Raw genomic sequence first — 40,832 nt, forward strand, 5'->3', positions numbered from 1 at the left:
GGTAGTACACAATCCTGAAAACCGGCAAATCTCGACGTAAAACTTTACAGCGTAAATTATCGAAAAAGCCCCTAAATAGGGGCTTTCAGGCAAAAACCTTACATTATCGTCTCAGGTGTTCGCTAGAACGGGATATCGTCATCAAAGCTGTCGAAATCCGCCGCCGGCTGAGGTGCCGCCTGCTGTGGCGCTGGACGCGACTCACGCTGTGGCTGCTGACTTGGCTGTGGGCGCGACTGCTGTGGACGCGGTGCCGAGTTGGACATGCCGCCCTGGCCCTGTTGGTCGCCCTGTGGACGGCCGCCCAGCAGTTGCATGGTGCCTTGCATGTCGACCACGATTTCAGTGGTGTAACGCTTGATGCCGTCTTTTTCCCACTCGCGGGTCTGCAATTTGCCTTCGATGTAGACCTGGGAACCTTTGCGCAGGTATTCGCCGGCGATTTCCGCGACCTTGCCGAACATCGACACGCGGTGCCATTCGGTCTTCTCGACCTTCTGGCCGGTCTGCTTGTCGGTCCACTGTTCGCTGGTCGCCAGACTCAGGTTGGTCACGGCATTACCGTTAGGCAAGTAGCGAACTTCGGGATCCTGGCCGCATGTACCGACCAATATGACTTTGTTAACCCCACGGGCCATAACGTTCTCCTAAGCTGGGCGCGCTGTCGGCACTGGGTTGACCAGTTGCTCGAGCGTCGCGCGATCCAATAATTCGGTGTCCAATTTGATGTAGATCGCGGCTTCTTCCGCAACCACTACTGCGTCCGTTACTCCAACGACGGCCTTGAGGCGCTCGACCAAGCCAGCCTCGCGCATCGCTTCAGGCGATAACGGCAGGCGCAGGCTCGTCACATACGGAGGTTCGCGCATGGTAACAGCAAAGGCCAGCCAGAGGGCAGCCAGACCTGCGCACCCGAGGAACACAACCGACAAACCGCCATGCTGGAACATCCAGCCGCCCATGATGCCGCCCAATGCGGAGCCCAGGAACTGACTGGTGGAATACACCCCCATCGCCGTGCCCTTGCCGCCGGCCGGTGAAACTTTACTGATCAGCGAAGGCAGCGAAGCCTCCAACAGGTTGAACGCGGTGAAGAACACTACCGTGCCGATCACCAGTGCCCGCAGGCTATCGCCGAACTGCCAGAAGAATAGTTCAGTGAGCATCAATGTCGCGACGGCGCCCAGCAAAACACGTTTCATTTTGCGTCGCTTCTCGCCATAGATGATGAACGGGATCATGGCGAAGAATGAAATCAGCAACGCGGTCAGGTACACCCACCAGTGCTGTTCCTTGGGCAGACCGGCTTTTTGCACCAGGGCCAGGGGCAAGGCGACGAAGCTGCACATCAGCATGGCGTGCAATACGAAGATACCTAAATCCAGGCGTAGCAGGTCCGGGTGCTTGAGCGTCGGCAACAGCGCCTTGCGCGCCACGCCGGACTCGCGGTGCTGCAGCGTGCCGGTGGAGCGCGGCACCATGAACGCCACGATCACGATCCCGAACAACGCCATGCCGCCGGTGGCCAGAAACAAACCATGCAGACCAAAAGCGCGCGTCAACAGCGGGCCCACCACCATGGCCACGGCAAACGACAGACCGATGGTCATGCCGATCATGGCCATGGCCTTGGTACGATGCTGCTCGCGGGTCAGGTCCGACAGCAACGCCATCACGGCAGCGGAAATTGCCCCGGCGCCCTGTAGGATGCGGCCGGCGATTACGCCCCATATGGAGTCGGATTGCGCTGCGAGCACGCTGCCAAGGGCAAATACGACCAGTCCGAGATAAATCACCGGACGACGACCAATGCGGTCGGAAATGATCCCAAACGGAATCTGAAAAATCGCCTGGGTCAGGCCGTAGGCACCAATGGCCAGACCGATCAAAGCGGGGGTCGCGCCTGCGAGATCCATCCCGTAGGTCGCCAGTACCGGCAACACCATGAACATGCCAAGCATACGGAAGGCGAACACCAGGGCCAGACCGCTTGCCGCGCGGGTCTCACCGCTACTCATGCGTTCGCTGTGGGGATCGTGCATGGAAAAACCTCGTGTGAACCGGCGGCGATTCTACCAGTCCCATCGATTGAGAGGGTATATGCGGCGGTTTGCCGCGCAGCTTTCATGTAAGGCTGCAAGCGGCCTTTTGACAGTGTATATTCATCCAGTCTTTAGCCGTATACTCCGGCATTATTTACGCCCGCCGTGCGAGGCCATCTTGGACAAGATCCTGATTCGTGGGGCTAGAACCCACAACCTGAAGAACATCGACCTGACCCTGCCACGGGACAAACTGATCGTGATCACCGGCCTGTCCGGGTCCGGCAAATCGTCTCTGGCCTTCGATACGCTGTATGCCGAAGGTCAGCGTCGTTATGTGGAGTCGCTGTCGGCCTACGCCCGCCAGTTCCTGTCGATGATGGAAAAGCCTGACGTCGATACCATCGAAGGCCTGTCGCCAGCCATTTCCATCGAACAGAAGTCGACTTCCCATAACCCCCGTTCCACCGTGGGCACCATTACCGAAATCTATGACTATCTGCGCCTGCTGTATGCGCGGGTAGGTATCCCGCGCTGCCCGGACCACGACATTCCTCTGGAAGCCCAGACCGTCAGCCAGATGGTCGACCTGGTGTTGGCGCAGCCCGAAGGGGCCAAGCTGATGCTGCTGGCGCCGGTGATCCGCGAGCGCAAGGGCGAACATCTGTCCGTATTCGAAGAGCTGCGCGCCCAGGGTTTCGTGCGAGCTCGCATCAACGGCAAGCTCTATGAACTCGATGAAGCACCGAAGCTCGACAAGCAGAAGAAGCATTCTATCGATGTTGTCGTCGATCGCTTCAAAGTGCGGGCGGACTTGCAGCAACGCCTGGCGGAATCGTTTGAAACAGCGCTGAAACTGGCGGACGGTATTGCCCTGGTCGCACCGATGGATGACGAACCGGGCGAAGAAATCATCTTCTCCGCGCGCTTTGCCTGCCCGATCTGTGGCCACGCCATCAGCGAGCTGGAACCCAAGCTGTTCTCCTTCAACAACCCCGCCGGCGCCTGCCCGACCTGCGATGGTCTGGGGGTCAAGCAATTCTTCGACATCAAGCGCCTGGTCAATGGTGAGTTGACCCTTGCCGAAGGCGCGATACGCGGCTGGGATAGGCGTAACGTCTATTACTTCCAGATGCTCGGTTCGCTGGCCTCCCACTATAAGTTCAGTCTGGAAGTGCCATTCAGCCAACTGCCGGCAGACCAGCAAAAGGTCATCCTCAATGGCAGCGGCTCGCAGAATGTCGACTTCAAGTACTTGAACGACCGAGGCGATATCGTCAAACGTTCTCACCCGTTCGAAGGCATCGTGCCGAATCTGGAGCGCCGCTATCGCGAGACCGAATCGGCGAGCGTGCGCGAAGAATTGGCGAAGTTCCTCAGCACCCAGCCGTGCCCGGATTGCCGGGGTACGCGCCTGCGACGCGAGGCGCGTCATGTGTGGGTTGGTGAAAAAACCCTGCCGGCGGTGACCAATCTGCCGATTGGCGATGCCTGTGAGTACTTTGGTGAGCTCAAGCTCACCGGACGGCGCGGGGAAATTGCCGACAAGATTCTCAAGGAAATTCGTGAGCGTTTGCAGTTCCTGGTTAACGTCGGCCTGGACTACCTTTCGCTCGATCGCAGCGCGGACACGCTGTCCGGCGGTGAAGCCCAACGGATTCGCCTGGCCAGTCAAATCGGCGCAGGCCTCGTGGGTGTGCTTTATATCCTCGATGAACCGTCGATTGGTTTGCACCAGCGCGACAACGACCGGTTGCTGGGCACCTTGAAACACCTGCGCGATATCGGTAACACGGTGATTGTGGTCGAGCACGATGAAGATGCGATTCGCCTGGCGGATTATGTGGTCGACATCGGCCCGGGCGCAGGCGTGCATGGCGGGCATATTGTCGCGGAGGGCACGCCGGCCGAGGTCATGGCTCACCCGGATTCGCTGACCGGTAAGTACCTTTCGGGTCGAGTAAAGATCGAAGTCCCGGCCAAACGCACACCGCGTAACAAGAAGATGGCCCTGCACCTCAAGGGCGCGCGTGGCAATAACTTGCGCAATGTAGACCTGGAGATTCCACTGGGCCTGCTTACCTGCGTGACAGGTGTTTCCGGGTCAGGCAAGTCGACGCTGATCAACAACACGCTATTCCCCCTCAGTGCCACCGCCTTGAACGGCGCGACCACTCTGGAAGCGGCGGCACACGACAGCATAAAGGGCCTGGAACATCTGGATAAAGTGGTCGATATCGACCAGAGCCCTATAGGTCGCACGCCGCGCTCTAACCCTGCAACTTACACCGGGCTGTTTACCCCGATTCGCGAACTGTTTGCTGGGGTTCCGGAGTCGCGCTCCCGCGGCTACGGGCCTGGCCGGTTCTCGTTCAACGTCAAGGGTGGCCGCTGCGAAGCCTGCCAGGGCGATGGCTTGATCAAGGTAGAAATGCACTTCCTGCCGGACATCTACGTGCCCTGCGATGTATGCAAGAGCAAGCGCTATAACCGCGAGACCCTGGAGATCAAATACAAGGGCAAGAGCATCCACGAAACCCTCGAAATGACGATCGAGGAAGCGCGGGAGTTCTTCGATGCAGTTCCGGCACTGGCGCGCAAGCTGCAGACTTTGATGGATGTAGGCTTGTCGTATATCAAGCTCGGACAGTCGGCTACTACTCTGTCCGGCGGTGAGGCGCAACGGGTGAAGTTGTCTCGCGAACTATCCAAGCGCGATACCGGCAAGACTTTGTACATACTGGACGAGCCGACCACCGGCCTGCACTTCGCCGATATCCAGCAACTGCTGGATGTACTGCACCGACTCCGTGACCATGGCAATACCGTGGTCGTGATCGAGCATAACCTGGATGTGATCAAGACGGCCGACTGGCTGGTGGACCTCGGGCCGGAAGGTGGTTCCAAGGGTGGCCAGATCATCGCAGTGGGCACGCCGGAGCAGGTCTCCGAGATGCCCCAATCCCACACGGGTTACTACTTGAAACCTTTGCTGGCACGCGATCGGGCCTGATTTATCCGGCGCAATAAAAAGCCCCTGTCACCTTATTGGGTGACAGGGGCTTTTTCGTACCGGAAATCAGAACTGCGATTGCAGGTAGTTTTCCAGACCAATCAGCTTGATCAGACCCAGCTGTTTTTCCAGCCAGTAGGTGTGATCTTCTTCAGTGTCGTTCAACTGCACACGCAGAATTTCGCGGGTGACGTAGTCGTTATGCTGTTCGCATAACTCAATGCCCTTGCAGAGCGCGGCACGAACTTTGTACTCAAGGCGAAGGTCGGCGGCGAGCATGTCAGGTACCGTCGTGCCCACATCCAGATCATCAGGGCGCATACGTGGCGTTCCCTCGAGCATCAAGATGCGGCGCATCAGCGCATCGGCGTGCTGTGCCTCTTCTTCCATTTCATGGTTGATACGCTCGTAGAGCTCGGTAAAGCCCCAGTCTTCGTACATGCGCGAATGGATGAAATATTGGTCACGAGCTGCCAGTTCTCCCGTCAGCAACGTGTTGAGGTAATCGATTACGTCGGGGTGACCTTGCATCGCCCTACATCTCCCTGCTTGAAAGTCTGTAGTTTGAACCATGATGACCCGGAGGTCACGAGACCAACGGCAGAAAAGTGAAGATTTATCGCGAAAAGTAGCTGAAATAACGCAAAAACCGCCCAAATGAGGGCGGTTCTGCTTCTCGTTTAGAGTCAGTTAAGCGATACACCCAGCGCCTTTGCGATTGCTTCTCCGTAAGCGGGGTCTGCTTTGTAGAAGTGTCGCAACTGACGCCCAACGACATCACCCGAAACCCCAGACATAGCACCAGCAATGTTGTTGGTGAGCAGAGCTTTCTGCTCATCGCTCATCAGCCGGAACAGCGCACCGGCGTGGCTGTAGTAGTCGGTATCTTCGCGATGATCGTAGCGGTCCGCCGCACCACTCAATGCCAACGCGGGTTCAGCATATTGAGGCGCTTGTTTCGGCGCGTCGGAATAGCTGTTCGGTTCGTAGTTGGGAGCCGCCCCGCCATTACTACCGAATGCCATGGAGCCGTCACGCTGGTAGCTATTCACCGGGCTGCGCGGCGCATTCACTGGCAGCTGCTGGTGGTTGGTACCGACACGGTAGCGGTGCGCATCTGCGTAAGCGAATACGCGACCTTGCAGCATACGGTCGGGAGACAACCCCACACCCGGAACCATGTTGCTTGGGCCGAACGCAGCTTGCTCTACTTCAGCGAAGTAGTTTTGCGGGTTACGGTTAAGCTCCAGCTCGCCAACTTCGATCAGCGGGAATTCCTTTTGCGACCATGTTTTGGTCACGTCGAAAGGATTTTCGTAATGAGCATTGGCCTGCGCCTCAGTCATGATCTGGATGCAAACCCGCCATTTAGGGAATTCTCCGCGCTCAATTGCATTGAACAGGTCGCGCTGCGCGTAATCGGGATCTGTTCCCGCGAGGCGCGCGGCTTCTTCCGGCGCGAGGTTCTTGATGCCTTGCTTGGTCTTGTAGTGCCACTTGACCCAATGCCGCTCGCCTTGCGCGTTGATCAGGCTGTAGGTGTGGCTACCGAAGCCGTGCATATGACGGTAGCCATCAGGGATACCGCGGTCAGAGAACAAAATCGTGACCTGATGCAGCGCTTCGGGAGAATGCGACCAAAAATCCCACATCATTTGCGCGCTTTTCAGGTTGCTTTGCGGCAGGCGCTTTTGAGTGTGGATAAAGTCAGGGAATTTCAACGGATCGCGAATGAAGAATACCGGCGTGTTGTTACCCACGATGTCCCAGTTACCCTCTTCGGTATAGAACTTCAAAGCGAAACCGCGGGGGTCGCGCTCAGTGTCAGCGGAACCACGCTCGCCACCGACCGTAGAAAATCGCAAAAAGGTAGGCGTCTGCTTGCCAACCGCTTCGAAAAGCTTAGCACTGGTGTATTTGGTGATGTCGCGGGTCACGGTAAACGTGCCGTATGCGCCCGAGCCTTTCGCGTGTACGCGGCGCTCAGGAATGTTTTCACGGTTGAAGTGAGCAAGCTTCTCGATCAGATGAAAATCATCAAGAAGCAGAGGACCACGCGGGCCGGCAGAACGAGAGTTCTGGTTATCCGCAACGGGAGCACCGCTCGCGGTGGTAAGGATTTTATCCTGGCTCATGTTCAATTTTCCTCAGGTCAGATGTGGCACTGCCGGCTAATCGGCTTGAAGGAAGTATTGATCATCAACATGACACTGACAAATTCATTAAATCGTAAGCATCAATAGAAAATATCTACCAACAATTCCTATACCCATGGTGCCAACTGCAATTTGAGGAAGCTTGTACCCATCGCGCTTTTCTTGTGCGCACAAAAAACCGGGCACTAGGCCCGGTTTTTCGTTACAGACTGTCGTCTTACTCGGCGCTTACAGCTTCGCCAGCAGTAGCACGATCAACCAACTCGACGTACGCCATTGGCGCGTTGTCGCCAGCGCGGAAACCGCACTTGAGGATGCGCAGGTAGCCACCCTCACGGGTAGCGTAGCGCTTACCCAGGTCGTTGAAGAGCTTACCAACGATAGCTTTCGAACGAGTACGGTCGAAAGCCAGACGGCGGTTAGCCAGGCTGTCTGTCTTAGCCAAAGTAATCAGCGGCTCAGCAACGCGACGCAGTTCTTTAGCTTTCGGCAGTGTAGTTTTGATCAGCTCGTGCTCGAACAGCGACACCGCCATGTTCTGGAACATGGCCTTGCGGTGCGAGCTGGTACGGCTCAGGTGACGACCACTTTTACGATGACGCATGGTTCATTCCTTACCAAACTCACGTTCGGTGATTACGACGATCAGGCAGTCGCCTTGTCGTCCTTCTTAAGACTTGCAGGCGGCCAGTTGTCGAGGCGCATGCCGAGGGACAGACCGCGGGAGGCCAGAACGTCCTTGATTTCGGTCAAGGATTTCTTGCCCAGGTTCGGAGTCTTCAACAGTTCTACTTCGGTACGCTGAATCAGGTCGCCGATGTAGTAAATGTTTTCCGCCTTAAGGCAGTTAGCCGAACGTACAGTCAGTTCCAGATCGTCAACCGGGCGAAGCAGGATCGGATCGATCTCGTCTTCCTGCTCGATTACCACTGGTTCGCTGTCACCTTTGAGATCGACGAACGCAGCCAACTGCTGTTGCAGAATGGTTGCAGCGCGGCGGATAGCCTCTTCAGGATCCAGGGTACCGTTGGTTTCCAGATCAATAACCAGCTTGTCCAGGTTAGTACGCTGTTCGACACGGGCGTTTTCCACCACGTATGCGATACGGCGAACCGGGCTGAACGAAGAGTCAAGCTGCAAGCGACCAATGCTGCGGCTTTCGTCTTCATCGCTCTGACGCGAGTCGGCCGGTTCATAACCACGACCACGAGCTACGGTGAGCTTCATGTTCAGGGCGCCGTTAGACGCCAGGTTAGCGATTACGTGATCGGGGTTAACGATCTCGACATCATGATCCAGCTGAATATCGGCAGCGGTAACCACCCCCGAACCCTTCTTCGACAAGGTCAGCGTAACTTCGTCACGGCCGTGCAGCTTGATAGCCAGACCTTTAAGGTTCAACAGGATTTCAATTACGTCTTCCTGTACACCTTCGATGGCGCTGTACTCGTGGAGCACACCGTCAATCTCGGCCTCGACTACTGCACAGCCGGGCATTGAGGACAACAGGATGCGGCGCAGCGCGTTGCCCAGGGTGTGGCCAAAACCACGCTCGAGAGGCTCGAGAGTGATCTTAGCGCGGGTTGGACTGACAACCTGCACATCAATGTGGCGGGGTGTCAGGAACTCATTTACCGAAATCTGCATGGATGCACCTATTTTCTAGCCCTTACTTGGAGTAGAGCTCGACAATCAGGCTTTCGTTGATGTCGGCGGACAGATCACTGCGAGCTGGAACGTTCTTGAAAACGCCCGACTTCTTCTCAGTGTCTACTTCTACCCATTCTACGCGGCCACGTTGGGCACACAGATCGAGAGCTTGGACAATGCGAAGTTGGTTTTTAGCTTTCTCGCGAACTGCGACCACGTCACCAGCACGAACCTGGTAAGACGGAACGTTTACGGTCTGACCGTTAACGCTGATCGACTTGTGCGATACCAGCTGACGTGATTCGGCACGAGTCGAACCAAAGCCCATACGGTATACAACGTTGTCCAGACGGCATTCGAGCAGTTGCAGCAGGTTTTCACCGGTTGCACCTTTCTTACCAGCAGCTTCTTTGTAGTAGCCGCTGAACTGACGCTCGAGAACGCCGTAGATACGACGGACCTTCTGCTTTTCACGCAGTTGGGTGCCGTAATCGGACTGGCGACCGCGGCGTTGGCCGTGGATACCAGGTGCTGCTTCGATGTTGCACTTCGATTCGATCGCGCGCACGCCGCTCTTCAGGAAGAGATCGGTGCCTTCGCGACGAGCGAGTTTGCATTTTGGACCAATGTAACGAGCCATTCTTTACAATCTCCTGGATTACACGCGGCGCTTCTTCGGCGGACGGCACCCGTTGTGCGGGATTGGCGTCACGTCGGTGATGCTGGCGATCTTATAGCCACAGCCGTTCAAAGCACGGACAGCAGACTCACGACCTGGACCTGGACCCTTGACGTTAACGTCGAGGTTTTTCAGGCCGTATTCCAGCGCAGCTTGACCAGCACGTTCAGCAGCTACTTGAGCAGCAAACGGGGTGGACTTGCGGGAACCGCGGAAACCCGAACCACCGGAGGTAGCCCAAGAAAGCGCGTTACCTTGACGGTCGGTGATGGTCACGATGGTGTTGTTAAAAGAAGCATGGATGTGGGCGATGCCATCAACCACTGTCTTTTTAACTTTTTTACGAGGACGAGCAGCAGGTTTTGCCATGATAATTTTCCTGTCGATTCGCGGGGGCGATTACTTGCGGATCGGCTTACGCGGACCTTTACGGGTACGCGCGTTAGTCTTGGTACGCTGACCGCGTACTGGAAGACCACGACGATGACGCAGACCGCGATAGCAACCGAGGTCCATCAAACGCTTGATTTTCATGTTGATTTCGCGACGCAGATCACCTTCAGTGGTGAACTTCGCCACTTCGCCACGCAGCTGTTCAATCTGCTCGTCGCTCAGATCCTTGATCTTAGCGGCTGGGTTTACCCCAGCAACTGCGCAAATTTTCTGCGCAGTAGTGCGACCAACACCATAGATGTAGGTCAGCGAGATAACAGTGTGCTTGTTATCTGGAATGTTAACGCCTGCAATACGGGCCATTCAGTGGGACTCCAATTGACAGCTACCTACGCCCCGGAAGCCAAGAAATAGGGCGCGAGATAATATCGCTGTAATAACAAATAATCAACCCGGCAGCGCACTAGCTGCCGGGCTTCAAGCGGATCACACTCAGCCTTGGCGCTGTTTGTGACGCGGTTCCGCGCTGCAAATTACTCGAACAACACCTTCGCGGCGAATAATCTTGCAGTTACGGCACAGCTTTTTCACCGATGCACGAACTTTCATCACCAACTCCTCGAACCTTATGGGTACTCAGCGCAACATGCCGCTGCCGTAACCCTTCAGGTTGGCTTTCTTCATCAGGGATTCGTACTGGTGCGAAACGAGGTGCGATTGTACTTGGGACATGAAGTCCATCACAACCACGACCACGATCAGCAACGAGGTCCCGCCAAGGTAGAACGGAACGTTTGCTGCAACCACCAGAAACTGGGGCAACAAGCACACGGCCGTCATATATAGAGCACCGAACAGGGTCAAGCGAGTCAGAACGCCATCAATGTAGCGTGCAGACTGCTCACCTGGACGAATACCCGGAATAAAGGCACCGGACTTCTTCAGGTTTTCCGCTACGTCTTTCGGATTGAACATCAACGCCGTATAGAAGAAGCAGAAGAAAATAATCCCTGCACTAAACAGCAGAATATTCAACGGCTGACCAGGAGCGATCGACTGAGAGAGGTCCTGCAGCCAGCCCATATTTTCAGACTGACCAAACCAGGTACCCAACGAAGCCGGAAACAGCAAAATGCTGCTCGCGAAAATTGCCGGAATAACACCGGCCATATTCACTTTCAGCGGCAAGTGGCTGGTCTGCGCGGCAAAAACCTTACGGCCCTGCTGACGCTTGGCGTAATGAACAGCGATACGACGCTGACCACGCTCAATGAACACCACAAAACCGATAATCGCTACTGCCAGCAAACCGATGGCAACCAAGGCGAAGATATTGATATCACCCTGACGTGCAGACTCGAAAGACTGCCCAATCGCTCTCGGAAGACCGGCGACGATACCTGCGAAAATCAACATCGAGATACCGTTACCAACACCACGCTCAGTAATCTGCTCACCCAGCCACATCATGAACATTGCACCAGCCACAAAAGTGGACACCGCAACGAAATGGAAGCCAAAGTCACCAGTGAACGCGACACCCTGCCCGGCCAGGCCAACGGACATGCCGATAGCTTGAACCAGAGCGAGGATGACAGTGCCGTAGCGGGTGTACTGGCTAATCTTGCGACGGCCAGCTTCACCTTCCTTCTTCAACTGCTCCAGCTGCGGGCTGACGGCTGTCATCAACTGCATGATGATCGATGCCGAAATGTACGGCATGATCCCCAGTGCAAAGATGCTCATCCGCTCCAGCGCGCCGCCGGAAAACATGTTGAACAAGCTAAGAATGGTCCCCTCATTCTGTCGAAACAGGTCTGCGAGTCGATCCGGGTTGATACCTGGAACCGGGATGTGTGCGCCTATTCGGTAGACGATAATCGCCAGGAACAGAAAACGCAGACGAGCCCAAAGTTCAGACATACCGCCTTTGCCGAGCGCAGAGAGAGCACCTTGCTTAGCCATTTATTCCTCGAACTTGCCGCCAGCTGCTTCGATAGCCGAACGCGCACCTTTGGTGGCGCCGATTCCCTTGCCGATAGTGACAGCGCGAGCCACTTCACCGGACAGCATGATTTTCACACGCTGTACGTTGACGTTGATCACGTTGGCATCTTTCAGGGTCTGCAGAGTTACGATGTCGCCTTCCACTTTAGCCAGTTCGGACAGACGCACTTCTGCGCGGTCCATGGCTTTCAGGGATACGAAACCGAACTTAGGCAGGCGACGATGCAACGGCTGTTGACCGCCTTCAAAGCCTGGAGCGATGGTACCACCGGAGCGGGAGGTCTGACCTTTGTGGCCACGGCCACCAGTCTTACCCAAACCGCTACCGATACCACGGCCCGGACGATGCTTTTCGCGACGGGAACCCGGCGCTGGACTCAGATCATTGAGTTTCATCGATTAACCCTCGACACGCAGCATGTAGTAAGCCTTGTTGATCATCCCGCGATTCTCGGGAGTATCCTGAACTTCTACAGTGTGACCGATGCGACGCAGACCCAGACCCTTAACGCACAGTTTGTGGTTAGGGATGCGGCCGGTCATGCTTTTGATCAGCGTTACTTTAACGGTAGCCATGATCAGAAAATCTCCTGGACGCTTTTGCCACGCTTGGCGGCAATGGATTCAGGGGACTGCATAGCTTTCAAACCTTTAAAAGTGGCGTGAACCACGTTTACCGGGTTAGTCGAGCCGTAGCACTTGGCCAGAACGTTCTGAACGCCAGCAACTTCGAGGACAGCACGCATAGCGCCGCCAGCGATGATACCGGTACCTTCAGAAGCAGGCTGCATGTACACCTTCGAAGCGCCATGGGCGGACTTCATTGCGTACTGCAGGGTGGTGCCGTTCAGATCAACTTGGATCATGTTGCGACGAGCAGCTTCCATTGCCTTCTGGATCGCAGCAGGCACTTCACGCGACTTGCCACGGCCGAAGCCAACACGCCCTTTACCATCACCAACCACGGTCAACGCGGTGAAAGTGAAGATACGGCCGCCTTTAACGGTTTTGGCTACGCGGTTAACTTGAACCAGCTTCTCAATGTAGCCTTCGTCGCGCTTTTGGTCGTTATTTGACATAACTTAGAACTCCAGCCCAGCTTCACGAGCAGCATCAGCCAGCGCTTTAACGCGGCCGTGGTACTTGAAGCCAGAGCGGTCGAAAGCCACTTGCGAGACGCCAGCGGCCTTAGCACGCGTAGCGACCAGCTGGCCAACCTTTGTGGCCGCGTCGATGTTGCCAGTGGCACCATCACGCAGTTCTTTATCCAAAGTCGAGGCGCTTGCCAGGACTTTGTTGCCGTCGGCCGAGATGACCTGGGCGTAGATGTGCTGCGACGAGCGGAACACGCAGAGACGCACGACTTCGAGTTCGTGCATTTTCAGGCGTGCTTTGCGAGCGCGACGCAGTCGAGTAACTTTTTTGTCGGTCATTTGCTATGCCCTACTTCTTCTTGGCTTCTTTACGACGGACGACTTCGTCCGCGTAGCGCACACCTTTGCCTTTGTACGGCTCTGGTGGACGGAAGTCGCGGATCTCAGCAGCCACTTGACCTACCAGCTGCTTATCGATGCCCTTGATCAGGATATCGGTCTGGCTAGGAGTCTCAGCGGTGATGCCTTCCGGCAGTTCGTAATCCACTGGGTGCGAGAAGCCAAGGGCCAGGTTCAAAACCGTGCCTTTTGCTTGCGCTTTGTAACCAACACCGACCAGCTGGAGCTTACGCTCGAAGCCTTGGCTTACGCCTTGGACCATGTTGTTCACCAACGCACGCGTGGTACCGGCCATTGCGCGAGTCTGTTGATCGCCATTGCGAGCAGCGAAACGCAGCTCACCAGCTTCTTCAACGATCTCAACGGACGAATGGATGTTCAGTTCAAGAGTACCCTTGGCACCCTTCACCGAAAGCTGTTGGCCTGCGAATTTGACTTCGACACCGGCTGGCAGCTTAACGGGGTTCTTAGCGACGCGAGACATGCTTATCCCCCCTTAGAACACAGTGCAAAGAACTTCGCCGCCGACACCGGCAGCGCGCGCAGCACGATCCGTCATCACACCTTTGTTGGTGGAGACGATAGACACGCCCAGACCGCCACGAACTTTCGGCAGATCTTCAGCGGACTTGTACTGACGCAGGCCTGGACGGCTAACGCGCTTCACTTCCTCGATGACCGAACGGCCTTCGAAGTACTTCAGCTCGATGGACAGCAGTGGTTTGGTTTCGCTGCTGATCTGATAACCCGCAATGTAGCCTTCGTCTTTCAGGACTTTGGCAACAGCTACCTTCAACTTGGAAGATGGCATGCTTACGACGGACTTTTCAGCCATCTGGGCATTACGGATACGAGTTAGCATGTCCGCTAACGGGTCCTGCATACTCATGGGCTAGACGCTCCTAATACAAAAAAATTAGCCTTGCGGCTACATATGTCGCCGAGAATCTCCGAGCATAGAAAACACGGGCTCAGGCGAGCCGGGTATTCTAGACACACTCCGGAAATGAAACAAGCCCCAAAAGGGGCTTGTTCCAGATTCAAGGTCACCGGCGGTCAGTATCTTGCGATACCAATCGCCTGGACTCTGAAAGTACTTACCAGCTGGCTTTAACCAGACCTGGGACGTCACCACGCATTGCCGCTTCACGCAGTTTGTTACGGCCGAGGCCGAACTTGCGGTAAACGCCGTGTGGACGACCGGTCAGGCGGCAGCGGTTACGCATGCGCGAAGCGCTTGCGTCACGTGGCTGCTTCTGCAGAGCTACTGTAGCTTCCCAACGTGCTTCTGGACTTGCGTTCAGATCGACGATGATTGCTTTCAGTGCTGCACGCTTCTTGGCGTACTTGGCAACCGTGAGCTGACGCTTCAGCTCGCGGTTTTTCATGCTCATCTTGGCCATGGTCCTACTCCAATCAGTTGCGGAACGGGAATTTGAAAGCACGCAACAGGGCGCGACCTTCATCATCGTTCTTGGCAGTGGTGGTCAGGGTGATGTCCAGACCGCGGAGAGCATCGATCTTGTCGTAGTCGATTTCCGGGAAAATGATCTGCTCTTTCACGCCCATGCTGTAGTTGCCACGACCATCGAAGGACTTGGCATTCAGGCCGCGGAAGTCGCGAACCCGAGGCAGGGAGATCGACAGCAGACGATCCAGGAATTCGTACATACGCTCACGGCGCAGAGTTACCTTGACGCCGATCGGCCAACCTTCACGGACTTTAAAGCCAGCAATGGATTTCCGAGCGTAGGTCACAACGACTTTTTGGCCGGTGATCTTTTCCAGGTCAGCAACAGCGTGCTCGATGACTTTTTTGTCGCCGATCGCTTCGCCCAGACCCATGTTCAGGGTGATTTTGGTAACGCGCGGAACTTCCATCACGTTCCCGAGCTTAAGTTCTTCCTTAAGCTTGGGGGCGATTTCCTTCCGGTAAATCTCTTGTAGTCGTGCCATGGTCTTATCTACCTAGCAGTGTTCAAGCATCAACCGCTTTTTGGGTCGACTTGAAGACACGAATTTTCTTACCGTCTTCTACTTTGAAACCAACACGATCAGCCTTGTTGGTTTCGCCGTTGAAGATGGCGACGTTAGAAGCGTGCAGTGGCGCTTCTTTCTCGACGATACCGCCCTGTACGCCCGACATAGGGTTAGGCTTGGTATGACGCTTGACCAGGTTCAGACCACCTACAACCAGACGGTCGTCAGCGAGAACCTTCAGCACCTTACCGCGCTTACCTTTGTCTTTGCCGGCGATCACGATGATCTCGTCGTCACGACGAATCTTTTGCATGTCGGATCTCCTTACAGCACTTCTGGGGCGAGCGAGACGATCTTCATGAACTTCTCAGTACGAAGTTCACGGGTCACTGGCCCAAAGATACGGGTGCCGATCGGCTCTTGCTTGTTGTTCAGAAGAACAGCAGCGTTGCCATCAAAGCGGATAATGGAGCCATCTGCACGGCGTACGCCGTGACGAGTGCGGACTACAACAGCAGTCATCACTTGGCCTTTTTTCACCTTACCGCGAGGAATTGCTTCCTTCACGGTAACTTTGATGATGTCACCGATACCAGCGTAACGACGATGGGAGCCACCCAGCACCTTGATGCACATAACACGGCGAGCGCCGCTGTTATCGGCCACATCGAGCATGGATTGAGTCTGAATCATATAATTTCTCCGACCCCTAGTCCTTAGACTTCCACAGCGCGTTCGAGAACATCAACCAGTGCCCAAGACTTGGTCTTGGCCAGCGGACGAGTTTCACGAATAGTGACTTTGTCGCCGATGTGGCACTGATTGGTTTCGTCGTGCGCGTGCAGCTTAGTCGAACGCTTAACATATTTACCGTAGATCGGGTGCTTAACGCGACGCTCGATCAAAACGGTGATGGTTTTGTCCATCTTGTCGCTGACAACACGGCCAGTCAGCGTACGGACAGTCTTTTCGGCTTCAGCCATGATCACTTACCTGCCTGCTGGTTGAGCACAGTCTTCACGCGAGCGATGTCACGCTTAACTTGCGAGAGCAGATGAGACTGCCCCAACTGGCCAGTTGCTTTCTGCATGCGCAGATTGAACTGGTCGCGCAGCAAGCCGAGCAGTTGCTCGTTCAGCTGCTGTGCGGATTTTTCACGAAGTTCATTCGCTTTCATCACATCACCGTCCGTTTAACAAAGGAGGTGGCGAGCGGCAGCTTTGCAGCAGCCAGGGCGAAAGCCTCACGCGCCAGCTCTTCAGAAACACCCTCGATTTCATACAGGACTTTGCCTGGCTGAATCTGGGCTACCCAGTATTCCACGTTACCCTTACCTTTACCCATCCGCACTTCGAGAGGCTTCTTGGAGATCGGCTTGTCCGGGAATACACGGATCCAGATCTTGCCGCCACGTTTTACGTGACGGGTCAGAGCACGACGCGCTGACTCGATCTGACGAGCGGTGAGACGACCACGAGCTACAGACTTCAGCGCGAACTCGCCGAAGCTGACTTTGCTACCGCGCTGAGCCAGACCACGGTTGTGGCCTGTCATCTGCTTGCGGAACTTCGTACGCTTAGGTTGCAACATTTGGCGTACCCCTTACTTAGCAGCTTTTTTACGAGGCGCTGGTGCTTGTGGTTTCAGTTCTTCTTGGCGACCACCAATTACTTCGCCTTTGAAGATCCAAACCTTTACACCGATCACACCGTAAGTGGTGTGAGCTTCGTAGTTGGCATAGTCGATGTCGGCACGCAGGGTGTGCAATGGCACACGACCTTCGCGATACCATTCAGTACGTGCGATTTCAGCACCGCCGAGACGACCGCTCACTTGGATTTTGATGCCTTTGGCACCAATGCGCATGGCGTTCTGTACGGCGCGCTTCATAGCGCGACGGAACATTACGCGGCGCTCCAGCTGCTGAGCTACGCTCTGCGCAACCAGCATACCGTCGAGTTCCGGCTTGCGGATCTCTTCGATATTGATGTGCACAGGCACACCCATTTGCTTGGTCAGGTCCTGACGCAGTTTCTCAACATCTTCACCTTTCTTCCCGATTACGATACCTGGGCGAGCGGTGTGGATGGTGATACGTGCAGTTTGGGCCGGACGATGGATATCGATACGGCTTACGGACGCGCTTTTTAGTTTGTCTTGGAGATACTCACGCACCTTCAGATCAGCGAACAAATAGTCCGCATAAGTCCGACCGTCTGCGTACCAGACGGAGGTGTGCTCCTTGACGATTCCCAGGCGAATGCCAATGGGATGTACTTTCTGACCCATCTCTTCGACTCCGTTACTTGTCAGCAACCTTGACAGTGATATGGCAAGACCGCTTGACGATGCGATCAGCACGGCCTTTGGCACGTGGCATGATGCGCTTCAGCGAACGCCCTTCGTTGACGAAAACGGTGCTGACCTTCAGGTCATCAACGTCTGCGCCTTCGTTATGCTCGGCGTTGGCTACGGCCGACTCCAGCACTTTCTTCATGATCTCGGCGGCTTTCTTACTGCTGAAAGCCAACAGGTTGAGCGCTTCGCCCACCTTCTTCCCGCGGATCTGGTCGGCGACCAAGCGGGCTTTCTGGGCGGAGATTCGAGCGCCCGACAACTTAGCGGCTACTTCCATTTCCTTACCCCTTAACGCTTGGCTTTCTTGTCTGCCACGTGCCCACGATAAGTGCGGGTACCGGCAAACTCGCCCAGTTTGTGGCCGACCATGTCTTCGTTAACGAGAACGGGGACGTGTTGACGACCGTTGTGTACTGCGATGGTCAAACCGACCATTTGTGGCAGGATCATCGAGCGACGCGACCAGGTCTTAACTGGTTTGCGATCGTTCTTTTCCGCCGCCACTTCGATCTTCTTCAGTAGGTGAAGATCAATAAAAGGACCTTTTTTCAGAGAACGTGGCACTGTCGTATCCCTCTATTTACTTGCGACGACGGACGATCATTTTGTCGGTACGCTTATTACCACGAGTCTTCGCGCCCTTAGTCGGGAAGCCCCATGGCGATACCGGATGACGACCACCAGAGGTACGACCTTCACCACCACCATGTGGGTGGTCAACCGGGTTCATGGCAACACCACGAACGGTTGGGCGAACGCCACGCCAGCGTTTGGCACCAGCTTTACCCAGCGAACGCAGGCTGTGCTCGGAGTTCGAGACTTCACCCAAGGTCGCACGGCATTCAGCCAGTACTTTACGCATCTCACCAGAACGCAGACGCAGGGTCACGTAGACACCTTCACGAGCGATCAGCTGAGCCGAAGCACCAGCGGAACGAGCGATTTGCGCGCCTTTACCTGGCTTCAATTCGATGCCGTGTACGGTGCTACCAACTGGAATATTACGCAGCTGCAGAGCGTTGCCCGGCTTGATCGGTGCCAGAGCACCTGCGATCAGCTGGTCGCCAGCGCTCACGCCTTTAGGGGCGATGATGTAGCGACGCTCGCCATCTGCGTACAGCAGCAGAGCGATGTGAGCAGTACGGTTTGGATCGTATTCGATACGCTCGACAGTGGCAGCGATGCCATCTTTGTCGTTGCGACGGAAGTCGACCAGACGATAATGCTGCTTATGGCCACCACCGATGTGACGAGTGGTAATACGACCATTGTTGTTACGACCACCAGACTTCGATTTCTTCTCGAGCAGCGGTGCGTGAGGAGCGCCTTTATGCAGCTCCTGGTTGACCACCTTGACCACAAAACGGCGGCCAGGGGAAGTCGGTTTGCATTTAACGATTGCCATGATGCACCCCTTCCTTACTCAGCACTGCTGCTGAAATCGAGATCTTGGCCTGGCTGAAGGGAGATAACTGCCTTCTTCCAGTCATTACGCTTGCCCAGACCGCGAGCAGTGCGCTTGCTCTTACCCAGAACATTCAGGGTAGTAACACGCTCTACTTTCACGCTGAACAGGCTTTCGACGGCCTTCTTGATTTCCAGCTTGGTTGCGTCAGTTGCAACCTTGAAAACGAACTGGCCTTTCTTGTCAGCCAGAACCGTAGCCTTTTCGGAAACGTGCGGGCCAAGCAGAACTTTAAATACGCGTTCCTGGTTCATCCCAGCAGCTCCTCGAATTTCTTCACGGCCGACACGGTGATCAACACCTTGTCGTATGCGATCAGACTAACTGGATCGGAACCTTGCACGTCACGTACATCAACGTGTGGCAGGTTGCGAGCAGCCAGGTACAGGTTCTGATCAACAGCTTCAGACACGATCAAAACGTCGGTCAGGCTCATGTTGTTCAGTTTGCCCAGCAGATCTTTGGTTTTTGGACTTTCAACAGCGAAGTCCTGAACCACGACCAGGCGATCAGTACGCACGAGTTCAGCAAGGATGGAGCGCAGAGCTGCGCGATACATCTTCTTGTTGAGCTTCTGAGAGTGATCCTGCGGACGAGCTGCAAAAGTGGTACCGCCGCCACGCCAGATTGGGCTACGGATGGTACCAGCACGAGCACGGCCAGTACCTTTCTGACGCCAAGGGCGCTTACCGCCACCACGAACGTCGGAACGGGTCTTTTGCTGCTTGCTACCTTGACGGCCGCCGGCCATGTAGGCCACGACTGCTTGGTGAACCAGCGTCTCGTTGAATTCGCCGCCAAATGTCAGTTCGGAAACTTCGATCGCTTGAGCGTCATTTACATTTAATTGCATGTCAGCTTCCCCTTAACCGCGAGCCTTGGCCGCTGGACGTACAACCAGGTTGCCGCCAGTAGCGCCAGGAACAGCACCCTTGACCAACAACAGATTGCGTTCAGCGTCGACGCGCACTACTTCGAGGGACTGCACGGTCACGCGCTCAGCGCCCATATGACCGGACATTTTCTTGCCCTTGAATACACGACCAGGAGTCTGGCACTGGCCAATAGAGCCCGGGACGCGGTGGGAGACGGAGTTACCGTGAGTGTTGTCTTGGCCACGGAAATTCCAACGCTTGATCGTACCCTGGAAGCCTTTACCTTTGGACTGACCGGTTACATCAACCAGTTGACCAGCAGCAAAGATTTCAGCGTTGATCAGATCGCCAGCTTGGTAGTCACCATCTTCAAGACGGAACTCCATAACAGTACGACCAGCTGCAACGTTTGCTTTAGCGAAGTGACCTGCTTGAGCAGCAGTCACGCGCGAAGCACGACGCTCGCCGACAGTGACTTGCACTGCACGATAGCCATCGGTTTCTTCAGTTTTGAACTGGGTGACGCGATTCGGCTCGATCTCAATGACCGTGACCGGAATGGAGACACCTTCTTCGGTGAAAATACGGGTCATACCGCATTTACGACCGACTACACCAATAGTCATGTTGTAAACCTCATGAGTGTACGGGGCTTTCACCCGCTATGGCCGCCCATTTCAGAGCGTTACACGACTAAGACCCAAGTCTTAGCCGAGGCTGATCTGTACTTCCACACCGGCCGCCAGATCGAGCTTCATAAGAGCATCAACGGTTTTATCCGTTGGCTGGACGATGTCCAGTACGCGCTTATGAGTACGGATCTCGTACTGGTCACGCGCGTCTTTGTTGACGTGCGGGGAGACCAGAACGGTGAACCGCTCTTTACGGGTAGGCAGTGGAATTGGACCACGCACTTGAGCACCAGTACGTTTCGCGGTTTCCACGATTTCCTGGGTGGATTGGTCGATCAGGCGATGGTCAAAGGCCTTCAACCTGATACGGATTTGCTGATTTTGCATTGGATTTCAGACTCCGGCTGCTATTCCCACCGAGCGCAATACGCCCGTTAAAAGGAGGCGCAATTCTATAGACGGCCCCGATAGGTGTCAACCCAATAAAAAAGCCCCCGCTGAGCGGGGGCTTTTTCAAAACATCAAAGCAAACTCTAAAAGAGCTTACTCGATGATTTTAGCTACAACGCCAGCACCAACGGTACGGCCGCCTTCACGGATAGCGAAGCGCAGACCGTCTTCCATCGCGATGGTTTTGATCAGGGTAACAGTCATCTGAATGTTATCGCCTGGCATTACCATTTCAACGCCTTCTGGCAATTCGCAGTTACCGGTTACGTCAGTAGTACGGAAGTAGAACTGTGGACGGTAGCCTTTGAAGAACGGAGTGTGACGACCGCCTTCTTCCTTGCTCAGAACGTAAACTTCTGCAGTGAACTTGGTGTGCGGCTTAACCGAACCCGGCTTAACCAGAACCTGACCACGCTCAACGTCGTCACGCTTGGTACCACGCAGCAGAACGCCGCAGTTCTCGCCAGCACGACCTTCGTCGAGCAGCTTACGGAACATTTCAACACCGGTGCAGGTGGTGACGGTAGTGTCACGCAGACCAACGATTTCCAGTGGATCTTGTACGCGAACGATACCGCGCTCAATACGACCAGTCACAACAGTACCACGACCGGAGATCGAGAATACGTCTTCGATTGGCATCAGGAACGGCTTGTCGATAGCACGCTCTGGCTCTGGAATGTAGGTGTCCAGAGTTTCTACCAGCTTCTTGACGGCAGTGGTGCCCATCTCGTTGTCATCTTTGCCTTCCAGCGCCATACGGGCCGAACCAATGATGATTGGAGTGTCGTCGCCTGGGAAGTCGTAAGTGCTCAACAGATCGCGCACTTCCATCTCTACCAGTTCCAGCAGCTCAGCGTCGTCTACCAGGTCAGCCTTGTTCAGGAAAACCACGATGTACGGAACGCCTACCTGACGGGACAGCAGGATGTGCTCACGGGTTTGTGGCATCGGACCATCAGCGGCCGAGCAAACCAGGATCGCGCCGTCCATCTGGGCAGCACCAGTGATCATGTTCTTCACGTAGTCAGCGTGACCCGGGCAGTCAACGTGAGCGTAGTGACGAATGTTCGAGTTGTACTCGACGTGCGCGGTGTTGATGGTGATACCACGAGCTTTTTCTTCTGGCGCGCTGTCGATCTTGTCGAATTCAACTACGGCCGAACCGAAAACTTCGGAGCAGACGCGAGTCAGAGCAGCAGTCAGAGTGGTTTTACCGTGGTCAACGTGACCGATAGTGCCAACGTTGACGTGCGGTAGGGAACGATCAAATTTTTCTTTAGCCACGACAATTAACTCCTTGCCTAAAGGACTGAATCAGCCTTGTTTTTTGGATACAGTTTCAGCGATGTGCGCCGGAGCTGTGTTGTATTTTTTGAATTCCATAGAGTAGCTTGCGCGACCCTGAGACATGGAGCGAACGTCGGTCGCATAACCGAACATCTCACCCAACGGAACCTCGGCGCGAATCACTTTGCCGGAAACCGTATCTTCCATACCCAAGATCATGCCGCGACGACGGTTAAGGTCGCCCATGACATCACCCATATAGTCTTCAGGTGTAACAACTTCTACCGCCATGATTGGCTCAAGCAACTCACCACCACCCTTCTGGGCCAGTTGCTTGGTTGCCATGGAAGCAGCCACCTTAAACGCCATCTCGTTGGAGTCGACGTCGTGGTAAGAACCGTCAAAAACGGTTGCTTTCAGGCCGATCAGCGGATAGCCGGCAACAACACCGTTCTTCATCTGCTCTTCGATACCCTTCTGGATAGCAGGGATGTATTCCTTAGGAACGACACCACCCACTACTTCGTTCACGAATTGCAGACCTTCCTGACCTTCGTCAGCAGGAGCAAAACGGATCCAGCAGTGACCGAACTGACCACGACCGCCGGACTGACGAACGAACTTGCCTTCGATTTCACAGTTCTTCGTGATGCGCTCACGATACGAAACCTGAGGCTTACCGATGTTGGCTTCGACGTTGAACTCACGGCGCATCCGGTCTACCAGGATGTCCAGGTGCAGCTCGCCCATGCCGGAGATGATCGTTTGACCAGTCTCTTCATCAGTCTTGACGCGGAAAGATGGATCTTCCTGAGCAAGCTTGCCCAGAGCGATACCCATTTTTTCCTGGTCATCCTTGGTCTTAGGTTCTACCGCAACCGAAATAACCGGCTCCGGGAAGTCCATGCGAACCAGGATGATTGGCTTAGCGGCGTCGCACAAAGTCTCACCAGTGGTGACATCCTTCATGCCGATCAGGGCCGCGATGTCGCCAGCGCGAACTTCCTTGATCTCTTCACGGGCGTTTGCGTGCATCTGCACCATACGACCCACACGCTCTTTCTTGCCTTTAACCGAGTTGATCACGCCGTCGCCGGATGCCAACACGCCCGAGTAAACGCGGACAAAGGTCAAAGTACCCACGAATGGGTCGGTAGCGATCTTGAACGCCAGAGCCGAGAACGGCTCGCTGTCGTCAGCGTGACGCTCCATCTCTTCTTCCTCGTTATCAGGGTTAGTACCCTTGATAGCAGGAATGTCAGTCGGGGCAGGCAAGAAGTCGATAACGGCGTCGAGAACCAGGGGAACACCCTTGTTCTTGAAGGAAGAACCACAAACAGCCAAGACGATCTCACCAGCGATAGTACGCTGACGCAGAGCGGCCTTGATTTCCACGTTGGTGAGTTCTTCACCTTCGAGGTACTTGTTCATCAGCTCTTCGCTGGCTTCGGCAGCAGCCTCGACCATGTTGTTGCGCCACTCATCAGCCAGTTCCTGCAATTCAGCAGGGATAGGCTTACGAACAGGAACCATACCCTTGTCGGCATCGTTCCAGTAGACAGCTTCCATGTTGATCAGATCAATCTGACCCTGGAAGTTGTCTTCGGAACCGATAGCCAACTGGATCGGCACCGGAGTGTGACCCAGACGTTGCTTGATCTGACCGATCACGCGCAGGAAGTTGGCACCAGCACGGTCCATCTTGTTTACGTAAACAAGACGCGGCACGCCGTATTTGTTGGCTTGACGCCATACGGTTTCCGACTGAGGCTCAACACCCGAAGTACCGCAGAACACAACGACAGCGCCGTCGAGCACACGCAGGGAACGCTCAACTTCAATGGTGAAGTCCACGTGGCCCGGGGTATCGATTACGTTGAAGCGATGCTCGTCTTTGTACTGCTTCTCAGAACCTTTCCAGAAGGCGGTAATAGCAGCAGAAGTAATGGTAATACCACGCTCCTGCTCCTGAACCATCCAGTCTGTGGTCGCGGCGCCGTCATGCACCTCGCCCATTTTGTGACTTTTGCCGGTGTAAAACAGTACGCGCTCAGTGGTGGTGGTTTTACCAGCATCCACGTGTGCGACGATACCGATGTTACGGTAGCGGCTAATCGGAGTAGTACGAGCCATAAAGCCCTCGCAAAATTAGTGAAGCTAAAATTAGAAGCGGTAGTGCGAGAAAGCTTTGTTGGCTTCAGCCATACGGTGCACGTCTTCACGCTTCTTAACAGCAGCACCTTTACCTTCAGCAGCGTCCAACAGTTCGCCGGCCAAACGCAGAGCCATAGACTTCTCGCCACGCTTACGGGCGAAGTCTACCAACCAGCGCATTGCCAGAGCGTTACGACGGGACGGACGAACTTCAACCGGAACCTGGTAAGTAGCACCGCCTACACGGCGCGACTTCACTTCGACCAGCGGAGCGATGGCGTCGAGAGCTTTCTCGAAGATTTCCAGGGGGTCGCTGTTCTTGCGTTCTTTAACCTTTTCCAGCGCGCCATAAACAATACGCTCGGCAACGGCTTTCTTGCCGCTTTCCATTACGTGGTTCATGAACTTGGCCAGGATTTGGCTTCCGTATTTTGGATCGTCAAGCACTTCGCGCTTGGCTGCTACGCGTCTTCTTGGCATGGATAAGCCCTCAAACGGTCTTCAGGTTCGCTCGGAATCGGTGCCCTCTCGGGACGCCTCCGACCTTACTCTTATCGACTCAGAAAATAAGATGATTCAGGTTTACAAAAAGCCGCTACTACTTAGGCTTCTTGGTACCGTACTTCGAACGACCCTGGTTACGACCTTTAACGCCGGAAGTATCCAAGGAACCGCGTACGGTGTGGTAACGAACACCTGGCAAGTCTTTTACACGACCGCCGCGGATCAGTACCACGCTGTGCTCTTGAAGGTTGTGGCCTTCACCGCCGATGTACGAGGAAACCTCGAAACCGTTGGTCAGACGCACACGGCATACTTTACGCAGTGCCGAGTTAGGTTTTTTCGGCGTAGTGGTATACACACGAGTGCATACGCCACGACGTTGCGGGCAGTTCTGCAGCGCAGGCACGTCGGATTTCTCGACGATACGCTTACGCGGCTGACGTACCAGCTGGTTGATAGTTGCCATCTACTAGCTCCACTGTTGTCTTGCGACGCTATTGTCTTGCAAGAAAAGCAAAATGGCAGGAACGAATTCCCGCCAAATTTAGGGGTACAAGAGTCTAAAGAGGATCTTGCCCCCAGTCAAGGCAAGGCCCCAACCTCCCCACCCATCGAACTGAAGCAAAATTGCCTCGATCCGACGAACGGAGCTGTCAGGGCCTAGACTCATCTATCGCAGAACTCAGTTACCGCTTGAGTTCAGCGCTTCGGTCAGTGCAGCTTCCACTTCACTGGCGCTTACGCGCAACGGCTTGTCGGCATCACGACGACGCTTGCGCTCGCTGTGATAGGCCAAACCGGTACCGGCTGGGATCAAACGACCCACAACCACGTTTTCTTTCAGACCGCGCAGGTAGTCGCGCTTGCCGGTTACCGCTGCTTCGGTCAGTACGCGGGTGGTCTCCTGGAAGGAGGCCGCCGAGATGAACGACTCAGTGGACAACGAGGCCTTGGTGATACCCAGCAGTACGCGAGTGAACTTGGAAACGAACTTGTCTTCGTTCGCCAGACGCTCGTTTTCCACCAGCACATGAGTCAGTTCCATCTGGTCGCCCTTGATGAAACTGGAATCGCCGGATTCCGCGATTTCAACTTTACGCAGCATCTGACGCAGGATGGTCTCGATGTGCTTATCGTTGATCTTAACGCCCTGCAGACGGTAAACGTCTTGGATCTCGTTCACGATGTACTTGGCCAGCGCACTTACACCCAGCAGACGCAGGATGTCGTGTGGATCGCTTGGACCGTCGGAAATAACTTCGCCGCGGTTTACCTGCTCACCTTCGAACACGTTCAGGTGACGCCACTTCGGAATCAGCTCCTCATACGGATCACTACCGTCGTTCGGGGTAATGACCAGACGGCGCTTGCCTTTGGTCTCTTTACCGAACGCGATGGTGCCGCTGACTTCAGCCAAAATCGAAGCTTCTTTCGGACGACGAGCTTCGAACAAGTCGGCAACACGCGGCAGACCACCGGTGATGTCACGGGTCTTCGAAGTTTCCTGCGGGATACGCGCGATAACATCACCGATCGCGATCTTCGCGCCGTCAGCCACACCGACGAGGGCGTTAGCTGGCAGGAAGTACTGAGCGATTACGTCAGTGCCTGGCAGCAACAGATCCTTGCCGTTGTCGTCGACCATCTTCACGGCTGGACGAATATCTTTACCAGCAGCTGGACGGTCTTTCGCGTCGAGTACTTCAATATTGGTCATACCGGTCAATTCGTCAGTCTGACGCTTGATCGTGATGCCTTCTTCCATCCCCACGTAGGTCACGGTACCTTTCATTTCGGTAACGATTGGGTGGGTGTGCGGATCCCACTTGGCCACGATTGCGCCAGCGTCGACCTTGTCACCTTCCTTAACCGAAATCACAGCACCGTACGGCAGCTTGTAACGCTCACGCTCACGACCGTAGTCATCAGCGATTGCCAGCTCACCGGAACGGGACACCGCAACCAGGTGACCATCCACTCGCTCAACGTGCTTGAGGTTGTGCAGGCGGACAGTACCGCCATTCTTCACCTGAACACTGTCAGCCGCGGAGGTTCGGCTTGCCGCACCACCAATGTGGAACGTACGCATGGTCAACTGAGTACCTGGCTCACCGATGGACTGGGCAGCGATAACGCCGACCGCTTCACCGATGTTCACTTGGTGACCACGAGCCAAGTCACGGCCATAGCACTTGGCGCAAATGCCGTAGCGGGTTTCGCAGCTGATCGGCGAGCGAACAATCACTTCGTCGATGCTGTTGAGCTCAATGAACTCAACCCACTTCTCATCTACCAGAGTGCCAGCAGGAACGATAACTTCCTCGGTACCCGGCTTGAATACGTCACGGGCAATTACACGACCCAATACGCGCTCACCCAACGGCTCTACAACGTCACCGCCTTCAATGTGCGGAGTCATCAGCAGGCCGTGCTCGGTGCCGCAATCGATCTCTGTTACAACCAGATCTTGTGCAACGTCTACCAGACGACGAGTCAGGTAACCGGAGTTAGCGGTTTTCAACGCGGTATCCGCCAGACCTTTACGAGCACCGTGAGTGGAGATGAAGTACTGAAGTACACTCAAACCTTCACGGAAGTTCGCGGTAATCGGCGTTTCGATGATGGAACCGTCCGGCTTGGCCATCAGACCACGCATACCGGCGAGCTGACGGATCTGCGCAGCAGAACCCCGTGCGCCCGAGTCGGCCATCATGTACATCGAGTTGAAGGACTCCTGGTCAACTTCGTCGCCGTGACGGTCGATGACCTTCTCTTTCGAGAGGTTGGCCATCATCGCCTTGGAAACTTCATCGTTGGCCTTGGACCAAAGGTCGATCACCTTGTTGTACTTCTCGCCCTGGGTAACCAGGCCAGAGGCATACTGGCTTTCGATCTCTTTCACTTCGTCGGTAGCGGCACCGATGATGCGGGCTTTTTCATCCGGGATAACGAAGTCGTTAACACCGATGGAAACGCCGGAAATGGTCGAATAAGCAAAACCGGTGTACATCAACTGGTCAGCGAAGATCACGGTCTCTTTCAAACCAACCACGCGGTAGCATTGGTTGATCAGCTTGGAGATCGCCTTTTTCTTCATTGGCAGGTTGACGACATCGTACGACAGACCTTTTGGCACAACCTGATACAACAGCGCACGGCCGACAGTGGTGTCGACGATACGGGTGTTGGTCACGCTGCCGCCATCACGGTCGTTGACGGTTTCGTTGATCCGCACTTTGACCTTGGCGTGCAGTGCGGCTTCGCCGGCACGGAACACACGGTCAACTTCCTGCAGGTCAGCGAACACACGGCCTTCGCCTTTGGCGTTGATCGCTTCACGCGTCATGTAGTACAGACCCAATACAACGTCCTGAGACGGAACGATGATTGGCTCACCGTTGGCTGGCGACAGAATGTTGTTGGTCGACATCATCAACGCACGCGCTTCCAACTGGGCTTCCAGGGTCAGCGGTACGTGAACGGCCATTTGGTCGCCGTCGAAGTCGGCGTTGTACGCAGCACAAACCAGAGGGTGCAGCTGGATAGCCTTACCTTCGATGAGTACCGGCTCAAATGCCTGGATACCCAGACGGTGAAGGGTCGGTGCACGGTTGAGCAGAACCGGGTGTTCGCGAATCACCTCAGCGAGAACGTCCCAAACCTCTGGCAGTTCGCGCTCGACCATTTTCTTGGCCGCTTTGATGGTGGTCGCGAGGCCGCGCATTTCCAGCTTACCAAAGATGAACGGCTTGAACAGCTCAAGCGCCATTTTCTTAGGCAGACCACACTGGTGCAGACGCAGGGTCGGGCCTACGGTAATTACCGAACGACCGGAGTAGTCAACACGCTTACCGAGCAAGTTCTGACGGAAACGACCTTGCTTACCCTTGATCATGTCAGCCAAGGATTTCAGAGGACGCTTGTTCGAACCGGTGATAGCGCGACCACGACGACCGTTGTCGAGCAATGCATCGACAGCTTCTTGCAACATACGCTTTTCGTTACGCACGATGATGTCCGGAGCGGACAAATCGAGCAGGCGCTTCAAGCGGTTGTTACGGTTGATCACGCGACGGTACAGGTCGTTGAGGTCGGACGTTGCGAAACGACCACCATCCAACGGCACCAGCGGACGCAGGTCTGGCGGCAGAACCGGCAGAACGGTCAGCACCATCCATTCTGGCAAGTTGCCGGAGCCTTGGAAGGCCTCCATCAACTTCAGCCGTTTGGACAGTTTCTTGATCTTGGTTTCGGAGTTGGTTTGCGGAATTTCTTCGCGCAGACGGCCAATCTCGTGCTCCAGGTCGATAGCGTGCAGCAGTTCGCGCACAGCTTCGGCACCCATGCGAGCATCGAAATCATCGCCGAACTCTTCCAGCGCTTCGAAGTACTGCTCATCGTTCAGCAGCTGACCTTTTTCAAGGGTGGTCATGCCTGGATCGATAACGACATAGCTCTCAAAGTAGAGAACGCGCTCGATATCACGCAGGGTCATGTCCATCAGCAAGCCGATACGGGACGGCAGCGATTTCAGGAACCAGATGTGGGCAACCGGCGAAGCCAGCTCGATGTGTGCCATGCGCTCACGACGAACCTTGGCCAGCGCAACTTCAACGCCGCACTTCTCGCAGATCACACCACGGTGCTTCAAGCGCTTGTACTTACCGCACAGGCACTCGTAATCCTTTACCGGGCCAAAGATCTTGGCGCAGAACAGACCGTCACGCTCTGGTTTGAACGTACGATAGTTGATGGTTTCCGGCTTTTTAACTTCACCGAACGACCACGAGCGGATCATCTCAGGCGATGCCAACCCAATACGGATGGCGTCGAACTCTTCGACTTGACCCTGGTTTTTCAGCAAATTCAGTAGGTCTTTCAAGGCCTTTCCTCCTGGCGGAGCAGAGAGCGGGCATCACTGCCACGCTCTCGATTCGCGTCACGTGTTATTCGGTTTCCAGATCGATATCGATGCCGAGGGAACGAATTTCTTTGATCAACACGTTGAAGGACTCGGGCATGCCCGGCTCCATACGGTGATCGCCGTCCACGATGTTTTTGTACATCTTGGTCCGACCGTTCACATCGTCCGACTTCACTGTGAGCATTTCTTGCAGAGTGTAAGCAGCACCGTATGCTTCCAGTGCCCAGACCTCCATCTCCCCGAAACGCTGACCACCGAACTGAGCCTTACCACCCAGCGGCTGCTGGGTAACGAGGCTGTACGATCCGGTAGAACGGGCGTGCATCTTGTCGTCTACCAAGTGGTTCAGCTTCAGCATGTACATGTAGCCGACTGTAACCGGGCGCTCGAATTTGTTGCCGGTACGGCCGTCGAACAGCTGCATCTGGCCACTTTCCGGCAGGTCAGCCAGTTTCAGCATGGCCTTGATTTCGCTTTCCTTGGCACCGTCGAACACAGGTGTGGCCATCGGCACGCCGCCGCGCAGGTTCTTCGCCAGATCCAGGATTTCCTGGTCGGAGAAGGTGTCCAGCTCTTCGTTGCGACCGCCGATCTCGTTGTAGATCTCGTGCAAGAACTTACGCAGGTCAGCAACCTTGCGCTGCTCTTCGATCATACGGTTGATCTTCTCGCCCAGACCTTTAGCCGCGAGGCCCAGGTGAGTTTCGAGGATCTGACCAACGTTCATACGCGAAGGTACGCCCAGCGGGTTGAGGACCACATCGACCGGGGTGCCATTGGCATCGTGCGGCATGTCTTCAACCGGCATGATCACGGAGACCACACCTTTGTTACCGTGACGACCGGCCATCTTGTCGCCCGGCTGGATGCGGCGGCGGATTGCCAGGTAAACCTTGACGATTTTCAGCACGCCTGGAGCCAGGTCATCGCCCTGCTGCAGTTTGCGCTTCTTATCTTCGAACTTGTCATCCAGCAGACGGCGGCGATCAACGATGTAGGCCTGGGCCTTCTCGAGCTGCTCGTTCAAAGCATCTTCAGCCATGCGCAGTTTGAACCACTGGCCGTGCTCAAGACCGTCGAGGACCTCATCAGTGATGTCTTGACCTTTCTTCAGACCTGCACCGCCTTCAGCCTTGTGGCCTACCAAAGCGGAGCGCAGACGTTCGAAGGTCGCGCCTTCAACGATACGGAACTCTTCGTTCAGATCCTTACGGATCTCGTCGAGCTGGGTCTTCTCGATGGACAGAGCACGAGCATCACGCTCAACGCCGTCACGGGTGAAGACCTGTACGTCGATGACAGTACCCTTGGTACCGGTAGGTACGCGCAGGGAGGTGTCTTTAACGTCGCTGGCTTTTTCACCGAAGATGGCACGCAGCAGTTTCTCTTCTGGCGTCAGTTGGGTCTCGCCTTTCGGAGTAACCTTACCAACCAGAATGTCGCCTGCGCCAACTTCAGCACCTACGTAAACGATACCGGCTTCGTCCAGCTTGTTCAGTGCAGCCTCACCCACGTTCGGGATGTCTGCAGTGATTTCCTCTGGCCCAAGCTTGGTGTCACGCGCCACACAGGTCAGTTCCTGAATGTGGATCGTGGTGAAGCGATCTTCTTGAACAACACGCTCGGACAGGCAGATGGAGTCTTCGAAGTTGAAGCCGTTCCACGCCATGAAGGCGATGCGCATGTTCTGACCCAGAGCCAGCTCACCCATGTCGGTGGACGGGCCGTCAGCCATGATGTCGCTACGCTGAACGCGATCACCCTTGCTCACCAGCGGACGCTGGTTGATGCAGGTGTTCTGGTTCGAACGGGTGTATTTGGTCAGGTTGTAGATGTCGACACCGGCTTCGCCAGTTTCAACTTCGTCATCGGCAACACGAACCACGATACGGCTAGCATCAACGGAATCGATTACACCGCCACGACGAGCCACGACGCAAACGCCGGAGTCACGCGCTACGTTGCGCTCCATGCCGGTACCTACCAGCGGCTTGTCAGCGCGCAGGGTTGGTACAGCCTGACGCTGCATGTTGGAACCCATCAACGCGCGGTTGGCGTCATCGTGCTCCAGGAACGGAATCAGAGACGCTGCAACCGAAACTACCTGCTTCGGCGAAACGTCCATCAAGGTGACGTCTTCCGGCGCCTTAACGGTGAATTCGTTCAAGTGACGAACAGCTACCAGCTCGTCGATCAAAACTTTCTTGTCGTTCATCGTGGCCGAAGCCTGAGCGATCACGTGATCGGCTTCTTCGATTGCGGACAGGAACACGATCTCGTCGGTGACCAGAGCGTCTTTCACCACACGGTACGGGCTCTCGAGGAAACCATATTGGTTGGTGCGCGCATAGGCGGCCAAGGAGTTGATCAGACCGATGTTCGGACCTTCCGGCGTTTCGATCGGGCAAACACGACCGTAGTGCGTCGGGTGTACGTCACGAACTTCGAAGCCAGCACGTTCACGAGTCAGACCGCCCGGGCCCAGTGCCGAAACACGGCGCTTGTGGGTAATCTCTGAGAGCGGGTTGTTCTGGTCCATGAACTGCGAAAGCTGGCTGGAGCCGAAGAACTCTTTCACCGCTGCGGCCACTGGCTTAGCGTTGATCAGGTCTTGCGGCATCAGGCCTTCGCTTTCAGCCATCGACAGACGCTCTTTGACCGCACGCTCAACACGTACCAGGCCAACGCGGAACTGGTTCTCGGCCATCTCGCCTACGCAGCGAACACGACGGTTACCCAGGTGGTCGATGTCATCGACGATGCCTTTGCCGTTACGGATGTCGACCAGAGTCTTCAGTACCGCGACGATATCTTCCTTGCACAGCACGCCCGAACCTTCGATCTCGGTACGACCGATACGACGGTTGAACTTCATCCGGCCGACCGCAGACAGGTCGTAACGCTCAGGACTGAAGAACAGGTTGTTGAACAGGGTTTCGGCAGCGTCTTTGGTCGGTGGTTCACCAGGACGCATCATGCGATAGATCTCGACCAGCGCTTCCAATTGGTTGCTGGTGGAGTCGATCTTCAGTGTGTCGGAGATGAACGGACCGCAGTCGATGTCGTTGGTATACAGGGTTTCGATGCGAACAACCTGAGCCTTGGCGATTTTGGCCAAGATCTCGGTGTTCAGCTCGGTGTTGCACTCAGCCAGGATTTCGCCTGTAGCCGGGTGAACGATAACCTTGGCGGTAGTGCGACCCAGGACGTAGTCCAGAGGCACTTCCAGCTCTGTAATACCGGCTTTTTCGATTTGATTGATATGGCGCGCAGTGATACGACGGCCAGCTTCAACAATAACCTTGCCTTTTTCATCCTGGATATCCAGAACGGCAATTTCACCACGCAGACGCGAAGCGATCAGTTCCAGCTTGAGGGTTTCATCCTTCAGGCTGAATACGTTGGTGGTGTAGAAGGCATCCAGCACTTGCTCAGTGGTGTAGCCAAGCGCGCGCAGCAGTACCGAGGCCGGCAATTTACGACGACGGTCGATACGCACGAACACGCAGTCTTTAGGGTCGAATTCGAAGTCCAACCACGAACCACGGTACGGAATGATCCGCGCAGAGTACAAGAGCTTACCGGAGCTGTGCGTCTTGCCGCGGTCGTGGTCGAAGAACACGCCCGGCGAACGGTGCAGCTGGGAAACGATAACACGCTCGGTACCGTTGATAACGAAGGTACCGTTTTCAGTCATCAATGGGATTTCGCCCATGTAGACTTCTTGCTCTTTGATGTCCTTGATCGCTTTGTTCGACGATTCTTTGTCGAAAATGATCAGACGGACTTTTACCCGCAAAGGTACGGCGTACGTAACGCCACGCAACACACATTCTTTGACATCAAATGCCGGTTCGCCCAGGCGATAACCCACGTACTCCAGCGCAGCATTGCCGGAGTAGCTGATGATCGGGAAAACGGATTTGAAGGCCGCATGCAGGCCCACGTCGCGGAACTGATCTTTGGTCGCTCCCGCCTGCAAGAATTCACGATACGAATCCAGCTGGATAGCCAGAAGGTACGGGACATCCATGACGTCCGGCAACTTGCTAAAGTCCTTGCGGATACGTTTTTTCTCAGTATATGAGTAAGCCATCAGCGTTCCCCAGCTTGGTCACCTGCTTGTTTGGCCCCTCCGACGGGAGCAGCCAGAAAATCTTGCAAACCCCATGGTTTGCACCACCGCATCGGGTGGCTACAGCGCGTTAATGGCGGCGACCGAGTCGACAGCCAAGAACGGAAAAAGGCCGGTGGCAAGAGCCACCAGCCATCAGCCTTCAGCTTAACGCTTGGGCTGGAGACGCAAGGTCGATGCTTACTTCAGCTCGACTTTAGCGCCTGCTTCTTCCAGAGCTGCTTTGGCTTTGTCAGCTGCGTCTTTGGCAACAGCTTCCAGAACCATGGCAGGAGCGCCGTCAACTACAGCCTTGGCTTCTTTCAGGCCCAGACCGGTCAGTTCACGTACTGCCTTGATCACGTTAACTTTCTTCTCGCCAGCTTCGGTCAGCATGACGTTGAATTCGGTTTGCTCTTCAACAACGGCAGCAGCAGCAGCTGGGCCGGCGGAAGCAGCGGCAGCGGAAACGCCGAATTTCTCTTCGAAAGCTTTGATCAGCTCAACAACCTGCAGAACCGACATTTCAGCTACGGCGTTGAGGATATCGTCTTGGGAGATAGACATTGCTGTATTTCCTGAATTGGGGGACGGCCTACTCGGCCATCGAAATAAACAAAAATACGCGAAAGAAGACGCTCAGCCTTAGGCTGCGGCTGCTTCTTTTTGCTCGCGAACTGCGGCCAGAGTACGAGCCAGCTTGCTGGTAGCGCCTTGAATCACGCTCATCAGCTGCGAAATGGCTTCGTCGCGGGTCGGCAGTGTTGCCAGTACGTCGATTTGGTTAGCTGCGAGGAACTTGCCCTCGAACGCAGCTGCCTTGATCTCGAACTTATCCTGACTCTTGGCGAACTCTTTGAACAAACGGGCAGCAGCGCCTGGATGCTCTTTGGAGAACGCGATCAGAGTCGGGCCGGTGAACACGTCGTTGAGGACACTGTATTCAGTGTCAGCAACAGCGCGCTTTAGCAGGGTGTTACGCACAACACGTACGTATACGCCAGCTTCACGAGCCTCTTTACGGAGTCCGGTCATAGCGCCTACTGTCACACCACGGGCATCAGCCACGACAGCGGACAGAGCAGCTTTGGCAGCCTCGTTGACTTCAGCGACGATGGCCTTCTTGTCTTCGAGATTAATTGCCACGGGTTTAACTCCTGCTTGTTACCGTTTCATCTGGCCGGAGCCGGATGTCGTTTTGGTGTCTGATTCGGTAAGGAACCGGGAGCACCATCTGCGTAGGCTTGTGGTTTAAGACTTGCGTCGCCTACGGTCTTGGATAGCCCCCGCCAGGCAGGGACCCCAATTTTATCAACTGGCGCAATTTCTCGCGCCAATCTGTGTCTTATACGTCCAGCGAACCTTGGTCGATGACCAGACCTGGGCCCATAGTGGTGCTCAGGGTAACGCGCTTGACATAGATGCCTTTCGAAGAAGCTGGCTTGATACGCTTGAGATCCGCGATCAGCGCTTCAACGTTTTCCTTCAGCTTGACGGCGTCGAAGCCAACCTTGCCAACGGAGGTGTGAATGATGCCGTTTTTGTCGGTGCGATAACGAACCTGACCAGCTTTGGCGTTCTTAACCGCGGTAGCTACGTCTGGAGTTACTGTGCCGACTTTTGGGTTAGGCATCAGGCCACGTGGACCCAGGATCTGACCCAACTGACCAACAACACGCATGGCATCAGGAGAAGCGATGACTACGTCGTAGTTCAGGTCGCCGCCTTTCATTTCGGCAGCCAGGTCGTCCATGCCAACGCGATCAGCGCCGGCGGCCAGGGCAGCTTCAGCCGCTGGACCCTGGGTGAAGACAGCTACACGTACAGTCTTGCCAGTACCGTGTGGCAGCACAGTAGCGCTACGGACGACCTGGTCGGATTTACGTGGGTCAACGCCGAGGTTCACAGCAACGTCAACGGACTCGCTGAACTTGACAGTCGACAGCTCGGTCAGCAGAGCGGCGGCGTCTACAAAATTGTAGGACTTGCCTGCTTCGATTTTGCCGGCGATAGCCTTTTGGCGCTTGGTCAGCTTAGCCATTACACACCCTCCACGTTAAGGCCCATGCTACGAGCAGAACCGGCGATGGTACGCACGGCTGCATCCATATCAGCTGCAGTCAGATCCGCGTTTTTGGTTTTCGCGATTTCTTCCAGCTGAGCACGAGTTACGGTCCCAACCTTAACGGTGTTTGGACGAGCGGAACCGCTAGTCAGACCAGCAGCCTTTTTCAACAACACCGAAGCCGGGGTCGACTTGGTTTCGAAGGTGAAGCTACGGTCGCTGTATACAGTGATGATCACTGGAGTCGGCAGACCTGGCTCAAGACCCTGGGTACGGGCGTTGAAGGCCTTGCAGAATTCCATGATATTCACGCCATGCTGACCCAGAGCTGGACCGACAGGTGGACTAGGGTTGGCCTGAGCGGCCTTCACTTGCAGCTTGATGTAAGCGGTAATCTTCTTGGCCATGAGGCACTCCAATTACGGGTTCAGACGCCTCGAAAGGCTCCCCGGTTACTTGCGCGTTTATCCCAGTGACGACAAAACCCCACAGCCTAAGGCTGCGGGGTTGGGATGCATGTTCAGCTAGACCTTCTCGACCTGACTGAACTCCAACTCTACCGGAGTAGAGCGACCGAAAATGAGCACTGCCACCTGGATTCGGCTCTTTTCGTAGTTAACCTCTTCGACGGTACCGTTAAAATCAGCAAACGGACCATCAGTGACACGAACAACCTCACCCGGCTCGAACAACGTCTTCGGCTTAGGCTTGTCGCTACCATCAGCAACACGACGCAGAATTGCTTCCGCTTCTTTATCGGTGATAGGAGCAGGCTTATCAGCTGTACCGCCGATAAAACCCATGACACGAGGAGTGTCCTTGACCAAGTGCCAAGTACCTTCATTCATGTCCATCTGAACCAGCACATAGCCAGGGAAGAACTTGCGTTCGCTTTTGCGCTTTTGACCATTCCGCATTTCAACCACTTCTTCAGTGGGAACGAGGATTTCGCCGAAGCCATCTTCCATGCCTGCAAGCTTTACGCGCTCCAGCAAAGAGCGCATAACATGCTTCTCGTAACCGGAGTAAGCATGCACAACATACCAACGCTTAGCCACGGGACACCCTTAGCCAACAATCAAGGAAACAAGCCAACCGAGCAGGGAATCAAGCCCCCACAACAGCAACGCCATAACCAGAACAACAGCCACAACAATCAATGTGGTCTGCGTGGTTTCTTGGCGAGTCGGCCAAACGACTTTACGAATTTCGGTGCGAGCTTCCTTTACCAGAACCGCGAACGACTTACCCTTGGCAGTTTGGAGACCAACAAAAGCAGCCACCGCAGCAAGAGCAAGCAAACCCAGAACACGGTACAGGATCGGCGAAGCAGAATAGTACTGATTGCCAACAACGCCTACGACCACCAAAGCGACCACAAACAGCCACTTGACGAGATCGAAACGAGAGCTTTGAGCTTCAGTCTTAGGAGTCATCTATGAAGATCCTGTGAAAAGAAAGCCAGACACACCACGTGAATCTGGCAGGTCAGGAGGGAATCGAACCCCCAACCTACGGTTTTGGAGACCGTCGCTCTGCCAATTGAGCTACTGACCTAAAACAAAATCAGGCCGACCATTATGCAGACCTGAAAAAGACTTTACAACAACCAACCTCAAGAGACTCGACAACCCAACATCAAAGCCAGGAGCAACACAATCAAGCCAAGGCAGCCGTTAAAACAAAGGCAGATATTTTCATATCTGCCTTGTCATATGGAGCTCTTGAGCGGATTTGAACCGCTGACCTCACCCTTACCAAGGGTGTGCTCTACCAACTGAGCTACAAGAGCGAAACACTTTGCACAACCTGCAAACTTGGAGCGGGTAGCGGGAATCGAACCCGCATCATCAGCTTGGAAGGCTGAGGTTCTACCACTAAACTATACCCGCCGAGCTTGCAGCTCACGCTAAAAATGGTGGAGGGGGAAGGATTCGAACCTTCGAAGTCGTAGACGTCAGATTTACAGTCTGATCCCTTTGGCCGCTCGGGAACCCCTCCTAAGCGAGCCGGCATTCTACATCATGCCAGCCTTCTGTCAACAACTTTCTCATTTAAAAATATGAGGTTAGCAGCGTTGACCTTCGCTTCACCCTGTAGACCTCAAAGGTCTTCACTGCGAAGCGGGCGCCATTCTATTCAAACTATTGGGCAGTTGCAACGCCTTCGCACAACATTATTTTATGTTTTAACTCATTGAATTCCTTAGCAAGGTTTTCAAACGGCAGATCATCAGCCAGGCGCCGGCTTTCCGGAGCAACTCTTAACCAATAGCGAGAGGCATCCGCCCCCTTCAGCGACTGGACCTGGACCTTTATATCCAGACTAGTGAGGCGCTGCTCCAAGGCTAGCGCCTGGCGCTGATCAGCAAATCCACCGATATACAAACAGGCATCTTGCGCCTCAGGCACCCTCGCGCGATCCCGGCGAACGGCCGCGTCAGAGGACTCACTTAGCAGTCGAATATCCTGGGCTGAGCCACGATATAGATTAAGAGGCGTAACATCTTTGGCGCGCAACGGCGCCTCTTGCTGATGCCAGATGTAATAGAAGACATTCAGAACGAGCAGAAGCAGAAACAGCCAACGCATAGACAAGACACCTCAAGGCAAGGGGCACGCCATCGCCAATCCAACGAAAACCAAGTCTGGGACAAGTCGGGCTCCTGGAACATCATCAGCAACCAACCCTGCATCGCCCCCTGTGAGAAACACAGTGAAATCATCTCCCCAGTAGCTGCGAGCAAGCTCCAGCTGCGTCAACGCGAACCCTCTCAACATCAATGTGCAACCACGCTCTACAGCCTCCACAGTCGTACGTCCTGGCGAAAGGCTCTCATGGGCTCGCTCAGCAGCAATATCGTCATAACGTATCTTGCGCGTATGAGTACGTAATTGATTCCGCATCAGTGGCATCCCGGGACAGATGAAGCCCCCCAAATGCTCGCCCCCCATCGAAATGTAATCAGCTGTCGCCGCAGTGCCAAAGTCGAGTACCAGACAAGCCCTAGAGGCCAACTTGAATGCCCCCAGCATTGCCAACCATCGATCGAGGCCCAGACGCTCAAATTCCTCATAACCATTGCGCACGCCAGCCATTTCCCGAGCAGACACCGCCACCGAGACAGCGATGCCGAACACACGCTTTAGAGTATCAACCAGCTTATCGGTCTCCTCTGCGGCACGAACACTTACTAGTCGGCAACGTGTCAGAATCAAACCCGGAACAGCTGCCAGCCCCTCAATTAAAGCCGTGTCCGATCCGACAACCCCCTCCGCATAAGTTGATATACCGATAGGCTCGAGAACACGCCATTTGATGAAGCTATTCCCACAGTCAAGCTCAAGAATCATCACGCAACCTCAGGCTTAGCTCACCGCCACTGTAGGTTTTTTCGACGCCAGCTACGCTCAAGCGCAAGGCCCCCCGACTATCGATACCTAGCACTTGCCCGTGAATTTGGTTAACACCCGCAACGAGAGAGACCGAGCGCCCCTGCCAAAGATGATTCAGCTCCCATTCCTCCTGCAAAGCCACAAAACCAAATTCTTGATGGGAGTTAAGATAGCGCTGTAGCTGCACTCCAAGCTGAGCAACCAGAACATTACGGTTGACAGCCCCCCCTATCTCCAACTGCACGGACGTCCATTGCTGGTCGACACCTGCCACGTCTTGCATATTCACATTGATGCCAATCCCCAGTACTACATGACAGATATCTGCGGGATCACCTACCAACTCCAGCAAGATACCTGCAATCTTCTTTCCGTCCACCAGAACGTCGTTCGGCCACTTCAAACCAGCCCTATCCACGCCAAGATCACGCAAGGCCTGCATGACAGCCAAGCCAACCGCGAGACTAAGCCCTTCTAATTGACGCAGCCCACCCTCAATACGCAGCACTAGGCTGTAATAGATATTTTGTGCAAACGGACTCACCCACTTGCGCCCCCGCCGCCCTCTCCCCGCCGATTGCCGTTCTGCGAGCACAAGGAAAGGCGCTGAATGGCCAGCCCCGATCAAGCGAAGAGCTTCAGCGTTGGTTGAGTCAACAGACTCGGATATATGGATAGGCCAGGCCAAGAGCGGCGCACGCTTAGCAATATCTTCAGCATCAAGCAGGTACAGCGGCTCAGCCAACTGATATCCGCGCCCTCGAACCTTGTGTATGGGCAGATTCAATTCCGCCTCTAGACTCTGAAGCTGTTTCCACACAGCGCTTCGACTCACCCCTAGGGCCGCGCCGAGATCCTCGCCCGAATGAAATCGGCCATCTTTAAGAAGCTTCAACAACGTCAACATGCAAGTATCGCCTCACAATGAGGCACGCATGATAGCCATGCGCAAGGTGATTGCATAGAAAGGGGAAAATTTAGCACCGAAGTCGGCGCTGATGATGCCCACGGCTTTTCGAGCGCGCAAAACAAAACCCCAACTGCTTTCGCAATTGGGGTTTCGGAATTTAATCTTGACGATGACCTACTCTCACATGGGGAAACCCCACACTACCATCGGCGATGCATCGTTTCACTTCTGAGTTCGGGATGGGATCAGGTGGTTCCAATGCTCTATGGTCGTCAAGAAATCT

General features: G+C 55.0%; 48 protein-coding genes, 4 tRNA genes and 1 rRNA gene. 1 reads left to right on the forward strand and 52 read right to left on the reverse strand.

Annotated features, from left to right (window positions below):
• Positions 1–122: 122 nt before the first annotated feature.
• The gene (locus FIV35_RS27155; RefSeq protein WP_017849542.1) at positions 123–638 is read right to left on the reverse strand and encodes a single-stranded DNA-binding protein; all 516 of its coding nucleotides are present in this window, start codon (positions 636–638) and stop codon (positions 123–125) included.
• A 9-nt stretch (positions 639–647) separates the two neighbouring features.
• Positions 648–2,042 carry an MFS transporter gene (locus FIV35_RS27160; RefSeq protein ID WP_034100992.1) on the reverse strand — a complete coding sequence of 465 codons (1,395 nt, stop codon included), beginning with the start codon at positions 2,040–2,042 and terminating at the stop codon, positions 648–650.
• A gap of 178 nt (positions 2,043–2,220) precedes the next feature.
• Between FIV35_RS27160 and uvrA the strand changes: the two genes are divergently transcribed.
• Positions 2,221–5,055, forward strand: coding sequence for an excinuclease ABC subunit UvrA (uvrA, locus tag FIV35_RS27165; RefSeq protein ID WP_083377942.1), 2,835 nt, complete (start codon positions 2,221–2,223; stop codon positions 5,053–5,055).
• A gap of 66 nt (positions 5,056–5,121) precedes the next feature.
• On the opposite strand, the gene bfr is transcribed toward uvrA, so the two are convergent.
• From bfr to rrf, 50 genes are all read right to left on the reverse strand, one after another.
• Positions 5,122–5,586 carry a bacterioferritin gene (gene bfr / locus FIV35_RS27170; RefSeq protein WP_003176400.1) on the reverse strand — a complete coding sequence of 155 codons (465 nt, stop codon included), beginning with the start codon at positions 5,584–5,586 and terminating at the stop codon, positions 5,122–5,124.
• A 155-nt stretch (positions 5,587–5,741) separates the two neighbouring features.
• Positions 5,742–7,190, reverse strand: a complete 1,449-nt coding sequence (locus tag FIV35_RS27175) for a catalase (protein WP_034139512.1) — start codon at positions 7,188–7,190, stop codon at positions 5,742–5,744.
• A 238-nt stretch (positions 7,191–7,428) separates the two neighbouring features.
• Entirely contained in the window at positions 7,429–7,815 is a 387-nt protein-coding gene (rplQ, locus tag FIV35_RS27180) for a 50S ribosomal protein L17 (protein ID WP_003176402.1), read from the reverse strand.
• Between the two features lie 41 nt (positions 7,816–7,856).
• On the reverse strand, positions 7,857–8,858 hold the full coding sequence (locus FIV35_RS27185) for a DNA-directed RNA polymerase subunit alpha (protein WP_003176403.1): 1,002 nt from the start codon (positions 8,856–8,858) through the stop codon (positions 7,857–7,859).
• A 22-nt stretch (positions 8,859–8,880) separates the two neighbouring features.
• Complete coding sequence (gene rpsD / locus FIV35_RS27190) at positions 8,881–9,501, reverse strand: 30S ribosomal protein S4 (RefSeq protein ID WP_003176404.1); 621 nt, start codon at positions 9,499–9,501, stop codon at positions 8,881–8,883.
• A gap of 18 nt (positions 9,502–9,519) precedes the next feature.
• Positions 9,520–9,909: a 30S ribosomal protein S11 gene (gene rpsK / locus FIV35_RS27195; protein WP_002555466.1), complete on the reverse strand. Its 390-nt coding sequence runs from the start codon at positions 9,907–9,909 to the stop codon at positions 9,520–9,522.
• Positions 9,910–9,939: 30 nt separating this feature from the next.
• Positions 9,940–10,296: a 30S ribosomal protein S13 gene (rpsM, locus tag FIV35_RS27200; protein WP_003194635.1), complete on the reverse strand. Its 357-nt coding sequence runs from the start codon at positions 10,294–10,296 to the stop codon at positions 9,940–9,942.
• Between the two features lie 129 nt (positions 10,297–10,425).
• Positions 10,426–10,542, reverse strand: coding sequence for a 50S ribosomal protein L36 (gene rpmJ / locus FIV35_RS27205; protein WP_002555468.1), 117 nt, complete (start codon positions 10,540–10,542; stop codon positions 10,426–10,428).
• Between the two features lie 27 nt (positions 10,543–10,569).
• On the reverse strand, positions 10,570–11,898 hold the full coding sequence (gene secY / locus FIV35_RS27210; protein WP_003176406.1) for a preprotein translocase subunit SecY: 1,329 nt from the start codon (positions 11,896–11,898) through the stop codon (positions 10,570–10,572).
• Positions 11,899–12,336, reverse strand: a complete 438-nt coding sequence (gene rplO, locus FIV35_RS27215) for a 50S ribosomal protein L15 (protein WP_034139513.1) — start codon at positions 12,334–12,336, stop codon at positions 11,899–11,901. It abuts the gene before it with no gap.
• 3 nt (positions 12,337–12,339) lie between these two features.
• Positions 12,340–12,516, reverse strand: a complete 177-nt coding sequence (gene rpmD, locus FIV35_RS27220; RefSeq protein WP_003176408.1) for a 50S ribosomal protein L30 — start codon at positions 12,514–12,516, stop codon at positions 12,340–12,342.
• Positions 12,517–12,518: 2 nt separating this feature from the next.
• Positions 12,519–13,019, reverse strand: a complete 501-nt coding sequence (gene rpsE, locus FIV35_RS27225) for a 30S ribosomal protein S5 (RefSeq protein ID WP_010566852.1) — start codon at positions 13,017–13,019, stop codon at positions 12,519–12,521.
• A gap of 3 nt (positions 13,020–13,022) precedes the next feature.
• Complete coding sequence (gene rplR, locus FIV35_RS27230; RefSeq protein WP_003186037.1) at positions 13,023–13,373, reverse strand: 50S ribosomal protein L18; 351 nt, start codon at positions 13,371–13,373, stop codon at positions 13,023–13,025.
• A gap of 10 nt (positions 13,374–13,383) precedes the next feature.
• On the reverse strand, positions 13,384–13,917 hold the full coding sequence (gene rplF, locus FIV35_RS27235) for a 50S ribosomal protein L6 (protein WP_003176412.1): 534 nt from the start codon (positions 13,915–13,917) through the stop codon (positions 13,384–13,386).
• 12 nt (positions 13,918–13,929) lie between these two features.
• Entirely contained in the window at positions 13,930–14,322 is a 393-nt protein-coding gene (rpsH, locus tag FIV35_RS27240; protein ID WP_010566853.1) for a 30S ribosomal protein S8, read from the reverse strand.
• A 208-nt stretch (positions 14,323–14,530) separates the two neighbouring features.
• Entirely contained in the window at positions 14,531–14,836 is a 306-nt protein-coding gene (rpsN, locus tag FIV35_RS27245) for a 30S ribosomal protein S14 (RefSeq protein WP_003176414.1), read from the reverse strand.
• A 13-nt stretch (positions 14,837–14,849) separates the two neighbouring features.
• The gene (rplE, locus tag FIV35_RS27250; protein ID WP_003194642.1) at positions 14,850–15,389 is read right to left on the reverse strand and encodes a 50S ribosomal protein L5; all 540 of its coding nucleotides are present in this window, start codon (positions 15,387–15,389) and stop codon (positions 14,850–14,852) included.
• A 22-nt stretch (positions 15,390–15,411) separates the two neighbouring features.
• Positions 15,412–15,726 carry a 50S ribosomal protein L24 gene (rplX, locus tag FIV35_RS27255; RefSeq protein ID WP_007896770.1) on the reverse strand — a complete coding sequence of 105 codons (315 nt, stop codon included), beginning with the start codon at positions 15,724–15,726 and terminating at the stop codon, positions 15,412–15,414.
• 11 nt (positions 15,727–15,737) lie between these two features.
• On the reverse strand, positions 15,738–16,106 hold the full coding sequence (gene rplN, locus FIV35_RS27260) for a 50S ribosomal protein L14 (protein WP_002555479.1): 369 nt from the start codon (positions 16,104–16,106) through the stop codon (positions 15,738–15,740).
• Between the two features lie 23 nt (positions 16,107–16,129).
• The gene (rpsQ, locus tag FIV35_RS27265) at positions 16,130–16,396 is read right to left on the reverse strand and encodes a 30S ribosomal protein S17 (RefSeq protein ID WP_003176419.1); all 267 of its coding nucleotides are present in this window, start codon (positions 16,394–16,396) and stop codon (positions 16,130–16,132) included.
• A gap of 2 nt (positions 16,397–16,398) precedes the next feature.
• Positions 16,399–16,590 carry a 50S ribosomal protein L29 gene (gene rpmC, locus FIV35_RS27270; RefSeq protein ID WP_002555481.1) on the reverse strand — a complete coding sequence of 64 codons (192 nt, stop codon included), beginning with the start codon at positions 16,588–16,590 and terminating at the stop codon, positions 16,399–16,401.
• Positions 16,590–17,003: a 50S ribosomal protein L16 gene (gene rplP, locus FIV35_RS27275; protein ID WP_003176421.1), complete on the reverse strand. Its 414-nt coding sequence runs from the start codon at positions 17,001–17,003 to the stop codon at positions 16,590–16,592. Before rplP ends, rpmC begins: the two co-directional genes overlap by 1 nt.
• A 12-nt stretch (positions 17,004–17,015) precedes the next feature.
• Entirely contained in the window at positions 17,016–17,702 is a 687-nt protein-coding gene (gene rpsC / locus FIV35_RS27280; RefSeq protein ID WP_003176422.1) for a 30S ribosomal protein S3, read from the reverse strand.
• A 13-nt stretch (positions 17,703–17,715) separates the two neighbouring features.
• Positions 17,716–18,048, reverse strand: coding sequence for a 50S ribosomal protein L22 (rplV, locus tag FIV35_RS27285; RefSeq protein WP_003103908.1), 333 nt, complete (start codon positions 18,046–18,048; stop codon positions 17,716–17,718).
• An 11-nt stretch (positions 18,049–18,059) separates the two neighbouring features.
• Positions 18,060–18,335 carry a 30S ribosomal protein S19 gene (rpsS, locus tag FIV35_RS27290; RefSeq protein ID WP_002555486.1) on the reverse strand — a complete coding sequence of 92 codons (276 nt, stop codon included), beginning with the start codon at positions 18,333–18,335 and terminating at the stop codon, positions 18,060–18,062.
• A gap of 16 nt (positions 18,336–18,351) precedes the next feature.
• Positions 18,352–19,176 (reverse strand): 50S ribosomal protein L2, encoded by an 825-nt coding sequence (gene rplB, locus FIV35_RS27295; RefSeq protein WP_003186055.1) that lies wholly within the window; start codon positions 19,174–19,176, stop codon positions 18,352–18,354.
• A gap of 14 nt (positions 19,177–19,190) precedes the next feature.
• A complete protein-coding gene (gene rplW, locus FIV35_RS27300) occupies positions 19,191–19,490 on the reverse strand; it encodes a 50S ribosomal protein L23 (protein WP_002555488.1) in 300 nt (99 codons plus the stop codon).
• The gene (gene rplD, locus FIV35_RS27305) at positions 19,487–20,089 is read right to left on the reverse strand and encodes a 50S ribosomal protein L4 (RefSeq protein WP_003176424.1); all 603 of its coding nucleotides are present in this window, start codon (positions 20,087–20,089) and stop codon (positions 19,487–19,489) included. The genes rplW and rplD overlap by 4 nt, the downstream gene beginning before the upstream one ends.
• Positions 20,090–20,101: 12 nt before the next feature.
• On the reverse strand, positions 20,102–20,737 hold the full coding sequence (gene rplC / locus FIV35_RS27310) for a 50S ribosomal protein L3 (RefSeq protein WP_003194649.1): 636 nt from the start codon (positions 20,735–20,737) through the stop codon (positions 20,102–20,104).
• Between the two features lie 81 nt (positions 20,738–20,818).
• Complete coding sequence (gene rpsJ, locus FIV35_RS27315; RefSeq protein WP_003186070.1) at positions 20,819–21,130, reverse strand: 30S ribosomal protein S10; 312 nt, start codon at positions 21,128–21,130, stop codon at positions 20,819–20,821.
• 156 nt (positions 21,131–21,286) lie between these two features.
• Complete coding sequence (tuf, locus tag FIV35_RS27320) at positions 21,287–22,480, reverse strand: elongation factor Tu (RefSeq protein ID WP_034139514.1); 1,194 nt, start codon at positions 22,478–22,480, stop codon at positions 21,287–21,289.
• A gap of 30 nt (positions 22,481–22,510) precedes the next feature.
• Positions 22,511–24,616, reverse strand: a complete 2,106-nt coding sequence (gene fusA / locus FIV35_RS27325) for an elongation factor G (protein WP_034100998.1) — start codon at positions 24,614–24,616, stop codon at positions 22,511–22,513.
• A 30-nt stretch (positions 24,617–24,646) separates the two neighbouring features.
• Positions 24,647–25,117: a 30S ribosomal protein S7 gene (gene rpsG, locus FIV35_RS27330; RefSeq protein ID WP_002555493.1), complete on the reverse strand. Its 471-nt coding sequence runs from the start codon at positions 25,115–25,117 to the stop codon at positions 24,647–24,649.
• A 118-nt stretch (positions 25,118–25,235) separates the two neighbouring features.
• The gene (gene rpsL, locus FIV35_RS27335; protein ID WP_002555494.1) at positions 25,236–25,607 is read right to left on the reverse strand and encodes a 30S ribosomal protein S12; all 372 of its coding nucleotides are present in this window, start codon (positions 25,605–25,607) and stop codon (positions 25,236–25,238) included.
• 216 nt (positions 25,608–25,823) lie between these two features.
• Positions 25,824–30,023 (reverse strand): DNA-directed RNA polymerase subunit beta', encoded by a 4,200-nt coding sequence (rpoC, locus tag FIV35_RS27340; protein ID WP_034100999.1) that lies wholly within the window; start codon positions 30,021–30,023, stop codon positions 25,824–25,826.
• 64 nt (positions 30,024–30,087) lie between these two features.
• Positions 30,088–34,161 (reverse strand): DNA-directed RNA polymerase subunit beta, encoded by a 4,074-nt coding sequence (gene rpoB, locus FIV35_RS27345; RefSeq protein ID WP_034101000.1) that lies wholly within the window; start codon positions 34,159–34,161, stop codon positions 30,088–30,090.
• A gap of 219 nt (positions 34,162–34,380) precedes the next feature.
• Positions 34,381–34,746 (reverse strand): 50S ribosomal protein L7/L12, encoded by a 366-nt coding sequence (gene rplL, locus FIV35_RS27350; protein ID WP_027617682.1) that lies wholly within the window; start codon positions 34,744–34,746, stop codon positions 34,381–34,383.
• Between the two features lie 78 nt (positions 34,747–34,824).
• Positions 34,825–35,325, reverse strand: a complete 501-nt coding sequence (rplJ, locus tag FIV35_RS27355; RefSeq protein WP_016969477.1) for a 50S ribosomal protein L10 — start codon at positions 35,323–35,325, stop codon at positions 34,825–34,827.
• A gap of 199 nt (positions 35,326–35,524) precedes the next feature.
• Positions 35,525–36,220 carry a 50S ribosomal protein L1 gene (gene rplA / locus FIV35_RS27360; RefSeq protein WP_003176434.1) on the reverse strand — a complete coding sequence of 232 codons (696 nt, stop codon included), beginning with the start codon at positions 36,218–36,220 and terminating at the stop codon, positions 35,525–35,527.
• Entirely contained in the window at positions 36,220–36,651 is a 432-nt protein-coding gene (rplK, locus tag FIV35_RS27365; RefSeq protein ID WP_003176435.1) for a 50S ribosomal protein L11, read from the reverse strand. The genes rplA and rplK overlap by 1 nt, the downstream gene beginning before the upstream one ends.
• 117 nt (positions 36,652–36,768) lie before the next feature.
• On the reverse strand, positions 36,769–37,302 hold the full coding sequence (gene nusG, locus FIV35_RS27370) for a transcription termination/antitermination protein NusG (protein ID WP_003176436.1): 534 nt from the start codon (positions 37,300–37,302) through the stop codon (positions 36,769–36,771).
• A gap of 9 nt (positions 37,303–37,311) precedes the next feature.
• Positions 37,312–37,680 (reverse strand): preprotein translocase subunit SecE, encoded by a 369-nt coding sequence (gene secE / locus FIV35_RS27375; protein ID WP_034139515.1) that lies wholly within the window; start codon positions 37,678–37,680, stop codon positions 37,312–37,314.
• Positions 37,681–37,725: 45 nt separating this feature from the next.
• Positions 37,726–37,801: transfer RNA gene (locus FIV35_RS27380), tRNA-Trp, on the reverse strand.
• Between the two features lie 159 nt (positions 37,802–37,960).
• A tRNA-Thr gene (locus tag FIV35_RS27385) sits at positions 37,961–38,036 on the reverse strand.
• A gap of 26 nt (positions 38,037–38,062) precedes the next feature.
• Positions 38,063–38,136: transfer RNA gene (locus FIV35_RS27390), tRNA-Gly, on the reverse strand.
• Between the two features lie 24 nt (positions 38,137–38,160).
• A tRNA-Tyr gene (locus tag FIV35_RS27395) sits at positions 38,161–38,245 on the reverse strand.
• A 143-nt stretch (positions 38,246–38,388) separates the two neighbouring features.
• Positions 38,389–38,835: a hypothetical protein gene (locus FIV35_RS27400; protein WP_034139516.1), complete on the reverse strand. Its 447-nt coding sequence runs from the start codon at positions 38,833–38,835 to the stop codon at positions 38,389–38,391.
• Between the two features lie 12 nt (positions 38,836–38,847).
• Positions 38,848–39,597, reverse strand: coding sequence for a pantothenate kinase (locus tag FIV35_RS27405; RefSeq protein ID WP_034139517.1), 750 nt, complete (start codon positions 39,595–39,597; stop codon positions 38,848–38,850).
• Positions 39,587–40,546 (reverse strand): bifunctional biotin--[acetyl-CoA-carboxylase] ligase/biotin operon repressor BirA, encoded by a 960-nt coding sequence (gene birA / locus FIV35_RS27410; RefSeq protein ID WP_034139518.1) that lies wholly within the window; start codon positions 40,544–40,546, stop codon positions 39,587–39,589. Before birA ends, FIV35_RS27405 begins: the two co-directional genes overlap by 11 nt.
• A gap of 164 nt (positions 40,547–40,710) precedes the next feature.
• Positions 40,711–40,826 (reverse strand): 5S ribosomal RNA (gene rrf, locus FIV35_RS27415).
• Between the last annotated feature and the right edge of the window lie 6 nt (positions 40,827–40,832).

It is taken from the genome of Pseudomonas rhodesiae (assembly GCF_007858255.1).
GTDB classification, from domain to species: Bacteria; Pseudomonadota; Gammaproteobacteria; order Pseudomonadales; family Pseudomonadaceae; genus Aquipseudomonas; species Aquipseudomonas rhodesiae.

Bases quoted from the DNA above. Each gene is read 5' to 3' on its own strand.
- FIV35_RS27155 (WP_017849542.1), bottom strand. From the start codon at position 638: ATGGCCCGTGGGGTTAACAAAGTCATATTGGTCGGTACATGCGGCCAG.
- FIV35_RS27160 (WP_034100992.1), bottom strand. From the start codon at position 2,042: ATGCACGATCCCCACAGCGAACGCATGAGTAGCGGTGAGACCCGCGCG.
- bfr (WP_003176400.1), bottom strand. From the start codon at position 5,586: ATGCAAGGTCACCCCGACGTAATCGATTACCTCAACACGTTGCTGACG.
- FIV35_RS27175 (WP_034139512.1), bottom strand. From the start codon at position 7,190: ATGAGCCAGGATAAAATCCTTACCACCGCGAGCGGTGCTCCCGTTGCG.
- rplQ (WP_003176402.1), bottom strand. From the start codon at position 7,815: ATGCGTCATCGTAAAAGTGGTCGTCACCTGAGCCGTACCAGCTCGCAC.
- FIV35_RS27185 (WP_003176403.1), bottom strand. From the start codon at position 8,858: ATGCAGATTTCGGTAAATGAGTTCCTGACACCCCGCCACATTGATGTG.
- rpsD (WP_003176404.1), bottom strand. From the start codon at position 9,501: ATGGCTCGTTACATTGGTCCAAAATGCAAACTCGCTCGTCGCGAAGGC.
- rpsK (WP_002555466.1), bottom strand. From the start codon at position 9,909: ATGGCAAAACCTGCTGCTCGTCCTCGTAAAAAAGTTAAAAAGACAGTG.
- rpsM (WP_003194635.1), bottom strand. From the start codon at position 10,296: ATGGCCCGTATTGCAGGCGTTAACATTCCAGATAACAAGCACACTGTT.
- rpmJ (WP_002555468.1), bottom strand. From the start codon at position 10,542: ATGAAAGTTCGTGCATCGGTGAAAAAGCTGTGCCGTAACTGCAAGATT.
- secY (WP_003176406.1), bottom strand. From the start codon at position 11,898: ATGGCTAAGCAAGGTGCTCTCTCTGCGCTCGGCAAAGGCGGTATGTCT.
- rplO (WP_034139513.1), bottom strand. From the start codon at position 12,336: ATGAAACTCAATGATCTGAGTCCAGCGCCGGGTTCCCGTCGCGAAAAG.
- rpmD (WP_003176408.1), bottom strand. From the start codon at position 12,516: ATGGCTACCGTTAAAGTAACGCTGATCAAAAGCATGACCGGCCGCATC.
- rpsE (WP_010566852.1), bottom strand. From the start codon at position 13,019: ATGTCAAATAACGACCAAAAGCGCGACGAAGGCTACATTGAGAAGCTG.
- rplR (WP_003186037.1), bottom strand. From the start codon at position 13,373: ATGACCGACAAAAAAGTTACTCGACTGCGTCGCGCTCGCAAAGCACGC.
- rplF (WP_003176412.1), bottom strand. From the start codon at position 13,917: ATGTCTCGCGTCGCTAAGAACCCCGTTAAGCTGCCAGCCGGTGTCGAA.
- rpsH (WP_010566853.1), bottom strand. From the start codon at position 14,322: ATGAGTATGCAGGACCCGTTAGCGGACATGCTAACTCGTATCCGTAAT.
- rpsN (WP_003176414.1), bottom strand. From the start codon at position 14,836: ATGGCCAAGATGAGCATGAAAAACCGCGAGCTGAAGCGTCAGCTCACG.
- rplE (WP_003194642.1), bottom strand. From the start codon at position 15,389: ATGGCACGACTACAAGAGATTTACCGGAAGGAAATCGCCCCCAAGCTT.
- rplX (WP_007896770.1), bottom strand. From the start codon at position 15,726: ATGCAAAAGATTCGTCGTGACGACGAGATCATCGTGATCGCCGGCAAA.
- rplN (WP_002555479.1), bottom strand. From the start codon at position 16,106: ATGATTCAGACTCAATCCATGCTCGATGTGGCCGATAACAGCGGCGCT.
- rpsQ (WP_003176419.1), bottom strand. From the start codon at position 16,396: ATGGCTGAAGCCGAAAAGACTGTCCGTACGCTGACTGGCCGTGTTGTC.
- rpmC (WP_002555481.1), bottom strand. From the start codon at position 16,590: ATGAAAGCGAATGAACTTCGTGAAAAATCCGCACAGCAGCTGAACGAG.
- rplP (WP_003176421.1), bottom strand. From the start codon at position 17,003: ATGTTGCAACCTAAGCGTACGAAGTTCCGCAAGCAGATGACAGGCCAC.
- rpsC (WP_003176422.1), bottom strand. From the start codon at position 17,702: ATGGGTCAGAAAGTACATCCCATTGGCATTCGCCTGGGAATCGTCAAG.
- rplV (WP_003103908.1), bottom strand. From the start codon at position 18,048: ATGGAAGTAGCCGCTAAGTTGTCGGGCGCTCGAATCTCCGCCCAGAAA.
- rplB (WP_003186055.1), bottom strand. From the start codon at position 19,176: ATGGCAATCGTTAAATGCAAACCGACTTCCCCTGGCCGCCGTTTTGTG.
- rplW (WP_002555488.1), bottom strand. From the start codon at position 19,490: ATGAACCAGGAACGCGTATTTAAAGTTCTGCTTGGCCCGCACGTTTCC.
- rplD (WP_003176424.1), bottom strand. From the start codon at position 20,089: ATGCAATTAAATGTAAATGACGCTCAAGCGATCGAAGTTTCCGAACTG.
- rplC (WP_003194649.1), bottom strand. From the start codon at position 20,737: ATGACTATTGGTGTAGTCGGTCGTAAATGCGGTATGACCCGTATTTTC.
- rpsJ (WP_003186070.1), bottom strand. From the start codon at position 21,130: ATGCAAAATCAGCAAATCCGTATCAGGTTGAAGGCCTTTGACCATCGC.
- fusA (WP_034100998.1), bottom strand. From the start codon at position 24,616: ATGGCTCGTACTACTCCGATTAGCCGCTACCGTAACATCGGTATCGTC.
- rpsG (WP_002555493.1), bottom strand. From the start codon at position 25,117: ATGCCAAGAAGACGCGTAGCAGCCAAGCGCGAAGTGCTTGACGATCCA.
- rpsL (WP_002555494.1), bottom strand. From the start codon at position 25,607: ATGGCAACTATCAACCAGCTGGTACGTCAGCCGCGTAAGCGTATCGTC.
- rpoB (WP_034101000.1), bottom strand. From the start codon at position 34,161: ATGGCTTACTCATATACTGAGAAAAAACGTATCCGCAAGGACTTTAGC.
- rplL (WP_027617682.1), bottom strand. From the start codon at position 34,746: ATGTCTATCTCCCAAGACGATATCCTCAACGCCGTAGCTGAAATGTCG.
- rplA (WP_003176434.1), bottom strand. From the start codon at position 36,220: ATGGCTAAGCTGACCAAGCGCCAAAAGGCTATCGCCGGCAAAATCGAA.
- rplK (WP_003176435.1), bottom strand. From the start codon at position 36,651: ATGGCCAAGAAGATTACCGCTTACATCAAGCTGCAAGTGAAGGCCGCT.
- secE (WP_034139515.1), bottom strand. From the start codon at position 37,680: ATGACTCCTAAGACTGAAGCTCAAAGCTCTCGTTTCGATCTCGTCAAG.
- FIV35_RS27400 (WP_034139516.1), bottom strand. From the start codon at position 38,835: ATGCGTTGGCTGTTTCTGCTTCTGCTCGTTCTGAATGTCTTCTATTAC.
- FIV35_RS27405 (WP_034139517.1), bottom strand. From the start codon at position 39,597: ATGATTCTTGAGCTTGACTGTGGGAATAGCTTCATCAAATGGCGTGTT.
- birA (WP_034139518.1), bottom strand. From the start codon at position 40,546: ATGTTGACGTTGTTGAAGCTTCTTAAAGATGGCCGATTTCATTCGGGC.